Here is a 57,671-nt window from a genome sequence, read left to right as displayed (position 1 = left end):
GCAATTGGTGCCATTGGCGAAGTGGCGGAGGGTGTGAATACCTTGCGTATGGTTGTAGAAGAGGCCGATAAACATGGTCTGTATATGCCACTTGCGTCAGGTTTGTACAAACTGATTTTTGACAATGCGAGTTTGGATTCCCTGATCGGCAGTATGATGACTGGCGAGCAAAAATGGGATGTTGAATTCGCGACTGCTGGAGTAAATATAAATGAGTAAACCTGGTTACGCTAATCAAGAATTTTGGATCAGAATGTTGTTCATGCTGGTCTACTGGGGCGTGTTAAACATTGCTTTGACAGTGTTTGGCTTCCTAGTCATCATCACCACATTGGTTCGTTTTGCTTGCAAAACTGAGATCTCGACATTAGATCAATGGGTATCTTCAACAGGTACTTTTATTAAGCAAATCATTTCTTTCTTGGCTTTCTCGAAAGAAGAAAAACCATTCCCATTCCAGTCTTGGCCAGAAAAAAATGGTCGTGAAGACTAAGCGCTTATACATTTTGCGCCATGGCAACGCTGAGCCGTTTGGTTACGATCAAGATGCTCAGCGTGCATTGACCGAGCAGGGCTATGACGAAGTTCGTAGCACTGCCGAGCAGTTCGCTGCTCGCGATGAGGGCTTTGATGCCATTTTTGTGAGCCCGTATTTACGGGCTCAACAAACTGCTAGCGAGTTTATCAAGGTGCTGGGGACGCAAACCTCGCCACAGACCTTAGATAGCATCACCCCAAGCGGTAAAGAATTGGACGTGGCATTATGGCTACACGATTTGCCCTACGACTCGGTTCTGCTCGTCACACATCAGCCATTTGCTTACCAATTAGTGGATATGCTTGCTGACGAACTCTTGCCAGCGGCATTTCAGATGCAAACTGCCACCATTGCAGCGCTTGAAGGGGAACTTTTTGCGACCGCATGCTGTCAATTTAGGTGGGCAATTTCTCCTAAACACTGATAGAAGCGTCTAATTTATATGTCCAATGAAACGGCATTCAATCTTGGCCATACCAAACTCGCCGCTAAGCAGTGGCTATCAAGCGACCCCGATGCATTGCCTGCGCTAATGCTACACGGTTGGTTGGATAACGCTGCTTCCTTCTCACATCTCGCACCATACCTTCCTAACTATCATTTAACCGCTTTAGACTTATCTGGACATGGCTTGTCCGAGCATCGTCCCGATGGTTGCTTTTATCATCTATGGGATTACGCACTGGATGTCATCAGTGTTCTCAAAGCAGCGCCGCAACCCAGTTGGCTGATTGGCCATAGTATGGGGGGAGCGGTTGCCATGCTTGTAGCTGCTTTGGCACCAGATAAAGTTCGTGGCTTAATTGTCCTAGATAGCATGGGGCCAGCGACGGCGACTGCGGATCAGCGTGTAACGACCATGCAGCGTGCGATGCAGAAAATGTTGAAAAAGCGCAGTGGGCGCTTCTCTCGTTACCCGTCTCAAGAAGATTTGATTCATGCGCGTATGCATGGTTTCACTGAACTATCCTATGCGGCAGCCAAGCCGCTGGTGGAGAGAGGGTCGACCGTTATTAATGGCGAATGGGTCTGGCGTGCCGATTATAAGTTGTCATTTCCATCCCCTTTTCGTATGGATGAGGCGTCTGTTGAGGCCTTTATTCAATCGATTAAATGCCCAACTTTAGCCTTGGTAGCCAACCAAGGAATCTTTTCACAACAACAAAAATTGATCGAAAAGCGCGCAAAAACATTTCCTTGGATTAAGCTAAAAAGACTCAGTGGAAATCATCATTTTCATCTAGAACCCGATACTGCCGCGTATATAGCAGAGGAAATACATCGTTTTATCGATCAGAACTAGACATTTGGTCTAAGGAGTAGAGGTTATGTTTCGAATCGTTGGGGCGGCCCTGTCATCCTTACTTGTGTTGAGTGCTAGCCAGTCTCTAATGGCGGTCGATGACGGATTACCTGTTTACCGTGGAGCTGAGATTGTCAAAAGCACGCCACTGGAAAACAGCTATATCGAAATACCTTTGGCTAAAATCTATCGCTCCGGTAGAGGTTGGGAGCCAGAAAAAGTGGAAACCGTCGAGGGTTCTGCGATTCAGACTTTGTACAAAATCGGTCGTAATGTTCCTATGTCTGCGGTAGAGCGCTTTTATGCTCAAGCCATCGAGGATATAGAAGGTGGTGATCTGCTGTACTATTGTGAGAGCCGTGCCTGCGGTAGCTCCAATGCTTGGGCCAACAACTTCTTTCGCGACTATTTGCTCTATGGTCCTGATGCCAGTCAGTCCCTTTGGGTGGTTAAGGATTCCCGTATGCACTACTGGGTGGTGTATCTGAATCGCCGCGGTGCTGGGGATGTGATGGTTCGAGTGGATGAAATCATTCCACAAGGCAGTGATGTAGACATTGATGTACTGGCCCAATTAAGTGCCACCGATGTGCCGAGAATTCGTCGCTTCTTAAACACCTTAGACAGCTACGAGGGCTTGGTGGCGTTTGTTACCAGTGCTGCCGACGAGCGCAGTGCTATTGATGTGGGTGACGCTTATATTGAAGAGATTCGATTGGGCTTAAACCCTGATGAGCGCACGCTCATTCGATTTATCAATTTAGCCAATATGGGGAATACCAACTACGGTGCCCATCGTGTTATTTTTGTACGCAATTCCAATTAATTAAAGCGTACAGCCATGTCACAGAAAACCGTCTCATTAGTTTTGGGGAGTGGGGCCGCCCGCGGTCATGCTCATATCGGTGTTATCAATGCCATCGAAGAGCAAGGCTACAAAGTAGTGTCCATATCAGGCTGCTCCATTGGTGCCATCATTGGCGGTGTTTACCTATGTGGTAAGTTGCCGCAGTATCAAAAATGGGCCGAGCAGTTAGATCGTTTAAATGTCTTAAAGCTGCTTGATATGGCGGTTTTGATGGGAGGCTATATTCGCGGTGATCGTTACTTCCAATTTATTGAGCAGTTGATTGGTGACGAGGTGCGAATCGAAGATTTAAAATTGCCTTTTACTGCAATTGGTGTCGATATTTTAAGCCAGAAAGAGTTTTGGTTTCAGAAGGGACTACTATTGCCTGCAATGCGTGCCTCATCGGCGGTGCCCTCGATCGTGAACCCCGTGCAAGTAGGTCAGCGTGTCTACGTGGATGGTGGCGTGCTTAATCCTTTGCCGATCATCCCCACCATTTCAGCCGGTGCCGATTACATTATTGCCGTGGATCTCAATGGCCCAGCGCAGCAGCCGGAGCAAGCGACTTTTATTGAGCCTGAAAAAGAGTCTTCTGAGTGGTGGCAAGGCGTTAAAGATTTCTTCGGTCGCGTCAAGGCAGAGGCGGAAGAAGACGTTGAGCCGGAAACGCGCTACAACACGCAAAGTTGGGGGCGCATTCAAACCATCAACATGATGTTTGAGGCCATGCAAGAATCGCTAACGCAATATAAGGTGGCCGGCTATCCACCGGATTTGCTGATTTCCATTCCCAAGGATGCTTGCAGCTTCTATGAATTCTGGCGATCCAAAGAGTTGATCGATTTAGGTTATGAGATAACCACGCAAGCTTTGGGGCAGTTTAATAACAAAGAGCGTCAGCATTATTCTTTCCCAAGTGGCCTCTAACCTAGGTTTTTAAAGGTAAATACCGTAAAATAAATACCCATATTTCTATTTGTTTTTTTATAAGGTCTAGGTTGTATGGCTCGTAAGGCGAATATTGCGAAAGAAGAAATTATTGAAGCATGTTGGAAGTTGATTGAAGGCAATACCTTCCCCAATATTCCGCGTCTCAGTCAATACTTCAAAGAACTCGATGGCCGAGGCTGTTCGAATACGACGCTGCTTAATGGGATCAACGATTGGGAAGAAGCCTACCGTGAGTACCAGGAAAGTGAAGTTAAAGACATTGGTGAGCAACTCACACCCAGCTTTAAGCGCTTTGAACGTGATGTGGTGCAATCGCTGTCGGTTCTGTTAGATGAAAAAGTACATGCTTACGAACAGCAAATGTCATTGCGCAAAGAAGCGCTGGAAGGGCGAGGGGATTCACTCTCTCAAGCCTTGATCGCATCGGAAGCACAACTTGAGCAGACCCTTGACGCCTTACAATTGAGCCAAGCCAATGAGCAACAGCTGCAGACACAAAAAGATCAGCTGGCGGAGCGTTTAGATCACGCTCTGGCGAGAAATCGAGTGTTAGAAAAAGAGCAGGCAGAAGCCTCTGCTAAATTGCACGAAGCGGATACTAAATTGAGCCAAGCCCAAGTCGATTTGGCCAAGCAGGACCAGACCATTCAGATGCTCAATGACGCCCTAATGGGGGCCCAGCAGCAAATTGAACTGCTGCAAAAGCAAAATAACAGTCAATATGAACACTTATTAGACAAAGCACTGCATGATTTACAGGATTTGGCGAAAACTTTAAAACCGAGTAAATCGGATGCGTAGAGTCTGACTCCCTTTGCCGTTATAATGAGCCCCTTTGTATTAAGATAGAGTTTCATGAGCCGACACCAATCAGCAGTACGCGACTTGCAAACGATCCAAGACTTCATCCGTTGGACCTATTCGCGTTTTCGCAATTCCGATATCTTTTATGGCCACGGCACTGACAATGCTTGGGATGAGGCCGTGCAACTCGTATTAGGTGCCTTGTCACTACCAGTGGATTTTCCCAAGGAATACTTAGACAGTCGCTTAACCACCAATGAAAAGAAACGCATTCTGAAGTTTGTTGATTTGCGCATTAATAAGCGTGAACCGTTACCCTATTTATTGGGCGAAGCATGGTTTATGGGGTTACCGTTTAAGGTGACCAAAGATACCTTGATTCCGCGTTCACCGATTATGGCGTTGATCGAAAACGAGTTTCAGCCATGGTTACAGCAATACCCGCTAAGTATTCTGGACATGTGCACTGGCAGTGGCTGTTTGGGCATTGCCGCTGCGCTGACTTTTGAAGATGCAAGCGTGGATATCACTGACATCAGTGACGCCGCACTAGACGTTGCTGAGCAGAACATTGCGATGCATGAAGTGGAAGACCGTGTGACGGCGATTCACTCTGATATGTTCCAAGGCCTAGAAGGCAAACAATACGATTTGATCATTTGTAACCCACCGTATGTGGATGCAGATGACTACCACACCGCGCCAGAAGAGTTTCATAATGAGCCCCAGTTGGCGTTAACCTCTGGTACGGACGGTTTGGATTTTACCCGCGCATTTCTTGCACAAGCAGCGAATTACCTACACGATAACGGTATTGTGGTCTATGAAGTAGGTAACTCTGAAGTCGCTCTTCAAGAGGCTTACCCTGATACGCCATTTATGTGGGTTGAGCTAGAAAATGGCGGCAATGGCGTCTTTGTGCTGAGCAAAGACGAACTGAAGACATTACAACAAGAGTAATCTAGAACGATGGCTGGCAATACATTTGGTACTTTATTCACAGTCACCACTTTTGGTGAAAGTCACGGTTTAGCGTTAGGCGCTATTGTTGATGGTTGCCCTCCAGGTCTGGAGCTAACCGAAGCGGACATTCAACGCGATCTTGACCTGCGTAAACCTGGTACATCTAAGCACACAACACAACGTCGTGAACCGGACGAAGTGGAAATTCTTTCGGGTGTGTTTGAAGGTAAAACGACCGGTACACCGATTGGTTTATTGATTCGTAACACGGATCAGCGTTCAAAAGATTACGGCAATATCAAAGATACGTTCCGTCCAGCGCACGCAGACTATGTTTACGATCAGAAATTTGGCTTCCGCGATTACCGTGGTGGCGGTCGTTCTTCTGCCCGTGAAACGGCAATGCGTGTGGCAGCCGGTGCGATTGCAAAAAAATGGCTAAAACAGCGTTACGGCATCGAAATTCAAGGCTTTTTGTCACAACTTGGTCCAATCAAGCTAGAAGCGAAAGACTTGAGCCAAGTGTACGACAATGCTTTCTTTAGCCCTGATCCGGACGCTATTCCTGCACTAGAAGAATACATGACCAACCTTCGTCGCGAAGGAGATTCGGTCGGTGCTAAGATCACAGTAATTGCGAAAAACGTGATGCCAGGTCTAGGTGAGCCAGTATTCGATCGTTTGGATGCGGACATTGCCAAAGCTATGATGGGCATCAACGCTGTGAAAGGTGTAGAAGTGGGTGACGGCTTTGATGTGATTGAGCAAAAAGGCAGTGAACACCGTGATGAAATGACACCAGAAGGCTACTTAAGTAATCATTCAGGTGGTGTCGTTGGTGGCATGTCATCTGGTCAAGACATCGTAGTTCACATGGCTCTCAAGCCAACGTCTAGTATTACGGTGCCTGGTAAGAGTATTGATCGTCAAGGCAACTCCATTGATGTGATTACCAAAGGTCGCCATGACCCGTGTGTCGGTATTCGTGCCACGCCGATTGCAGAAGCCATGTTGGCTTTGACATTGATTGATCATCTGTTACGTCATCGCGGCCAAAACGCCGACGTTCAGTGTGAAACTCCGATTATCAAAGCGCAAGCAGACTAGTTGAGTTTTCCATCAATCTCTACAAAAGGTCGCTTTAGCGGCCTTTTTTGTTATTTAAAGCTGAGAAAAGGAAGAATTACTATGTCGAAGGAGATACTTCGAATTCTGGTCGGATCAACCAACCCAGTCAAACGTGGGGCAGCAGAAAAGGCTTTTTCTAGAGCCTTTCCAAATCACATGGTTGAAGTTCAAACGATTGCCGTGCCGTCTGGCGTAGCCGATCAACCGATGAATGAAACAGATACTAAGCTAGGCGCGCAAAACCGTACCCTTCAATGTGCCAAGACAGACCGTGAACAGCACTGCGATTTTTATGTGGCGATGGAAGGCGGCGTTGACAATTTTAGTGAGGGGCCTGTTACGTTTGCCTACGTGGCGATTCGTAATTGCCACGGGCTAGAATCACTTGGAAGAAGCGCAAACCTTCCATTACCGCCATCGGTTTATGCACGACTAGAACAAGGCGAAGAGCTGGCACATGTGATGGATGATATCTTCAATGAGCACAATATCCGTCAAAAAGGCGGAGCGATTGGCGTGCTAACGAATCACTTAGAGAATCGTCAAAGTGTCTATACTCAGGCTTTGACACTCGCGCTTGCGCCTTTTATGCATCCTGAGCTGTATCGCGAGTAGAACAAGCTTGTCATCACCACAAGGCCCGACATCAGATCAATATAGACGTTAAAAATGCCTAAAATTACCGTTAGAACTTGAAAAACTAGAATGTTAATCAATGCTTTAAAGAGGTTTGTGGCGTTCACTTTGGACTTAGATGACGAAGGGAACAGCCTAATAAAAGTGCTCGATTTGGGGTGCCTATGGAATTCGTTAATACGTTAAAAGTTGTGGATATTGGCATTGATACCCATCAAGAGCCAGTCGTCTATATGCGTAGTGATTGTCATATCTGTCTGTCTGAAGGATTCACCGCCAGCAGTCGAGTCATATTGTCCTATAAAGAGATTGATGTCATTGCGACCATCAATGTGGTCGATGAATCTGTACTAGAGCCCGGTAATGCAGGCTTATCTAAAATCGCTATGCGACGTCTTGGGGTGACAGATGGCACGACCATTTGCGTCAGCCATGCTCCAGTCGTCACCTCTCTGGCAGCAGTACGTAAGAAAATCTTTGGTCATAAGCTCAGTGATGACGAAATCAATGGGGTGATAAAAGACATCAGCGCCCACCGTTACTCTGACATTGAAATAGCCAGTTTCCTTAGTGCCTGCGCCGGCAGTCGTTTGGATGTGGACGAGATCGTTGCTCTGACACAAGCGATGGTGTCCTGCGGTAAGCGCTTAAAGTGGTCCCATGCCGATATGGTATTGGATAAACATTGTATTGGGGGGTTGCCAGGTAACCGTACCACGCCTTTAGTGGTGTCGATCGTCAGTGCCGCCGGTTTAACCATCCCTAAAACGTCTTCTCGAGCCATTACCTCTCCAGCCGGTACGGCTGACACAATGGAAGCACTGACCAGTGTTAACCTGTCAATTGGTCAAATTCAAACGGTGGTGGCACAGACTCATGGCTGCCTAGCTTGGGGTGGCTCGGTGAATCTAAGCCCAGCAGACGATCTGCTGATCCGTATTGAACGGGCACTGGATCTGGATGGTGAAGGGCAGCTAATCGCCTCGGTGTTATCGAAAAAAATTGCCGCAGGCTCGACACATGCCGTGATTGATATCCCTGTGGGGCCCACCGCTAAAGTACGTACCAATAAAGAAGCAGAGCGATTGAGTTCGCTATTTACCCAAGTGGGGGCTGCTTGTGGTATTCAGATTCGCTGTTTAATTACCGATGGTACACAGCCTGTAGGACGTGGTATCGGGCCGGTAGAAGAAGCCCGTGATGTGCTATCAGTATTACAAGGGAAGCCTGAGGCACCAGAAGACCTTTGTGAGCGAGCGTTATTTTTAGCGGCGCACCTCTTTTTTCTCACCGATCCAGAGAGCTTCAATCGCAGCCTAGACAGAGCCAGAGCAATACTTGATAGCGGCGCAGCATGGAAGCAGTTTCAGCGTATTGTCGATGCTCAAGGAGGCTTTAAAGCGTTACCCAAAGCCAACTTTTATAAGACCGAAAACGCTTCTTTGACTGGTGTTTTACAAGCCATAGATAACCGCCAGCTCGCGCGCTTAGCAAAATTGGCCGGTGCTCCGAATACCGCCGCGGCTGGTTTGCGTTTACATAAGAGCGTTGGTGATATAGTCAAGCAGGGCGAGCCACTGTTCACGCTTTTCAGTGACACCGAAGGCGAGCTGCAATACGCGCAAACCTATTATCTGCAGTCGGACATTTTTGCTATAGGGGATGAAACATGAGTATAAAAACATCCACTTCAGACACAGCCCCTTGGCTATTCTGTTTACAAGAGCATTCACTTTTGCAGCCCTTGGCAAAGGCCATCGGGGGACAGATTGGTGAGTTTAGTGCACGTCAGTTCCCAGATGGTGAGTCGTATCTGCGTATTATTTCTGAGGTGAAAGACCGTGATTGTTTAGTGTTGGCAGATTTATCACACCCTAATAGTAAATATTTGCCATTGCTGTTTTTAGTCGAAACCCTAAGGGAGCTGGGGGCGACCCAAGTGGGTTTGGTGGCACCATATCTTAGCTATATGCGTCAAGATCGCCGTTTTGTTGATGGTGAAGCCGTAACATCGCGTATTTTCGCCAAAAGCCTGTCTCATCATATGGATTGGCTAGTCACCGTAGATCCACACTTACACCGTTATCATTCCCTCGATGAAATCTACTCGGTACCGAGCTGTGTGGTAGAAGGCGCTCCAGCCCTGGCAAGCTGGCTCAAAGAGCAAAACAACCTGTTACTGGTCGGACCCGATAGCGAAAGCGAGCAGTGGGTTTCGAGTATCGCGGCCTATAGCCAGCACCCGTTTGTGATTGGTGAGAAGCAACGTTATGGCGATCGTAATGTGCAAGTGTCACTGCCCAATATCGAGTGCTATCAAGGCCGAACAGCGGTGATCATTGACGATGTTATCGCCAGTGGCCAGACCATTATGGAGTGCGTCAAAACGCTAAAATCGAAAGGCATCGATAATATTCAATGTGTCGCCGTACATGGAATTTTTGCGGATGGCTCTGATCAAGCTTTGCTTAATAGTGGGCTGAGTGAATTGATCACCTCCAATACCATTCCTCATTCATCCAATGCGGTGGACATTACACCACAATTGGTAACGCCGATTATTAATCTAATACGTTCAAAAAGAGCTAGTGCACAGCACATCGATACCTGAATTCTTTAGTAGGAGCGACTTTCTGGCGTTTAAGGACGAGTTACATTTCTGCTGGTTTTTAATTAGGGTATTTAGTTGCTGTGGTCAACTAAATTAGAGCAGGGTAAGGATCACTATTAGAGCCAGAAATGCCAATAAATCAGCGCAGCAAGATCAAGCAAAGTTCGTCCGAACACGCTTACCATCAAGTGTCACAATGTGATTGGACTTTGGCTAAGTAACGTCGGTTTAGTTGCCATATCAGGCTGAGCTCAAATAGATAAAGAAAGCTGGTCACCAGTATAAGACGATGGATTATCCAAAGGTGCTGATAAGCAAGCTAGAACTGATTCGGCGAACAATAAGTCCAAACGTTTTTGACAGGCGGAGGTTTAAACTTTCGAGCTAAATTATGTGTTCAGCAGTTTGGAAATCACGTTTGCGTGTTAAACGATTGGAATTTGCCAAAACCTATAAGATAGACAAACAATCAGATTAAGGATGCTGGAAATAGGCCTACTATTTCCGATAAATGTTATTATCGGAAATAGTGAAATATCCGGAATTAGCGCTGTTTTGCGTTAATTCCTTGTCTTTAAATGTTTTTCATTGCTGTTGCTATTTCTGGTTTTGATCTCGTATCGCAATCAGCTTCGCTTTGGTTTCTGGATGCTTGCTCTCAAATAACTCCAGCACACTCTTGATGTACTCTTCGTTCTCGTGCGCCGGCACGCCAACTTTGTAAGCGCTAGCAGCCTGGCGCATTGCTTCACGATCATCCTGTTGGAACAAGTCTTTCATTTGCTCAGCCGCATCGGCTGTGACGCCTAAAGCTTCAAAGGCAGAACGGCCCATACGCAATGACGAATCATAGGTTTCACTAATAATATCTCGACAGCCTTCAGCCCATAAGTCATAGACATGATGGCGATCTACAGCTCTGGCGATGATATGTACATTTGGATAAAGCTTTAGCACATGCCTTACCAATTTGGTAATTTGCGGTGCTTCATCTAACGCAACCACTAATAGCTTGGTATCTTTGATCCCTGCAGCTTCTAATAAGTTTGGCTGCGTGGCATCGCCAAAATATGTGTTTATTTTGAACGATTCCAACTCTTTTAAGCGTTCTATGCTGTAATCCACCACAGTGGTTTCATATCCCGCCGTTCTAAGCATTAAATCCACCATGCCACCAACTCGGCCTGATCCCGCGATAATGATTTTACCTTCGTTGGGAATGGCTTGCTTCGGTGCGTTATGCTCTTGTTTGTTGTAAAACGCTTGCAGGAAAAACCTTTGATGAATGATAAACAGCCCTGGTGAAATCAACATCGACATGGCCACGACAAGTAACAAGTTATCCGCCATTTCGTTGCTCAAAATGCCATTGCTTACGGTAAATGACAGCAAAACAAAGCCAAATTCACCTGCTTGAGCTAGGCCCAACGCCAATAACCATCTATCACTGCCTTCCACCTTGAATGCTTTGGCCAATCCCCAGAGTACGCTAGCCTTGATAAGCACCAATGCAATGGTCAGCCCAGTTATGATTAAAAACTGATCGGCCAACAGTCTAAAATTGATACTGGCTCCCACCGTCATAAAGAATAAACCCAACAGTAAGCCTTTAATTGGCTCAATATTGCTTTCTAGCTCATGCTTAAACACAGAGTTCGCTAAAACGACACCTGCGATAAAGGTACCGAGTGCTGGTGATAAATTAACCAGGGACATTAATAAAGCGATGCCGACAACAAATAATAATGCCGAGGCAGTAAAAAGCTCACGTAAGCGTGCCATCGCAACAAACTTAAAGATTGGCGAAGACAGAACACTGCCAATAAAAATAACCGCAATGATGGCTGAAATGGTGACTAAGGCAGTTTGCCAGTCATTCAAACCGGCGATCAGACTGAATTCTGAGTGTCCTTGCCCTGCTCCATTCTGAGCTGACTGAGCTGACTGAGCTGACTGAGCAAGCTCAGGAATCGCAAGCATTGGCAAGATAATCAACATTGGAATGACGGCGATATCCTGGCTCAGCAGAACTGAAAATGAGGCTTGGCCACCATCGGATTTAAGCAGGCCCTTTTCGTTAAGCGTTTGTAGAACGATAGCCGTAGACGATAAAGAGAAAACCAGCCCAACCGTGATGGCTGTTTGCCATGGGAGGTTAAATTGGGAAGCAATGGCAGCAATCAAGGCGGTAGTGAGCAGCACTTGTCCACCGCCAAGGCCTAATAAGCGCCCTTTCATTCGCCACAGCTCTTTTGGGTCAAGCTCTAAGCCAACCAGGAACAACATCATCACCACACCAAACTCAGCGACGTGCTGAACAGCTTTGACATCCACATTAAGTAAGGTCAGCAGCGGCGCAATGGTAATGCCTGCAAGCAAATAGCCTAGAACAGAGCCTAGGGAAAACTTTGAAGCTAATGGTACGGCAATGACGCTGGCCATTAAAAATACAAACGCAATGAGCAAAAGATCGGTCACGTTATAGCCATCCTTGTTTATTTCTTAATCGGTTGATTGACATATTGTTACAAAAACGACTTAATAACTAAGTCTTTTAAAGACAATTCATTAAACCCTAAACGTATTCGGAGGCCGTTATGATTTGCATGCATTACACCATGACAACATCTATGACTGCGCCTCGAATTTATGTCCGAAAAGCCAACTGGGCCTTCGGTCTTCGCGTTTAGTGTTGTTAACCACATTGATCGCGAGAATTTACGCGGTCAAGATAGCTTTCCATCCCTTCCTCGTAAATTCTCATGATCACTCTTTTTTAGGAGAAGATTATGAGCTTTATTGCCTTATTAAACATCGCCAAAGAATACTTCGAACAACGTCGTCTGAACCAGACGTTTGGCCATTTAGAAGATCATGTTTTACGTGATGTTGGTTTCGTTCGCACAGCGTCCGGCATTCGTCCATTAAAACCAACACGTGAGGAATAAAGGCCACCCTCCGAAAGGCAGATAAGCGACAGTTAGTGATGGCTTTAAGAAGCTGGCCTAATGACTGAGTTGCGCTTGGTTGGCTAGCTTCTTTTGCTCTCGATGTAATGCATCCCCCAGCAGTGAAAAGTACTGCTGAAACATTTCATTAATCATCAGCCTTTGTTCACCACTTGGGTACAACCCCAATTTGGCTTCATCAGTACCCACAGTGCCACGCACCAGAAATCGGCTGTTAGGCACGGAATCCTCTATAAAGGCTTCAAACGCTCGAGCACACATTTCCTCAGGTTTCGAATAATACAGTGTATTTAAGCGCTCATCGGTCAGTTGTGATGCGACAAATAGCGCACTTGGTTGTTTGCCATCTGGTGACAATAGAATGGTTTCATAACACTGCGCCAATAACAGGTTGAGCGTGTGCGGACCATAGGGGTAATCGTTAAGCCAAAGTTTTGAAGCAAAGGCCATACGATCAGCAATGGGAAACATCTTATCTCCCATATAGTGGTCAAAAGCATGGAACCACTCGTGGGCCAAGCTTCCTGCTCCGGCGTTCTTGGCTAGGGACAGTTTACGGATTGCCGGAATATAATGCGCCGAAACGCCTAAACGCCCTCCCTTACCGTACTGCAATCCTAAGCTACCGCGCAGAGATATCAGTGTTTCTGGGGCATTCAGCACCTTCATTAAATCCATTAAGGCATTGTAAAAGTTCAGCGCAACACGGTCGCGTTCTTGGGCTGTCACCCATTGCCCCATTTCAATGCTTTTAAAATCAAATTGGCGACGAATGCTAACAAAATTAGGTGGGCTGGAACGCATCATAAATGAGTAAAATCTTTCATTAATTTTAGTGTGTGAAGCTAAAGTCTCTGCGTATCAAGGGGTAACGCTTGTTCAAAAGATCCATATTTGCGGCTTTTAATCAGCGCTAGAACGTGAAGAATAGAATGCCTTTGCAATGCCAAACTTGATATCGGGATCATTATGACTCAGTTACCCCCAGCAGAAACAACACCGAAATATGTACAATATTTACGGGTGCTTGCATTAGGCTTCTGCGCTTTCATTTTTAATACGTCTGAGTTTGTGCCTGTCGGCTTGCTGACAGGAATTTCCGATGATTTTAACATTACTCCATCACAAACGGGTTGGATGCTGACAATTTATGCTTGGATTGTTGGTTTAATGTCGCTGCCGATGATGCTAATAACCAGTCGTATGGAGCGTAAGCGTTTGCTGCTTGGTACCTGTAGTGTCTTTATTGTCAGTCATGGTTTATCTGCTTTTGCTTGGGATTTCCAAAGTTTACTTATCAGTCGCATCGGTGTGGCCTTTGCCCATGCGGTGTTTTGGTCGATCACCGCCTCTATTGCCATCCGTGTTGCGCCCCCTGGCAAAATGAATTTCGCCTTAAGTGTGTTAGCGACTGGCACTGGCATGGCCATGGTGCTTGGCGTACCGCTAGGCCGTATCATTGGCGAATACATGGGTTGGCGTATGGCCTTTGAAGCCATTGGCCTTGCAGCCTTGGTGATTACCTTAGCAGTGTTCCACTTGCTGCCAGAGTTGCCGAGTTTGACCTCGGGAAATCTGAAAGCCAAAGTGACCTCGGTATTCAGTAATAAACTACTGTTTATTATGTATCTGGCAGTGTTTCTAATGTTTACCGCACATTATGCCTCGTACAGTTACATTGAGCCGTTTATGATTCAATTTGGTCGTGTTTCCAGCGGTTTTACCACTGTTTTGCTGCTGACTTTTGGTTGTGCTGGGATTATTGGCAGTACGTTATTCGGCTATTTTGGTGATAAATTCGGTGCCCCATTGATGATTGCTAGTGCCTTAGGAATGACGGTATGCATGGGGCTGATGGCATGGTCGGTGACCTCTCAAGTGGCTCTGATCACCATAACCGTCATTTGGGGCGCAGCAATGATTTTGACCATTCTTGCCATGCAGGCACGAGTCTTGGGTATTGATGCCAGTGCCTCCGACATTATCATGTCGCTCTTTTCCGGTATCATTAATCTAGGGATCGGCGCCGGTGCCATGGTTGGCAGCTTAACAATTGATCATATCGGGTTAGAGTTTGTCGGCTATATCGGGGCCTTTGTGGCCGCTTTATCGATGGCGGTCATTGTCTACATTGCCAGACTGAAGCTACCGCCTGCCGAGATTAGCGGCGGCGGGCACTGATGGGGGCTTTGCCACAGCAATGCGGCACATGGGCCACATTGGCTTGAATGTTTTGCTCTATTTGCTTGGCAAGATGCCACCGCCATTTCCACCAAAGTCCTTTTGTATATGGCTTAACCCCCAAAGCCTGCAGTAATTCTATTAGCTCATTGAGGTTGGTCAGTTGTACCTCATAGCGAAATTGAATCTGCGACTTAGCGGGCTTTATCTTGGCAGCACTTACCCCAGGATAAGCCATTAAAGCCTCTACGATGAGACTATCTTCAGCGGACTCTAAGCCGCTGAATTTTAGTGAAAGTGTATGAGCAAAAGCGCTACGGTTCATGACTCTTCTCTATTTCTTACTCAGCCAAAACCACCAAACGATAAAGCCAATGGCAAGCACACCAAGGCAATTTAACAAGATTTGCATCATCCTAATCCTCCTTTTGAGCGGCAGGTTTGAACAAGCGTAGGCGATTTGCATTTAATACGACTGTGACTGACGACAAAGACATGGCCACGCCAGCAATGACAGGACTCAGTAGCCAACCTGTGAATGGGAACAATACCCCTGCAGCAACAGGAATGCCAAGGCTGTTGTAAGCAAACGCCCCCCAAAGGTTCTGTTTGATATTGGTGAGAGTTGCCTGACTGATATGGATGGCATTCGCCACATTGTTAAGATCGTTACCAATTAAGGTAATGTCCGCACTTTCCATGGCCACATCGGTTCCGGCTCCCATAGCAAAACCGACATCAGCTTGCGCGAGGGCTGGCGCATCATTGATGCCATCACCAATCATTCCCACTATAGCCCCCTTACTTTGCAGCTGTTTGACGTACTCAAGCTTATCTTCAGGGCGCATTTGCGCTTTGTACTCATCGATGTTTACGCTTTCGGCGACCGCCTTAGCAGCGACTGAGTTATCTCCGGTGAGCATGATCACTTTAATTCCCGCTTGATGAAAATGCTCTATAGCGGCCTTAGAGGTCGGCTTTATTTCATCTTCAATAACGCACACCCCCAACACTTTGTCTGCATTGGCTAAATATACATGAGAGCCAACAGTCTGCACTAATTCGGTATTTGGTAGGCTTAAGCGACGCGAGCGCATCAAGTCGTCATTACCAAGTAAGTAATAAGTACCATCTACTTCTGCTGCGACGCCTTGACCTGTAATGGATTCAAATTTTTTAACAGTCGCCGCTGTATCGGCTTGATCCTCACTAAAGAGCATCAAAGCTTGAGCCAATGGATGATTGGCACCGCTTTCTAAAGCATAAATAACACGTTTGGCGAGTGTTTCATCTATATCGAACCACTCGCTTTGAGTGACCTTCGGCTTACCTTCTGTGATAGTGCCAGTCTTATCCAGCACAATGGTATTGATTTCACTGGCTTTTTGCAGAGCATCACCATTACGGATCAGAGCGCCGTACTCTGCCGCTTTCCCCACACCAATCATAGTGGAAATAGGAGTTGCTAAACCTAACGCACAAGGGCATGCGATAATCAGTACTGAGATCGCCGCAACCAGCATATTAATAGCCACCGGAGCGGGACCAAGGTTCAGCCAGAATAACGCTGCGATAATGGCAATGATCATAACACTGGGCACAAACACGGATGACACTGTATCTGCTAAGCGACTGATGGGAGGCTTAGAGTTTTGTGCCTTGCTGACTAGGGTAATGATCTGAGCAAGCAGAGTATCTCCGCCTACTTTTGTAGCCTTGTATTGGAAGCTTGAGTTCCCGTTGATGGTGCCGGCACTGACTTGGCTGTCAACGGATTTCTCTATAGGGATGGGCTCGCCTGTTAACATGGACTCATCGATGGTGGCATAGCCTTCTGTGATCACACCGTCTACAGGCAGCTTTTCTCCGGCTTTAATTCGAATGATTTCATCAATATTGATGCTGGTGACATCGACCGTCTCGGTTTTGCCAGAACGAATAACCGTTGCTTTACTAGGACGCAGGTCTAACAAGCGCTTTAAGGCTTCGCTGGTTTTACCTCGTGCCCTAACCTCTAACGCTTGACCGAGGTTTACTAAACCCAAAATCATGGTGCTGGCTTCAAAATACAGATGACGTGCATTGCTGGGTAATACTTCAGGAAAGAGCACCACTGCCATGGAATATAGCCAAGCCGATCCGGTACCGATGGCGATTAAGGTATCCATATTACTATGGCGATGAGTAAAGGCTTTCCAGGCACTGCTGTAGTAATGTCGACCAGCGAACACCATTACCAACAACGTCAATACACCGATAGCGCCCCAAGCCAGTTGTTCATGATGGGTGGCCACGTGCATTGAGCCGCCCAATAGTCCCCATAGCATTAATGGCACACCAACGGCTAAGCCTGAGGCGGCATAAAGTCGTTTGTAACGATATTCTTTTTGCTCACTTTGAGCGCGCTCATCCTGTGCTTTGGATGGGTCTTCAATTAAGCTCGCACCATAGCCTGCGTCCGTTACAGCGCTGATCAACTGCTCTGCTGATGTGTCACCGCTGACTTGAGCAGTACGACTGGCAAAGTTTACTTCGGCGTGAGTTACGGTTGGTAATGCATCTAATGCTTTTTGAATGGTATCCACACAGCCAGCACAAGTAATCCCGCTCAGGGATAGCTGGATAAAAGTGTTATCCAAAGTCGCTTCGCCACCAACGCTGGCTTGCTGTGCCTTATGCTCTTCTTTATCGGTGACATCATTTTGTGTTGGTTTGTCTTGCTTAGCTGTATCTGGATCGACACCGTCAAACTGATATCCGGCGGCTTGAACGGCATCGGCTACCTCATCTTGTTTTAAAGTGCTGACAAGGTGGGGACGGTTCTCTTGGGGGAAACCATCAACCTGAGCGTGCTCATCTAATGATTGAATGGCTGTTCGGACTTTTTTGACGCAGCCTTGGCAAGACATCCCTAATACTTTGTAATCCGCCACCTGATTAACTTTTTTGTTTGAGTTGCTCGGCACTTCACCGCCAAACTGATACCCCAGATCGGTAATGGCTCCAGCAATTTGCTCGTTAGAGAGCGTTGAGCTTATTTCCAGACGGTTGTCCTTTGGATGCCCAATGACCTCAGCATGGCTATCTAGTGCTAACAGTTTCTGACGCACTTTGTTAACACAGCCCTGACAGCTCATGCCGCTAACGGTGTAGGTGATATGTTGGTGAGCGCGATCAGTCATTGGTGATCTCCTTCGCAACAGGCTGCTTCTTGCCAATCTTCGATAAGGCAACAAATGGAATGCCCATTAGGAACACCGTCTTCCATTTCTTCCCAAGCTGCCAGTGCTGCTTCCATTTTGTGCAAGTGCGCTTGTAACTGCGCAATCTGGCGTTTTGTTTCTGGTACCTTCTGGCGTAGTAAGTCTCGTACCATAGGACATGGAGAGTCCCCTAAATCGGATTGTGCAAAGATGTCGCTGATTTGTTTTAAACTAAACCCCAGCTCTCGTGCTTGCTGAATAAATTGCAGCTTTTTAAGGGCTTCATGGTTGTATTCTTGGTAGCCATTGTTCGGGTTACGCTGTGCCTTAATGAGCCCTTCGCGGGTATAATGGCGTACCGTCTCTGGTGTTACTTGGGCTTTTTTAGCAAGTTCACTTACTTTCATATTGGCCTCTTTTCATTGGATCATAGCCATAGTTTAAAACCTATGTGTAACACAAAGGTCAAATGCATTTCTTGATTTTAGTCTGCCCGTTGCAAGACATGCCCTGTTATTGAGAATACAATTCATTTCAGCGAAAGACTGTTCTTGTACGAGCGGGTTCTACCCCGCGATTTAATAATCGCTTCCCCGGACGGAGCCGGGTCGTACGAGCGGGTTGTATCCCGCGATTGAAGCATTGCTTCCCCGGACGGAGCTGGGTCGTACGAGCGTGTTATACCCCGCGATTGAAAACTGCTTCCTCGGACGGAGTCGGGGCGTACGAGCGGGTTGTATCCCGCGATTTAATAATCGCTTCCCCGGACGGAGCCGGGTCGTACGAGCGGGTTGTATCCCGCGATTGAAAACTGCTTCCCCGGACGGAGCTGGGTCGTACGAGCGGGTTCTATCCCGCGATTGAAAACTGCTTCTCCGAAAGGGGTCGGGGCGTACGAGCGGAGCTCGTATCTCACGATAAAATTATAAATTATCAAGGAGTGTTATGGTTTCTGCATTCATAACGGCGCTAACGCCGATTATTCTCTTGGCAGGTTTAGGTATTTTTCTCACTAAGAAAACCGCTTACCTTGACAATCCACAGCTGGGTTCTTTGGTGTCCAATGTAGGGCTACCTGCCTTACTGCTTTCTGCTGTGCTTAATATGGAAATGGATCTGGCTGGAATGCTCTCCATTGTAGCAGCCACCATCATCTGTTTAGTCGTGATGGCATTGCTGGCGTTTTCTTTGCTTAAACTGTGTCGCTTAGATGCTCGTTTCTATTTACCGCCATTGGTAAACCCGAATACGGGGAACTTGGGGATCCCTGTGGCCTATGCCCTGTTTGGGCCAGAAGGATTAGCGGTGGCTGTGGTCGTCAGCTCGGTGGTGCAAGTCAGCCACTTCACCCTAGGGGTGGGCTTTATGTCTGGCAGTTACCATCCAAAGCAATTGTTGCAGAATGGACCTGTGGCGGCTTTGCTGTTGGGGGTTCTAGCTCTAGCGTTCGAACTCTCTATGCCTGAGCCGATTTTGAACACATTGACCATGCTAAGCGCTATTACCCTGCCGATTATGTTGATGCTACTGGGTAAGTCCTTAGCGAACCTAAACTTTAGCGAACGCAGTAAAATCTACCGAGCATGCTCACTTGCTTTGCTTCGTCCGCTAATGGGGGCTGCTGTTGCCTTGATGATCGTGCCTTGGTTTGGCTTCAGTGCCATACAAGAAGCCACTATTATTGCCTTGATGAGTATGTCGGTGGCGGTGATAAGCTATATGTTAGCCACCAAGTTCAATGGTCCAAAAGATGAAATAGCGTTGATGATTACCCTGTCATTGCCCCTATCATTGGCGGTAGCTGGTACTGTTTGGTGGTTGTATCAGCCCCTTTAAAACAAATAAGCCTGCGTCACACTGGCTTATTGAGTACTAGTATTGCTCTTCTTGGGTGCTAATTTCAGCATACGGCGAAACAGTACCATCATCATTCAGCAATAATACTGAGTACGGCATAAATTGGTTGTTGTACTCCATGCCAGGAGAGCCGACAGGCATCGCTGGTACCACCAGACCTTTGGTGTTTGCGGGTGGATTATCGAGAAACTGTTTAATCAGCTTGGCTGGAATGTGGCCTTCAAAAATGTAGCCTTGCTTCGAGATGGCGGTGTGACAGGAACGTGCGTTGGCTGGTACGCCCATTTCATTTTTCAAAGCAGTGAGGTTTTGCGGGTGGTTAATGTGTGTGTTAAAACCACTGTCTTCCATATGTTTTAGCCAACCATTACAACAACCACAGGTTGGACTCTTATGCACTTCAATTACATTATCTTTGCGCACAATACTGGTTTCACTGGCGGCTTCAGTAATGGTAGGAATGGCTGTTGCGGTTAAGAGACTGATGGCCATTATAGATGAAAAAAGTTTGTTCATAGCAGAACTCCGATAAAGCTAAATGACGTTAATGCTCCATGCTTAACGTTTTCAATTCTGATAAATGCTGCTAATCATACCAAGATGTGTGCTTTTTACTCTATGAACTGACCTGCTTATATGCTTTTTCCATAATGTATGGAATAGATCAAATATTGTCATTTATTGCGCTGACTTAATCTAGATCAGTTCTTTACAACCAAAACAGGAGGCAAATGCCTCCTGTTTAGTGACGCTTTTTCCGTTACAAGCTTAGGCTTTCAATTTCCAGCTTACTTGTTTGCCTGCGTAGAAAGGTACGATGGGTTCACCACTTGGTAGCATAATCGATTCAGGCAATACCCACTCGTCACGTACCAAGGTAATGGTATCGGTATTGCGCGGTAAGCCGTAGAAATCAGCACCGTGTAAACTTGCGAAGCCTTCGAGCTTATCTAATGCGTCTAGCTCGTCGAACACTTGTGTGTACAGCTCGATGGCAGACCAAGCGCTATAGCAACCCGCACAACCACAGCTTGATTCCTTACGGTGCTGGGCATGCGGTGCAGAATCAGTACCTAAGAAGAACTTAGAAGAGCCCGACTTGACTACCTCACGCAGTGCTTCCTGATGCGTAGAACGCTTCAAAACGGGTAGACAGTAGTTATGAGGACGAATACCGCCATCTAACATGTCGTTACGGTTCAACATCAAGTGTTGCGGTGTGATGGTCGCTGCGACACCTTCACGTGCTGACATCACGAAGTCCGCCGCATCTTTAGTTGTGATGTGTTCGAATACGACTTTAAGATGTGGGATCTTGTTGACGATTTTAACAAGGTGTTGATCGATGAATTCTTTTTCGCGATCGAAAATATCGATGTGCTTTTGCGTCACTTCCCCATGTACTAGCAGCAGCATGCCTTCATCCGCCAGCGTTTCAAACACAGGGTATAGGCTATCCAACGAGCTCACGCCAGAATCCGAGTTTGTGGTCGCGCCGGCTGGGTACATTTTCGCGGCAACCACCCCCGCCGCTTTTGCAGCGCGAATATCTTCAACAGATGTTTTATCTGTAAGGTAAATGGTCATCAACGGCGTGAAGTTTGAGCCTGCAGGGATCGCTGCCTCGATACGACGACGGTAGTCGACCGCCAATTCAGCATTTATCACAGGTGGCACTAGGTTTGGCATAACGATCGCGCGGGCGAAACAACGAGCGGTCGCAGGTACGGTTTCCTGCAACATGTCGCCATCACGGAAGTGTAAGTGCCAATCATCTGGACGAATAATAGTAATCTGATCCATCTCTAATCCTGCTTTTAAAAATAGTGTTTCAGTTAAACCTATATCCCCGATGGAATCGGGTCGTACGAGCCATCTCCTGATGGCGATTGTAAATCTTGCTTCCCCGAACGGAGTCGGGTCGTACGAGCGGGTTGCATCCCGCGATCTCAATCTAGCCCTAGCTTCCCCGAACGGAGTCGGGTCGTACGAGCGGGTTGTATCCCGCGATTCAAATTCAGCTTCCCCGATAGAATCGGGTGTAGATAAATTTTTTTCAATAAAAAGCCGAGCAATGCTCGGCTTTTTGAAAGAACTTAGTCTTTGTTACGAGGACGCGGTTTGCGATCACCACGATCGCCTCGGTCTCCACGATCTTTATTAAAGCTACGTGGGCGACGTTCACCGCCGCGATCATTACGGTCATTGCCTTGACGACGACGATTGCCGCCTGCTGGGCGCTCACGCTCGAAGATCTTGTCATCTGCATCTTCAAGATTCGTGATATCACAACGCTGACCACAAATGCGAGTTTTTGCCAGTTTGCTAACTGCTTGTTTGTTCATGTCAGCAGGCAAGTCAACCGTTGCAAAATCTTCAAAGATTTCGATGTGACCGATCATACGGCTATCTAGATCTGCTTCATTGGCAATCGCACCTACGATGTTACCTGGCTTAACGCCGTCACGGTAGCCCACTTTTAGAAGGTAACGCTTCATCTCGATAGATGGGTTATCTTTTAGTGGCATCGCTTCTTTGGTGATGTTGCGAGGTTTACGTGGGCCACGATCACGATCACCACGTTCGCTGCGCTCACCACGATCTGGACGGTCACTGCGATCGCGATCACGTGGTTTGATTTCCATTTCTTTTAGAAGTAATGGAGTCTTACCTTGTGCCATGTAAGCCAGTGCAGCAGCAACTTTAGTTGGATCAACTTCGTTGTCTTTCTGGTAGCTTTCGATCAATTCCATGAAGAAATCTAGATCTTGGTTATCAATCGTGTCAGTAATGCGCTGTTTGAAACGAGCGACACGCTGTTCATTGATGTCTGCAGCCGTAGGTAACTGCATACGTTCGATCGTTTGACGTGTTGCGCGTTCGATTTGTTGCAGCATGCGACGCTCACGGTGACCCACGAATAGGATCGCCGTACCAGAACGACCAGCACGGCCAGTACGACCGATACGGTGTACGTAAGACTCTGTGTCGTAAGGAATGTCGTAGTTAACAACGTGGCTTACACGATCAACGTCTAGGCCACGGGCCACAACGTCGGTCGCCACAAGAATGTCAATTTGACCTTTCTTGATGCGTTCAACGGTACGCTCACGTAGGTTCTGGCTAATGTCACCGTTTAGGGCTTCACAAGCATGACCACGAGCGGTCAATTTCTCAGCAAGCTCTACCGTCGCCGCCTTCGTACGTACGAAGATGATCATACCGTCGTGTTCGTTCATTTCTAGGATACGTGTCAACGCATCTAGCTTATGAAGACCACTTACTTGCCAGTATTTTTGTGTGATCGTTGTCGCAGTAGAGGTTTTCGTTTGGATCTTAACTTCTTTAGGCTCGTTAAGATGTTGTTGCGCTACTTTACGGATCACAGCTGGCATGGTTGCCGAGAACAATGCGATTTGACGTGACTTAGGTGTGTGCTCAAGAATCCACTCAACATCGTCGATGAAGCCCATACGTAGCATTTCATCTGCTTCGTCTAGTACTAGAGACTGAAGGCCGTCTAGTTGCAGCGTTTTACGACGAATGTGGTCCATAACACGACCAGGCGTACCTACCACAACTTGCGCGCCACGTTTAAGTTGGCGAAGCTGAGAGTCGTAAGACATACCACCGTAAATAGGTAGTACGTGGAAATCTGGAATGTAACGAGCGTAGCTCTGGAATGCTTCAGAAACCTGAATGGCCAACTCACGTGTTGGCGCCAACACCAATAATTGTGGTGCTTTATTTGCTACATCAATGCGAGATAGCAATGGCAGAGCGAATGCCGCCGTCTTACCCGTACCTGTCTGCGCTTGACCTAGAAGGTCGTGCCCTTCTAACAAAAATGGAATACTTTGCGCCTGGATGGCAGAGGGTTGTTCGTAACCTAGTTCACTTACCGCTTTTAGAATTGGGGCGGCCAGACCCAGAGAATCAAAAGTAGGCTGAATATCAGCGTCAGACATGTAGATGGTAACCTTTAAGTAGGATAAGAGACGTGCGTGGATCCGCACCAAAAAAATCAATCGCGCATTCTAATGCAAAAACAAGCAAAAGGCTAGAATTATTCTCAAAAAGCACAAGTCAACTTAATTGTATTTGTACTATTACCTTGGTGCTCGTACGACCCGACTCCGTTCGGGGAAGCAAATGCTTTTATCGCGAGATACAACTCGCTCCTACGACCAAACCTGATAATTCTAAGGATGCGCTTTAGAGTCTAGCAGAATTGCCAGCCAATTCATTTTTGGATTGGCTTCAAAGGCAAATTTTAAAATAATCGTCAGGGGAATCGACAGTAGCATACCGACGGGACCAAATACCCAGCCCCAAAGCATTAAGGATAAAAACACCACCAGTGGCGATAAGCCAACGCCCTTGCCCATAAACCTTGGCTCGATAAAGTTACCCATCACCAAGTTGACGGCTAAAAAGCCAACCCCCGTTAATACCGCATCGAAGCTGCCCAGTTGAACAAACGCTAGAAACATGGTTGGTATAGCGGCAATGATGGAGCCGATGTTTGGAATAAAGTTGAGCAAAAAGGCACAAACACCCCATAGCACGGGGAAGTCCACGCCTAGAAACCATACCCACAAACCAATTAACAGACCTGTGCCAATACTGATCAAGGTTTTGATCATCAAGTATTGATTGACCGTAGAGATAAAGCGATCCATTTTTTCCATGGAACGTGAGGCGTCACCAAAGGCATAGTTCAGCTTCTTTGGAATCTCGGCGGCTTCGAGCAGAATAAACACCACGATCATGATCACCAAGAATACATTGGTGAGCACATTACCCAAACTGGTTAAGGTGTTGGTAAACAGATTCATTAGCGAAGACGGGTCGACATAACCACGTATCTGCTGATAGGAAATGTTGATACCAACATTATTCAGCTGCTGGAAAATGGCCGACATTTCCATACCAAAGCGTTCGCGGTAGGCCGGTAATTGTTGAGAAAAGTTATCCAGTGATGCCGCCACCAACAGCCCTACCGAACCAAGGCATGCCAAAATGAGCAGTACAATTAATATAATCGACAACCAAGTGGGCACCTTGTATTGACGTAAGGTGTTTTGCAAAGGAGAGCAAATAATCGCGATAAAGACGGATAGCATAAAGGGCACAACAATTTGCGATGCTTCCTTTAAGCCAGCGATGATTAAAATAAACGCTGCAATACCAACTAGCCACTGGGTGGCACCACGTGAATCACTCATTTACCCTACTCTCCTTTGTTGAGTTCCTTGGGCTTAATAGGGATATATGCCTTGGGCGTAATCCACCAAGTCTTGTAACATCAAGCGTTTACTATCTGACAAAGTGTCGTCGTTTGCCAGCTCCATAATGCGTTTTTCAAATTCTTGCATAGTGATGCTGCCACCCCCATCTTCTTGTAACAATCTGACGCGGCGATGTTCTTCCCATTCTTCGCGTTGTTGACTGTCCATTTGTTCAGGGTAGTTACGGGCAAGATAACGGGTCAACATTTCAGGTAAACGACGATCATCAAAGGTCATTTCTAATTCCCCCAGAATATCGCTTGGCGTGTTACGAATTTCTTCCATACGCGCCTTATCGTCGCGGGAAAAGAAACCACCGCTGTAGAGCATCAAATCTGGATCTTTATCGATTTTTTCAAATGTTTGCATGAAAACCTGTGACAGCTTCGCCGCAAGGCCAGGGGCTTGGCGTAGTAAAGCGAGGTTTTTACGGCAAATATCGCCAGCAAGCCCTAAACGACTGACCACTGACTCGTCCTTCAAAAAAGTGGCCGGCGCCACGGCGGGGCATTTATTCAAGTGAATAACCTTTAACGGCAAGCGTTCGGTATCGCCCAGCTCTTCTTTTGAGGTAAACACACGACGCTGGATCTCTTCGATACTTAAATCCAGTAATGGCTGAGCATCACTCATCAAGTCAAATACGATCACACCATTTTTATTGGTGGGGTGCGGTGCCAAAGGCGCGACAAAGGCGGCAAATTTTTTCTCTTGGCCAAACATGCCTGAGATATGTAGGAAAGGCTTCATGCGCACTGGATCAACAAACTGTTGCAACGAGCCTTTATCGCGCATGGTAAAATAGTAGTCGAACAGCTTAGGCTGTTTTTCTTTGATCAATTTGGCAATCGCAATGGTGCCATAGACATCAGAGAGCGCATCGTGGGCTTGCTCATGGGCAATGCCGTTAGCCTTGGTTAAGTCTTCCAGCTTAAACGAATGTGTACCGTCTTCTTTTTTCGGCCATTCAATGCCCTCTGGGCGCATGGCATAGGTCATGCGCACTAAATCAATGATGTCCCAGCGCGAGCAAGCGTTTTGCCATTCCCGTGCATAAGCATCAATAAAGTTGCGATAAAAACCATGACGGACCACTTCGTCATCAAAACGCAAGGTGTTGTAGCCAAGGGAGCAAGTACCTGGAGTGGCCAGTTCTTTTTCAATGGCGGCCATAAACTCCGCCTCGCAAAGCCCTTCTCGAATGGCTTCTTGCGGTGTAATACCGGTTAACAGGCAAGCGTCTGGATGAGGCAAAACATCGTCTGCTAATTTGCAATATAGATTAATCGGTTCACCGATTGGCTGAAAATCTAAATCGGTGCGAATGCCTGCAAACTGCATTGGTCTGTCTTTAGCAGGGTCTACGCCCGTGGTTTCAAAGTCGTACCAAAAAAACGAGGTGGTCGCACTGTTACTCACAAATAAGTCCTGTTCGGTTTTAGTAAAACGGGTATTATACGCATCTAAACAAGAACTTGGCGATTAAGGAACTTTATGTCTACTCCAGCTCAATGTCCTTGCGGCTCAAACGCGCATTACGAGATGTGTTGTGGAATGTATCACAATAATCCGGGCACGGCTCCCACTGCGGAAGCGCTGATGCGATCCCGTTACAGTGCATTTGCCCTGAAAAAATTTGATTACATTGCCGCCACGCAACGGTTGCAAGAAGATCCTTCGCAAAGTGGCGATGATATTTCTGACAGCAATGGCGCTACGCAATGGGTCAAACTGGAGATCCTAGAAACCCAAGACGGTGGCCCAAAAGACAAAACGGGCATGGTTGCGTTTGCCGCCCACTTTAAGGAAGGCAGCAACACTGGCCGCTTAAGTGAGCGTTCTTTATTTGAAAAGGTGGATGGTGTTTGGCTGTATGTGGCTGGAGAGCATGAGGTACAAGGACACACGCCGTATGTTGCCCCTGATGCCGTAAAACTAGGCCGTAATGACCCCTGCTTGTGTGGCTCTGGCAAGAAATACAAGAAATGCTGCGGTTAATTCATTCGACCTGATTCCTTCAGGGGCTCAGGTCTTAGTCGCCATCGGGAGATGGCTTGTATGGCCTGCCCCCATCTCGTAAGACCCGATTCCAATCGCGGATGCGGTCTTTAAACTTGCCGCGCTTAGCGCGGTCTTACATTGCTTCGATTCTATTGGAGCTGTTCTCTACTTTCTGCCATTTATCCCTTATTGTGCGAATGGCGTCCTTTTGCTTGATAAATACTTGAACCAGTCCTGGGTCAAAATGCGAACCTGCATTGTCGCGTAAATAGTCAAAAGCAGCTTCGAATGGCCAAGCGTCCTTGTAGGGGCGTGCCATGGTAAGTGAGTCAAATACATCCGCAATGGCCACAATTCTCGCGTGTATTGGAATGTCCTCACCACTTAATTGATTAGGGTAACCTGTGCCGTCCCACTTTTCATGATGCCCGAGTGACACTTCAGCTGCGAGCTGAAACAAGGGGGATTTACTCTTGCCGAGAATGTTATGACCAATGATGGAGTGCTGTTTCATCACCTCATACTCGTCGCGGGTCAGTTCCCGTGGGGCTTTGAGAATAGAATCCGGAATGCCGATTTTACCGGTATCATGCATAGAGGCTGCTAGGTGCAAGTTTTCAACATCTGAGGTTGGCCAACCAAGTGCCTCCGCCAAGACCGTACAATAATCAGCCATGCGCCACATATGAGAGCCGGTTAATTCATCGTTATAAGTCCCCGCCTCTCTTAGCATATCAACAGAAGAGGACAAAGCTTCCTTAAGTTGGTCGGTTCTTTGTGCAATTAGCTGCTGATTCAATTTGTTTTGCTGTGCCAGCGCCAAATGGCTAGCGACACGGGCTAACGTGGTTCTAGGAGTAATGGGTTTGGTGATGTAGTCTACGGCACCCACCGAAAAACCGTGCTCTTCATCCTCCGCCGAGGTCATGGCCGTGATAAAAATGATGGGGATTTGAGCGGTATTAGGTGACTGCTTGATACGTTGGCAAACTTCATAGCCATTCATGCTTGGCATCATAATATCTAATAGAATGATATCTGGGAGCTGGCTTTCTAAAATTTTGAATGCCATGTCGCCACTTTTGGCTACCAACACGTCGTAAGTGTCCTGCAAGATTGAGCGCAGGATATTAATGTTGTCGGCCAGATCGTCGACTACCAAAACTTTTTTACGCAGGTTTTCTTGCGACAACATTGCGATGTTGTCGTTTAGGTAATTCAAATCAAACATTCTCTATAAACCAAGGCTTAGTGAGCGTGCATAACCCTAACTTGGGTTACAGCGTTTCCTTTAACTTTTGCAGTTGCTCTACGGCTAAATCGTAGTCGTAGTCATTAATTTTATCCCTTGCTCGGGCCAAGGCCTTTGCGTGCTCTGGTAAAGCGTTACCTATCAAAGGATCCAAGGAGTCACTGACATCCGCAATGCCCATTTCAAGATCTTGAATGAGCTTATCAATTGATTGAATCAACTCACCCGAGTCATCAATTTTATGTTCGTTGGTGGATAACGGTGCCTGTTCAATTGGGTTGGCAGCAAGATAAGTCTGTATCTGCTGTAGCAATTCGTCAGCCGCTTCAGTGACTCTGACAATTTGAACCATGTGCTCTTTGTCACCACTGTTGCCCCCCTCGGCTAGGTCTCGTTCCAGTTGCGCGACTTCGGCGGCAAAACGTTCACCACCAATATTCGCTGCCCCGCCTTTAATGCTGTGCAGCTCATAGGAAGTCATGGGCAGGTTATCGTTACGTTGACTGCTATAGGGCATCAGTAACTTCAAGAAGCGTTTCAGCATGTCATGGTAGCGCTGTCGATTACCGCCTATCCGGTACAGTCCCATGTCAGGCGCAAATACCAGCTTGCTTTGTACGGTGCCGCAGACGACCTCGTCGGCCGAATGCCCTACCAACCACTCTTCTAACTTATTCAACAATAAAAGTGGATCCAAAGGCTTGGTTAAGAAATCACTCATGCCGGCATTCATGGCAAACTCTCGGTCTGAATCGAGCACCCCCGCGGTTAAGGCAAGGATCGGAGGATGTTCATCGCCTAACCGATGAATAATGGCTTCCGTGGCTTGGTAGCCATCCATAATGGGCATTTGCACATCCATCAGAATAAGATCGAAACTGTCTTCACTAGCGGCTTTTACGGCCTCTTCTCCGTTGTTGGCCACAACCACTAGCACCCCAAGCTTCTCCAGCAAAGCGGTGGCAATTTCGGCATTCACAGGGTTATCTTCTGCCAAGAGGATCTTGCGACCTAGTAGACTGTCACATTCGTGATAGCGATTAAGGGGGTCGCCAGCGTGGTTTTCCAATGTCGTATGCGCGGCCATATAGCTGGCGAGCTTCGCGCGTGTCAGCAAACAAACTTTACGCCATGCAAACAGGCTTTCATGGCTTAAATTGCGACCAAAAATAAAGACCTTGCCAACAAAGTTATCATGCAGTTGCAGCTCTGCCTCTTGAGTTAGACTGGAATAATATTGATCACTTAAGATCAGGTACTGATTTTCATGTGGCTGTTGCTCCCCAGCTGTCACCAATGTGTGCGTAATGTTTAGGTTGGCAAGTTGGCGTATCATTAACTCATCCGTCATCAACACGCACAGCTCGTTGCTACAATTAGTCGTGGTACTTGGTTCATCATTTTGAAGAGGTATTTCGACAACGAATGTCGAGCCTTGACCGAGTTCACTGTCGAAATAAATCTCGCCTCCCATTAAGTCGACTAAACGCTTCGAGATGCCTAAGCCAAGGCCGGTGCCACCATACAGGCGTGTGGTACTGGTATCCGCTTGGCTAAAGCCTTCAAAAATGTCACTTTCCGAAGAAATGCCAATTCCTGTGTCTGTGAAACGAAATCGTAATGTGTCCGCTTGCATGCATACGTGCAGTTCCACTTCACCCTGATGAGTAAACTTCACCGCATTGCCGATAATGTTAACCAGTACTTGCTTGACTCGTGTTGCATCGCCGATAAGAGTGTCAGGGATATTGAAATCCCTCACCACCGTCAAACGTAAGCCTTTGCCCTCGGCCGTATTGCGACAGATTTGATACACGTACTCCAGCACATCGTCGAGTAAATACGGCGCTGATTCGAGTTGCAGTTTGCCCGATTCCACCTTAGAAAAATCGAGGATGTCATTAATGATCAGCAGCAGGTTATTCGCGGAGCTTTGGATCTTGGTGATGTAATTGCGCTGCTTAGGTTGTAAGTCCGAATCTAACACCAAGTGCGACATGCCCAAGATGGCATTCATGGGAGTGCGTATTTCATGACTCATGGTGGCTAGAAAGTCGGACTTAGCACGAGTCGCTTGCTGCGCCGCTTCAGCGGTGCGTTGTAATTCAATCGCCAATTGCTTGGTTTGATTGTAAGAGCGGACGCTGAACAGCACTTGTCGGAACAGCATGCCAATGATGACCAACATGACAAGTGTCAGTAGACTCACCAGCAGACCCAAATAGCGATACAGAAGCGCCATCTGATTGCGCTCATGGACTTTTTCCGCAGAACGGCGTTCAAGCGCGTTAAACACAACGGACTCAGTGACTTGTAAAATGGATTCGACATGATCGGAAATCTTGCTCTTATCGATCATGTTTGGATTATCGACAAATAATAGCCCATCAATAACGTCCAAGTGCTGACGAATCGAGCGCCGCATAGTATCGGCTTCGGGTAATTCGTTAAACAGGTCTTTAAGTTGGCCCGCCGAAATAATATTTAAGCGGCTATAGAGGATATCGAAGCGCAGCTGAGCTTCGTCAAGGCGATCATGTTGCTGTGCGCTATTCGAATCTACGAGTAAGCGGACCGAGTTGCGGAATTTTAACGCTTCTCGGTCTAATTGATAGGAAGCCCATAGAGCGTCCTCTTCAGCTGCAGACAGTAATGCCTCTTGTCGTTCCAAAAGTTGTACATAAAGAAGCGCAACGGTCACCAAAAAGATGGCCGCTGTCGCGACTAGTACACCTAAAAAACGTCCGTATTTAAACTTCAGAACTGACTGCATGCCCTATTCTCATTCGACGGTGATGGATTTAACCTGCCAAACCGAACGATTATGGATCACTTCGTTGTTAAGAGAGGGGTCTTCTGCAAAGGGGTATAGAACAAAGATTGGACCCTTATCTCGCACCGACATGCGATCACCGTTCATATCCATTGCTAACATAATATTATGATCATAGGCATCTTTCGCAGGCACATTGGCACTGTAATCGTTCAGCGCAGTCACTGACAAGTTGCTTGTCGCTGCTGCACCAACGGCGCTTAGCAGTGCCGACAGTCTTGGTCCGCTGAAAGTGTTGATGCCCTCAGTCCAAGGTGTCTCGGTCACCATTTCGTCAACCCCTAGAGCCAGCAGCATGTCACGGTCAAATTGCGCGCCTTGAGCACTGTTGGTCTCAGTAATATTGCCAGACACCGTTAAGATGACACGGCCAGTGGGGGCTTCAAGGGCGAAAGTCACTGGTGAAAGCAACATTGCTCCAAGCGTTAATGCACAAATTTTTGCACCCAATAATTGTTTCACTAGCCTGCTCCTTATTTTACTCAACACAGTGATACTGGAAACTATATGTAGAAGAAGCACTCGCTCTTCGACGAACAAATATTACTTGTTGTACTCATTATTGGTAAGGGTACGCTTACCAATCTTTACGCAATCACAACCCTCGTAAACGTAAGGGAATCAGGGGGTTGCTTAATTATTGAGCGATATTGACGATCCACCTGTAAAACTGTTGCAGTTCCCTTTGACTAAACGTATGGTACGCTTAAAATGTAAGAAAATAACGAACCTATCCTTCCCAACAGGAATGATAGTGTATATACGGAAAAGTCGATGAATTCCATTACTCTAGGTCCTCTTCAAAGCGCTGACGGCGAAATTCAAATCCCTGGCTCGAAAAGCTTATCCAACCGCATTTTGCTTTTAGCAACGCTTGCTAAAGGTACGACTAAAATTACCAACCTTTTAGACAGCGACGATATTCGTCATATGCTCAACGCCCTTAAAACCATGGGTGTTAAATATGAACTTCAAGATCAAGGTCGCACCTGTGTGCTTGAGGGCCTTGGCGGACCGATCAATGTCGAGAATGCCGACCTATTTCTTGGTAATGCTGGCACTGCAATGCGCCCGTTGGCGGCGGCATTGTGCTTGGGTACAGGCTCTTACCATTTGCACGGTGAACCGCGCATGCACGAACGCCCAATTGGCGATCTTGTTGACGCGCTGGTCGAGCTGGGTGTGGATGTACAATACCAAGGCAACAAAGATTACCCGCCACTCTTGATTAATGCGAATGGCATTCAAGGTGGTGAAGTGTCTATCAAGGGTAACATTTCCAGCCAGTTTCTAACGGCGCTGTTGATGAGTGCTCCGCTGGCCAAAGGCGATCTCACCATTAAAGTAGACGGTGAATTGGTGTCCAAGCCGTACATCGATATTACATTGCATGTCATGAAGCAGTTTGGTGTAGAAGTTGAGAACCAGAATTACCAAGCGTTTGTGATCAAGGGCAATCAGACTTACCAAAGCCCAGGTGAAATCATGGTTGAAGGCGATGCCTCCTCTGCTTCTTACTTCTTGGCGGCAGCGGCGATTGCTGGCGGTAAAATCAAGGTACATGGTGTCGGTTCTGACAGCGTGCAAGGCGACGTCAAGTTTGCTGATGTGCTGGCTAAAATGGGCGCTAAAATCACTTACGGCCCGACTTGGATCGAAGCTGAACGTGGCGAGCTAAATGGTATCGATATGGACATGAACCACATCCCTGATGCGGCCATGACCATCGCCACGACTGCTTTGTTTGCGCAAGGTCCAACCACCATTCGCAACATCTACAATTGGCGTGTAAAAGAAACCGATCGTCTTTACGCGATGGCGACTGAGCTGAAAAAGCTAGGTGCCGATGTCGTAGAAGGTGAAGACTTCATTACCGTAACACCCGTTGAGAGCCTGCAGCATGCCGCGATCGATACTTACAACGATCACCGTATCGCCATGTGTTTCTCTTTGGTGGCGTTCTCAGACACTCCTGTAACGATCAACGACCCAGGTTGTACGTCTAAGACCTTCCCAACCTACTTTGAGTTGTTTGAAAGTATTACTGAGTAATACTGACTCAGATAGTATTTAAAAGGCCAGCTTTGCTGGCCTTTTTGTTTTGGTCTAAATAGCTGTTATACAATCATTTTTCCAAATCGTGCTAGAATGCTTAAACGAACAAACGACGAAGAATGATGCGCATGGCAACACCACTTCCATTGATTGATAACTTAGAGCACTTACCTAATCCCTTTACTCAGTTTCATGGCATTCTGGCGCCATTGCAGAATGACATTCCGCAATTAAGCAAGGTGGATTACCAGCGCGATCTGCAGCTGGCTTTATGTTTCATTTACAGCTACAACGGTTCTCAAGCGACTTTTAACTCCTATCGTCGTGAAGTGGAACGCCTTTTGTTGTGGTCATGGTTTGTGGTGGAATCTCCTGCCTTAGCCTTGCGTCGCGATCAGATCGAAGACTTTATTCACTTCTGTAACACGCCTCCGGAAGACTGGATTGGCACCAAGAACGTGGCACGCTTTAAAAACAAAATGGGTGAGCGGGTGCCGAATGAAGAGTGGCGCCCCTTTGTCGCCCATGTCTCTAAATTGGATTTTCGTAACGGCCAAGTGCCTTTGTCGCAGCATTACAACTTATCACAAGCGGCGATTCGGGCGACTTTTTCGATCTTATCCTCCTACTATGGCTTCTTAATGCAAGAGGAGGCGGTACAGCAAAACCCAGTGGCGCTGATTCGCCAGAAAAGTAAGTTTGTTAAGAAAGAAGTGACTCGTCGCCAAGTGCGCCGCATTTCCAACCTGCAATGGGATTATGTGATTGAAACCGCCGAATTAATGGCGGAAGAAGATCCGGCGACCCATGAGCGAACGCTTTTCATTATGAACGCCCTACTCGGCATGTATCTGCGTATTTCTGAATTGGTCGCGGATGAGCGCTCAGCACCGATTATGGGCGACTTTATCAAAGACACCGATGGCAACTGGTGGTTTAAGGTGCTTTCGAAAGGTAACAAAGAGCGTTTGGTGAGTGTGTCTGATGAAATGCTGAGTGCTTTGAAGCGTTACCGCCGTTTCCGCCAGCTGCCGGATTTACCGACTGTGGCCGAGCAAACCTCTCTCATTCCCAAAACACGCGGCCAAGGCGCCATGACCAGCTCGCGCCAAGTGCGCAATATCGTTCAGCATTGCTTCGACCAAGCCTACTACCGCATGTGCGACGACGGACTTAAATCCGACGCCGACGACCTACGTGTCGCCACCGTCCACTGGTTGCGCCACACCGGCATTTCAGAAGATGTCAAAGTGCGTCCAAAAGAGCACGTTCGTGAAGACGCCGGCCACGCCAGCATGGCCACTACCGATCGATACATTGATACTGAATACCGTGAGCGCCATGCTAGTGGTCGGAAGAAATCCCTAAGGCCAAGTTAATCGTCATCGGGAGATGGCTCGTACGACCCGGCTTTGTCCGGGGAAGAAAATTTTCCATCGCGGGGTACAACCCGCTCGTACGCCCCGACTCCGTTCGGGGAAGAAAATTCTCCATCGCGGGGTACAACCCGCTCGTACGCCCCGACTCCGTTCGGGGAAACATGTACGACCCGATTCTATCGGGGAAGCAAGCCGTTCAAATTACAGAGCAATCTAGGGTTAGCACCTTTGCGATAAGAAAACTGCAACGATTTAGCGAACTGAAACCCTTTAGGTAAAGGATACAAAATAGGCGTCGTTAAACCACTCTCATATTCATTCACAGTGATTCCCTGACATAGAATGATCTTGGTAAACAAAAAAGACTGGTAAGCGTTATCTAATCCTTGTGGGACATTCAGTGTTTCACCCGATATTTCATCAGTCAGCGTATCGGCAGCTAATAAGCTCTCTCGGTTCATTGAAAACGCCCGTCCAACGTAACACCTGTGTTCTCTGGCAGTTTTTTTAGCAAACTCGATTTGAGGGTCAGCAAAATAGAGCGATAAGTTAATCTGCTCTGGAATCAGAATGGCGTTCGGTGCTTGTCGTAGTAAATGTTCATTGATTGCGACATGGCCTTCCTTTTCTAACCCAGCTAACAGCAACTCCGAGACAATCACATCAGGTTTAGTATCTTCTTGGACACGATAATCTAACGCATCACCCACGGTACATTGGATGCGATTAGAAAAGCCAAACACATTTGCAAGTTGCTTAACCGAATCTATCGATGTCTCATGGTAGTCAATCACATGCACCTGTAATTGTTCGGGAGAGAATAGTGTTAGTAGGGGTAATGCTAATATGCCATATGGACCGCAACCGGGGTATAGCACCCGTATCGGCATACCATTGGTTCTATCCTTTAATAACTCAGATACAACCTGATTGAGAGCCAGTAAATAACGCCGAGTTCGCAGCCAACCAAAAGCACAAGTTGCCGCCAATTCTGGGGATAAGATCAGTCCAGATGACGCATATTGACTCTGATTCGCTACGCCATCTTTCTTCTCGAACAACGAATGCATAACCCAATATTCAACCAACCCACGGCAGATCTGATCCGCTTCGCCATCATTAGCAACCTGTAGCAGAGATGTCATTAGGCTAGCTAACTCGGCTTGGCTCGCCTTTTTACGTGTTACTTCCATCCGATGTTCCATCCCATGAATATCCTTAGATAAGAGAGTGTATTGCAACGAAGGCCTTTGCGTATCTATTATGAAGCGACTCTGTGGATAAACGAGGAATGGAAATCCCTATGCGTTCACAATTTCAGAAAATTACCCGCCAGATACTAGACGCTTCAGATGAGGAATTGAATGCAAATAAGCCCAATATTGATCGCCTTGTCAGCATTTTATGCGAAGTCACGAGTTTAAATATTCATCCAGACATATTTGTCGACGATAAGTTCTCATCCACAACCCAAGGTAAAGCTGTTTCCATGATTACAGCGGCTCAATGTGCAGAGGAGTTTATGAGAACTCAGGTATTTCTGCGCGGTGTAAACCAAGCGATTCTTGATCAATTAGCCCATAAGGAAAATATTAACATTCTCTATGCGGGTACAGGGCCATTTGGTCTCCTTTTGCTGCCACTACTGCCTAACTTCGCTGCCTCTAGTGTTCAAGTCACTCTGCTGGACATCCACCAAGAATCCTTGGACGCATTACAAAAAGTACTGCACCTACTTAACGTAAACGATCATATTAAAGCCGTCGAATGCGTTGATATACTGCAATGGCAGCCACAACCGGAACAGACATTCGACATTATTATTTCTGAAACGATGAAGGCAATGTTAGACCAAGAGCCTCAAGTGTCTATTTTTGCTCATCTCAGCCCTTGGCTTGCAGAAGATGGCTGCTTAGTGCCTGAATCCATTCGCATAGACGCTTGGCTAACACAGCGAAATGGCACTACATATTTGGGTAATGTGTTTACCTTGGACCATGAATCTGCGCACCAATTAAGCCAACAAACAGAACCGTCCATTCAGCAAGCACTCGTCATTCCAAACTACCCAATTGATGCGTCATCAGATTTAAAATTTACGACCGATATTACCGTATACAGCAAACATATACTGAGTGAGAACCAATGTTCTTTAAACTTGCCATATAGAATACGAAAAGCCTATCCTAAACCAGACTCTACACTTTACTGCTGTTATGAATTTGGTGTTCATCCAACGTTCAAATTTGAGTTTGAATCACTGGCTTCGTTTGCAGAGCAGTCTCTGCCTGCGGCGAGTAATCAAGACCTGCTGAACCTACCTTACCTCAATCGAATCTGGCACAAGCACAATCAACAGCGACACAACAAATTGCCGCCCCATATTCAGCAACAAGAATGGGCGTTGGATATAAAGGTTTTCGATATTCTGAAGCTGGGACTAGAACGCGCCATACAATCCCTTTATTGCAGCCAAACGCCACAACAATGGGGACAAAGCATACTTGAACACAACCAAGGCCACATCACAGAGCAACAAAGCCAGCAACTCCAAGAATGTGTCGCCCGCTACTTTGACGCCAATACATCCAAAAACGCTAGCATCCCATCGCCTCTAACTAAGGAACAGCTAAGCTTTTGGCGGCAAAATGGCTACTTGGTCATCCCCAAGGTCATAACGGAGAAAGAATGCCAAGCCTTGTTGGAAGACATTTGCCATCATATGCAACTGTCTCTAACAGACCCAGAATCCTGGTATCAGCACACGACACCACAACACCACAACACCACAACACCAAATCATGGTTCAGTTGTTTGACAGCCCTTCTCAAGAGCACATACGCCATAAGCAAAATATTAAAGATATCTTTGCCCAGCTTTGGCAAACCAGTGATCTATCGCCATCCTATGACAGAGTCAGCTTTAATCCACCAGAGACGAAATCTTGGTATTTCCCCGGCCCGGCCATGCATTGGGATATCAAAGCATTCGAAGCGCCATTACCCTTTGCTACACAAGGGCTGATTTATCTAACCGACACTGCTGAGAATCAAGGGGCTTTTTGTTGCGTACCGGGTTTTCATAGGGAGTTTGACGCTTGGGTACAACAGCTACCGGAGGGGCAAGACCCACAACAGCAAAACTGGAGTGATTTCAATGTCACACCGATTGCTGCCCAAGCGGGTGACCTTATTATTTGGCATTATGCTCTGCCCCATGGCAGCAGCCCTAATCGCGGAAAGTTACCTAGAGTCGTGCAGTACTTGAATATGACACCCTATTGCAGAACAGAGTTTTAGAGAGGGCTAACCGATAATAGGTTACAAAAAACCATGACCGACGCTTTTCATAAACTGCCACTAACCTTTGACATCCAGCGTTTAAAACAAGACTTATGGATGCAGCAACAGCAACTTTGGATAGAGCACATTAATCGACATGTACATGACGGCGGTTGGGCGTCTTTGCCTCTTAGGTCCGTGGATGGACGGATAGACAATGCGAACGTCGTTGAAACCAATCCAGCGTACTATAAAAACACACCTTATCTTGAACAAAGTTCTTATTTAAAAGAAGTTCTGGCTAGCTTTCAATGCACCATTGTATCGGCAAGGCTAATGTCGCTTCAGGCGAGACAGGAGATACGACGCCATACTGATCTGGATCTGCGCTTTGAAGACGGCTGCGCGCGTTTACATATCCCCATACAAACCCACCCTGCTGTTGAGTTCAATATCAATGATCAGTCAATCCATTTTGGCGAAGGAGAATGTTGGTATATGAACGCCAACTACCCTCATCAAGTGTTTAATGGCAGTGATATTAACCGAGTACACCTCGTGATTGACTGTGTTGTGAACGATTGGCTAAGGGCGTTGTTTTCAAACTCGGGCTACCAAACAAAGATTAGTGATCATAAATATGGCTGTGCCAATGTTGACGATAACAATGTTAGCCAAGTTATTGCACAGTTAGAATGTCTTGGCAGTGAAACGGCACTTGCATTGGCTCATCATTACAAAACCATTAAGGGATAATAAAATACAAATAAAAATATATTTAAATAGTCAATTAAATACATGTACCTTTCAATAAATAATGGTACTGTCGAAGAGTTAAAATTAGATTTTTAATTAATAATAGGTGGCTAGCTACAATTTAATTAAGGCTAAACTTATTAAGATTGATAGAATATATAACGGAATATAAATGACGCTAAGAAATCAATATTCGTCACCAGTTTCTTTTGTGGACCCCAAACTTCAAGAGATCTGCAACCAGCATCTACGCAACCAACTAGATGGCCTACTCAATCAACTGCCTGAAAACCAAGCTCGACTAGCACTTCAATTTTCGTTAAGTAACCTTGTGGCGAAGATGCTTGAAGCGCCGCGGGCTCACGAAGAATTAGTGGAACTATTTTCCACAGCCTATGAAAACTTGCTGTCCAGCTTCAAAAAAGCTGAATTGACTGAAGCAGAACAAGTCAGCTCTTACATAAATGCTACTGGCTTAGTGATGTCCGTAGAGCATGCACTGCACACTTTCCAAGATATCTATCGTGTTCAGGCTTTTATACGTGGCGTACACCAAGCACTAGAAAGCAAGCAAGATAACCACAAAATACACATTGTTTACCCTGCCTGTGGCCCTTTTGCGCCACTATTATTGCCATTGATCAGCCACTATGCCGCGAGTGATACCGCACGTCATCAATTAAAAATCACCTTAATTGATATCCAACCTGGTGCCATCAAAGCACTTAGCAACTTGATTTCTGACCTTGATATTTCAGATTACATCCACGAAGTGCTCTGTTGTGATGTGATGGATTACCAGCCAGATCACTCAATAGATGTTCTTGTCATGGAGGCGTTACAACATGGCTTTACAAGGGAAGGGCATCTTGCTTTTGCGCGCCACCTAGCTCCATACCTTGCAGCTGACGCCATCATGTTACCTGAAAAAATTGCGGTGACGGCTTGCCTGAATATTGGACAAAGAGAGTTTGCCGACCAATGGAAAGACAAGAAACGGACTCATTCTAGCTTGGTTGATCCAATTATTCAGAGTGAACGAACCCATCTTGGTGAAGTGTTTTCTCTGACACTTGAATCCCTGCGCAAACTTACTGTAATCCCCCTTGGGAAAGGAATGGAACTCATTGAATGTAACCAAGTTCAAATTCCCAAAGGAGTAGATGGGATTGATAAAACCAGCCTTCTACTCACGGTTACCGCTACCACATTTGGTCAAGAGAAAATCCATGAGTACGAATCAGGTATTACTCATCCTTTGTGCGATATGTCGGTATGTATCGACTTTGTTCCACAGGTTGCAGAACCAGATGATTTACTCGTCAAAAGTGGCGATAGGCTGAAGTTCTACTATAAGTTATCGGGCTCACCGGGATTTTTACCGACAGTTGCTTAAGGATTTAGCAATGAATGTAACGGACAATTTACGCATTACCGTCATTACTTCGAGTCCTTCTTCGTCTTTTGGGCTCATCAGTTATTTAGCGCAGCTTAATAAGCTAGCAGGTGTTCTATTTTATGGCGCATGGGATCAAGAAAAAGCTTCAATAGCAGAACAATTTAAGCAAGCCAATATCGCTTTTCAGTACAGCCTGATAAATGACATCGACACACCGATGACTGCGCTAAATGCTTGGAATAGTCAATTATCTATTGTTTTTTGTTGCCGCGAAAAAATCCCTATGCAGATTGCTAGTATACCAGAATACGGTACTCTTAATTTCCATGGTTCCCCATTGCCAAACTATCGTGGGGCTGACCCTGTTTACTGGCAAATACGTAACGGCGAAACTTTATCCGCGCTGACCGCCCATCAACTTACAGAAGAGCTTGATCAAGGCGCCATCGTAGCCCAGCAAGTCATTAATATTGGCCCCTACGATACCGCCCATCGTTTATTTAGTAACTTAATTCAAGCAATCCCAGACCTTCTAAAAGGCATTTTTGAGCAGCTTGATCAATACGGGCGATTGCAAAAGCAACAGCAGCTTGGCGAGTGTTTGCATACCGCACCAAGAGTTACAGAAGTGGACCTCAATATCAACTGGCAGCAGATCACTGCAAGCCAATTGTGTAACCAAGTTAGAGCTGGAAATCCACAACATGGAGGTGCTCGTTTGCAAATGGGACAAGGTCATGCTCAGCTACTGCAAGCCACTCCTTCGCAATTGCCCAATTACGGAGCTTCTCCTGGAACTGTTATACACCTTACCCCTGAGCAAGACCTTATTGTTGCCCTTAGTGATGAGAGCATTCGGCTCGATATTATCGCCAACAACGATGGCGTATTAGACGGTTATCGCTTCGCACAAACTTGTTACCTATCTGCCGGAGCACGCTTTACATAACACATCCATTCAAAATGGGCGGCAATGAGCGAGCCCATCTTAGATAGTAAGTAGATAAAAAACTTAATTAGGAGAATATCAATGTACGATTACTATTTAGGCACTACGCTACAGTTTGCGGGAAGTTTTGCACCTCAAAATTGGGCGTTCTGTGCTGGGCAACTAGTTACAATTCCAGATAATGCAGCATTGTTTTCACTTTTAGGTACATCCTGGGGGGGGGATGGCCGATCAAGTTTTGGTCTACCTGATTTACAAGGCCGCACACCAGTAGGATTCGGTCAAGGATCAGGCTTACCATCATACACGACTCAAATTGGTCTAAAATTTGGCTCAAACCAACATGTATTAGATATTACAGAGATGCCACAACATAATCATGAAGCCACATTTACCCCAACCGGAGGTGGTTCAGGAACCTCTATTACAGCAACAGCCACAGTCAATGCGGGTAGCGGCTCCGACGCATCCGCTCCTACCGGAAAATACTGGGGCGTAACCCCTGGTGGCATCGGTGGCCTGACCAGCTACTCAAATACTGGGTCGACTACCATGGCTAGCGATGCCGTTGACATCACCATTTCAGGCGGTGGCGGAGGTATTACGGGGGGCTATGTAGAAATCGCAGACGCAGGTACTTCACAAGCCTTTGGGTTATACCAGCCTAGTATTGTGATTCCATTTATCATTTGTACGGTTGGTTTATACCCATCTCGAAATTAATAGACAAAGTTCTGCTGTGACTTTTATTGGTTAAACACGAGTGATGTAACCGGAGGCATGAAATGGAAGGTTATATAGGAACAACGTTGCAATTTGCAGGAGTGTATCAGCCACGCAACTGGGCTTATTGTTTTGGTTCACAGCTAGATATCATGCAGAATACCACCCTATTCGCTGTGCTAGGTACATATTGGGGAGGTGATGGGCGAGTGACTTTCTGCCTACCTGACCTACGTGGACGTACCCCAGTAGGATACGGTGCAGGTCCAGGGCTGCCATCAACAGACATCGGACTACATTTTGGCTGTGCGACTCACACACTTACTACACTACAACTCCCTAGCCATAATCATAAGGCAGTTTTTGAACCACAATATGCGGGTGGAGGTACCAGCCAAGTCAGCGCAACGGCTACTGTTAAAGCAGGATCAGGCTCCGACGCATCCGCTCCTACCGGAAAATACTGGGGCGTAACCCCTGGTGGCATCGGTGGCCTGACCAGCTACTCAAATACTGGGTCGACTACCATGGCTAGCGATGCCGTTGACATCACCATTTCAGGCGGTGGCGGAGGTATTACGGGGGGCTATGTAGAAATCGCAGACGCAGGTACTTCACAAGCCTTTGGGTTATACCAACCGAGCACAGTGATTCCATTTATTATCTGTATTGATGGGCTTTTCCCTGCCCGAAATTAGTACTTAATAATGACTCGACCATCTTGTAAAGGTCCAAGATGGTCGAGTAAATTAAGCCTCTGTTGAAATCAGCCAATAATGTATTGGCCTCAGGATTTTGTTAGATCATCGCATTCGTTTTATTTTAAAAGGACTTCTTATGTGCACCGCTTATACCCAGCTTATCTTTATCGACCCTACTGTTCCAGATCGGAATCTACTGATTAAAGATCTTCCTAAGTATATTAAGCCCGTGTTCTTAGACGCCGATAACGATGCCATCTCACAGATCACTGCGGCACTTAGCCAATACCAAAACCTAGATGCCCTACATATTCTTACCCATGGCGCACCGGGACAGCTAATTTTTAGTAATAGCGTATTAAACGCCCAGACGTTGGGACAATATCAAGCGCAACTCGCCAGCTGGTCACAGGCCATGTCAACAGAAGCAGATATCCTGCTTTATGGTTGTGAAACAGGGAAAGGTGATCTAGGACGTGAATTTGTACTTTTGCTAGCAGATATGACCAACCGCCCTGTCCAAGCCTCTAGCTCTCTGGTCGGTCATCGTGAGCTAGGTGGTACATGGGAACTCGACTTTACCTCCCACAGTAATGCACGTCAGCATGCACTGAGTAATGCAATCATGAATGATTACCTTGGCTTATTAAGCACCTCAAACGAGGTATATTTTATCGATGCCTCGGTACCAGATTCCGATACCTTGATCGCAGGCCTCGATGACAATGCTGAGATTGTCTTTATAGACTCTAATGAAGACGGTGTTCTCAAAATGGCCGAGTATTTAGATGGCCGAAAGGATATAGACGGTGTTCATGTTATTTCCCATGGTTCTAACGGCGCGGTTTATCTTGGCAACAGTGCACTGAATAACACCAACTTAGAACAATACCAAAACGCCCTAGCCACCATTGGCTCCGCCATGTCTGAAGACGGCGATATTCTTCTATACGGTTGTTCCATTGCGGAAGATGAAAATGGCCTAGCCTTTATCCAAGCCTTAGCTGATTTAACTGGGGCTGATATCGCTGCTTCTGATGATATAACGGGTATTAGTGGTGATAATGAGCTAGAGCGTAGCGTTGGTGTCATTGAACAGTATTCCACAGGATTAGCCAAAGCCTTTGAAAGTTACCAATATGATTTGGCTACTTTTACAATGAATAACTCAGGCTCGCCATACGTAGAGACTGTCTCAGGCGTGACAATGACGGTTACCGCACCCTCAGGGGTTATCACAGGTACTAACCCTAATACAACAACTCTTACAAGTGGAAATATTGTTGCAGTAAATAGTGGCGCATCCATAAGCTTTCAGTTTAATAGTCCTGTTAACGTAGATAGCTTGATCATTGATATACGCGACGGGTACAGCACATCACGCATATTTACTATCACCCCAAACACGGGAGTTGCAGTAAACAGTAGCTCACTAAGCGATTCTGGCGATGGAGAACAAATTAGTTTAGGTTTTACTAATATAGAATCATTTACCATTACTTCTTCAGAAGTCACCGTTGTTGATGCATATTTTGATACTATCGTGTTTGATGTAGCCCCCTCCGGCCCAACCGTAACAGACGGTAATATTTCCGTTACATCTACCGGCTCAGGTACCAGTGGCGCCTACATTGTTGGCGATACTATTACCGTACGATGGAATGCAAGTTTAGATGGCAACACGCCAGCTGATATCACCACAGTAGCAATGGACCTTTCCGCATTTGGTGGCAGCTCTACAGAATCTGCAACTCAAATATCTTCAGGAATTTGGCAAGCTTCTTACACTGTCGTAGAGGGGGCGATTGATGCAACCAACCTTAATGCTACCGTTACCGCAACAGATACAAATGGCACAGCTAGCCCAGTATCAGATACCTCCAACCTGACCGTCGACAGCATCTCACCAACTGTAAGCGATGGCAATATCAGCATTTCGGGTGCCAGCGGTACAGCAGGCACTTATAAGATCGGAGATACAGTAACGGCCACTTGGGATAATACAGGCACTGGCGATAATAATTCTGACACCATTTCTTCGGTTACAGTAGATTTTTCTGCTTTTGGCGGTGGTTCAGCGGTGACCGCAAGCAACAGCAGCGGCACTTGGACTGCGACTTATACTATTGTTGCTGGTTCCATAGACAGCACCAATCTTAATGTGTCAGTCACGGCGACCGATAATGCAGGCAACCAAACGACGATTGCCGACACCACCAATGCATCGGTGGATAATGAAGCCCCTACTTCTCCTAGCGGTTCATTAGACGTAGATGAGAACTCAGCCAATTCAAGTAGCGTAGGCACTGTGTCTGCACCAGGTGCAATAACTTTCACATTAACGGATTCTGCTAACGGGCGCTTTGCCATTGATAATAGCGGGAATGTGACTGTTGCAGATACGTCTCAGATTGACTATGAAAGCAACACTAGCCACAACATCATCGTTCAAGCGACCGATGATGCAGGTAACACTAGCAGCAACACGCTAGCCGTAACGATCAACAATGTTAATGAAGTGCCTACCTTAACGGCGACAGGTAGCAATCCAACATTTACAGAAGATGGCTCGGCGGAATCTTTATTTACTGGCGCCAGTGCCTCAACGGCTGATACTGGACAAACCATCTCAGGCATGGTCATCACCGTAACCAACGCAGCAGACTCCGGCAATGAAATATTAAATATAGATGGCTCGGCTATTACATTGGACAATGCTGAAACAGGTACGAGCAATAATTTAAGTTACGCTGTTGCCGTAAGTGCCGGTACAGCCACAGTTACACTTAGCGGCGGCACGCTTTCTGCGGCAGATGTACAAACATTAATTGATGGCATTAGCTATCAGAATAATTCTCAAACCCCGAGCACTAGCAATCGGGTGGTAACCATCACATCGCTGACGGACAGTGGCAACGATAATAATACGGCAAGTGATTTGTCTGTTGCGTCTACCGTGACCGTCAGTGCCGTCAATGACGCTCCAGTCATTGCCAATCTAGATGCCACACCAAGCTATACTGAAGACGCCACTGCCGTTCAATTGGATGCGGATATTAGTATCTCAGATGCAGAGCTGGACGCACTTAATGGCGGAAGTGGCAACTACGCTGGCTCGACTCTAACGATTGTTCGCAACGGTGGCGTAGATAGTAGCGATGAGTTCTCTATTTCAACGGGCGGTAACTTAACGGTATCAGGTAGCGATATTAGTGCCGGTGGACATGTCATTGCGACGTTTGACACCACGTCCACTGCTGGCCAAGTAACCGTTTCGTTCCAAAATAACGGCACTATCCCTACTCAGGCTTTAGTGAATGAAGTCTTGCAAGCGATTCACTACCGTAATACCAGCAATGATCCAGCTAATAGCGCTCAGCTTAACTACACGTTTAATGATGGCGCTGATACAGATACAGGCAGTGTCACGGTTACTCTGACGAATGTTAACGATGCGCCAACCATCACCGCAACGGGCGACAATTTGACAGCAGCCGGTGCAGGCTCTGCCGTATCGGTCTTCTCCTCTACTGCGATTGATGCTATTGAAAGTGAGAATATCGCCAGCGTCAACTTTACCGTTTCAGGGCTAACCGATACTGGTAACGAAAAACTTATAATTGATGGTTCAACGGTCGATCTGATGACCACGGTATCGAGCACTAACGCGACAGGAGGGAATGTCGCTTATGCCATCACTAATAGTTCAGGTACGGCAACCGTTGTGATTACCGGGCCTAGCGCTGCATCTGCAGCGAATACAGTTTTCCAAACTGCTCTGAATGGAATGCAGTACCAAAATACCTTGGGCTCTGTTACCACGGGCGATAGGGTCTTTACGATCACCAATGTAACCGATGTGGGTAGCGGAACGAATAGTTGGAGTGATGGCAATATCACCTCCACTATTGATGTTGTAAACGGCGATACTCCTACCGCAGCAAGCAACACCTACAGCGGTACAGAAGATACGACGGTTGATTTGGCAACCGCAGGCATGGCGGCCACTATTGAAACCAACGCGTCGGATGTACTGGACTATATCACCGTCACAGGCATCACAGGGGGTACATTAGCTCTAACTGGCAGCCCATCGACAACGGGCGCCGCTGGCACGGTAGGTATGGCGAGTGTAGGTACTTTATCGAGCGATGATAAAGTAAGCACTGCCAATATTGGTTTGATTGACTTTACCCCAACAACTAACTCAACAACCGCTGCATCGATCACTTACACCGTTACCGATGCCGGAGGGGATACATCATCTACGGCAACTCTGACCATTAATCTTGCAGCCGTTAACGATGCTCCGACCGCTGCGGATGCGACTAAGTCGGTTTCCTATAACAGCACCTACACTTTCCAAGAGTCTGATTTTAGTTTTAGTGATGTGGATACGGGCGATACGCTTGATCATATTACGATAGAGTCATTGCCTGCAGCAGGCACACTAACCTTTAACGGCGGTGCATTAACTCTTTCTGATATTCCTGCAGAAGTCACGAAAGCCGAACTTGTCGCTGGGAAGCTTACTTTTACACCAGAAAGCGGTGGCACAGGTGCTGGTTATGCTAGCTTTACCTTTACGGTTCATGATGGCACAGTCGATTCTGCCAGCGCCAATACGATTACGATGAATGTTGGCAGCCGCCCTTCATCCGGCTCGTCTTCAAGTGCCACAACCACTCAGATAGATGGTGCAACGGTATCTACAACAACAGAACAGGATAATCTAGGCAATACCGTTGAAAAAGTGACCGTTAGTGCGACCACCTCTGATCGTGAAGATACCGATAGCACATCAACGGGGGCCGACCTTCCATTCCAATTCGTGGGCAGTAATACAAATAATGTGGTCACCACATTAAGCCTGCCAACAGGTTTGGGCGCACAGATTTTATCCAACTCGACGGCGAGCACTCAAAACCAAGTTACGAACTTGGTGAACCTTATCAGCAACACAGGCTCCAATGACGATTCGCTCACAGCACAAACCGCAGGTAGTAGCTTCCTAAGTAGTACCTCAAGCAGTAACACTTGGGTTAACTCCGTTACCCTGACAGGATCAGGTTCTACGGGTAGTAGCCCTGTGCTGATCACTGGGACGTCGGATACTACACAGCGGGAAGCGGTGGTGATTGATACCAGCTCTGTCAGCTCTGGCGTGCATTTGCAATTAGACAACATTGAGTTCTCTTACGTAGTCGGCAGCGCAACCATTACAGGCGGCTCAGGCGAGAACTATGTTCATGGGGACAGCCGTACTCAGTTTATTAAGCTCGGTGCAGACGACGATGAACTTCACGGTGGGGGTGGTGATGATATGATCGGCTCCGAAGGTGGCGATGATATCTTATTTGGTGACAGTGGTGATGACATCGTTTTTGGCGGCACTGGCCATGATACGCTTTACGGTGGCACTGGCAACGATGTGCTGCAAGGCGGCCAGACGACTCAAGGCACACTCGCCTTCTCCCTGAACAGTGCGGGGGAAATAGTGACGAGCTTTAGCGCTAGCGATGCCTGGGGCGACGAGGTTCAACCGCTTACTTTCAGCGGCGATTGGTACAGCCAAGCGTCGATGATTCTCGACGGTAACGCACTCGGTATGGATTTAAGCGAAGATAACATTGCGGTAGTGATGAATGCGGGTTTGATGCTTCAGGCTACGGCTGAATACTCATTCTTAGCAATGGATAGCGATCGTTTACAAATAATTGCCAGCAGTTACCAAAGTATCTTTGGTGAACTAAGCAGTGCGAGCGACTTAAGCGGTCTTGCCGCTTCTAACTTTAGCACTGCAGAGTTGGCCAATATTGCCGTGCAAGCATGGCTGTCACAGCAAGACGAAGGCTTTAGCACTCTGCCTGCAGAACAGCAAGTCTCAACCTTGTTGGGCAGCTTCTGGTTAGAAAGTGATGTGACGGATGCGGCCATCTCAGAGGTGCTCGTAGCCTTGTCCAATGGCATGTCTGCCGGCGAATTATTCTTAGTACTGGCGCAATCTCAGCAAGCCAAAAATAAGCTGACGGACGATCAAGGGCAGCTTCAAATCACCCTTAGCGATGAATTAGGTGAAACAGGGCTAGCCACTGAGATCGGTAATGACTATCTATACGGTGGTGCTGGCGATGATACTTTGATCGGTGGCCATGGTAATGACTTGCTCGATGGTGGTGAAGGAACCGATACGGCCGTACAGCAACACTTGTATGCTGAATATGCGATTGCCCAGCAGAGCGATGGCAGTATTACCCTGACCTACCAGCAAGGCGCATACACCGAAGTGGATACCTTGGTGGGTGTAGAGTGGGTGCAGTTTAGTGATCGTTTGATCAGCACGGTTGACCTTCTCTAACAAAATCCTATCGGGGTAAGGATACCCCTCCTACAAGATCTGCTGTTTTGTTGGAGGGCTATCCCAGCCCGATCAATACCTGATTCGGGGTAAGATAGCCCTCCCACTTAAGGCTCTCCCTCTTAAGAGAGATGCTTTTGTAGGGCTGTCCCAGCCCGATCAAGCTCTATCTGATCTGCTCTAAAATACAGTCCACCCAACGTGGTAGTGTGACGGTATTTAAGTCATAACGTTGAATCACGGTTTGTCTTGCTTGCTCCCCCAGTGTTTTAAACCGCTCTGGGTGTTTAAGCACCTGGCTGATACTGTCGGCGATTCCTTCTGCTGCAAAAAAGTCCACTAACAGGCCGTTTTCACCCTCTTTTATCACTTCCAATACCGGCGGTGTCGCAGAGGCAACTACCGTGCAGCCGATGGACATAGCATCTAACAGTGACCAGCTCAACACAAACGGGTAAGTTAAATAGGTATGGACACTGGTGATTTGTAATAAGCTGCGATATTGGCTGTAAGGTAATTGCCCAGTAAAGTGCACCTTACGCCAATCGACTCTATCCCCTAACTCGGCAATATAACGACCACGGTAACGCTCGCCTTTTGGGAGTTGTGCGCCATAACTGACGTCATCCCCGCCTACAATGAATATGGTCGCATCTGGATGCTGTTTCTGAATATGCGGCAAACTGCGCATAAAGCTATGAAAGCCGCGATAGGGCTCAAGATTGCGAGCAATGTAGGTAACGATTTTATCTTGTTGCGTATACGTCCGTTGCTGCCAGATAAATTGAGCGCACGGATCAGGACACATCAGCTTGGTATCCACCCCTTCATGAAGGACCTGGATTTTGTTGTGGAACTCCACTGGGTAAAGCGACTTCTGCCAGGCTGTGGCAGATACTGCGCAGTCGGCTTGGCTTAAGCTCAGCAACTGGGTGGCATTGCGAGACTGGATTTGCAGTTGTTTATCTAGGCTGATGGGGAATTCTGGGTCAAAGCCTAGGTCTTTACCTTCGGCATGATAGTAAAACTCACAGTATTGAATAAGACGAATCTCAGGGAATACCTGTTTTAAGTACAAGGCTTCTCCCCAGCCAGTGTGGGCGATGACAACATCTGGTTTGAAGCCTTTATCGATTAAGGCCTGCACCGCCCTAACAACTTGCTGGCCGCGACGAACATCGCGTTCATAATCTTGCACGTAAGCGTGAGTCTTTGTGCCGGCTCCTTGAGGTGTGGCGTAACCCAGTACGGAGACGCCATCAGGGGTGTAGTTGAGTATTCGATTACACTCATCCCCCAGTCCAATCACTTTGTGGTGAGTATGTTGACCGAGCCATTCAGCGATGGCGCGAAATTGACCTGGAAAGTTTTGATGAATAAATAGAATAACCAACGCTTAACCCCTAAGTTATGTGGGCTGCTGATATCAACGTTTATTTAATCGATCTTTAAGATGCCACACCAGCCAAATAAAACACCACAATAAGATAGCCGACAGGCCAACATAAGCAACCATACGTTGGTTAGCGTCTTGTAGTTCTGGTGCTTTCGCCGCCAAAAGGTAGGCGGTAATAAGAGATAAGGGGCGAAGAAGCCAGACGGACGGCACTCGTCGCCCTGGCATTAAAAAACGTAACCATTTTGGCACGATAGGTCTCTACTTTTTAGTTAATCTGATTTAGTCATTCCAGCGCTCAAGGCTGGCTTCGTCGCTTTCCTTGGCTTCCACCCACTCTTCTCTTTCTGGGGTGATTTCTTTCTTCCAGAAGGCGGCGCGGCTTTTTAGGTAATCCATTATAAAATCGCAGGCGGCGAAAGCTTCGGCGCGATGGGCCGAGGAAACACCGACAAACACGATTTGATCATCGACCGATAGTTTACCTACGCGGTGAACCACTTTAACATCCAGTAGTGTCCAACGCTGGTTGGCCTCTGCAACGATTTTATTGAGGTTGTGCTCGGTCATACCAGGGTAATGTTCTAGCACAAAGCTTGACTGGGCCGGATCGTCGCTAAAGTCCCGTACTCGGCCGACAAACATAGCGACCGCGCCGGTTTTATGAGCGACACACAAGGATTCGTACAATTCCTGAACGTTAAAGTCCTGTTCTTGGACAGAAATCATATTAGCCCCCTGTTACCGGCGGGAAGAAAGCCACTTCGCGCACTTTGTCAGGCTCGATCAGGTCTTCATCACGGGCAAAGTCAAAATCGATGGCGGCTTTGACTTTTTCTTCAAGCAGTAATGGCTGTTGCAGTTGTTCGGCCAGCTTCTCTTTGAGCTGACGAACAGTTAACGTGCCCTCAACAGGCAGTTCTAGCTCATCGCATTTCATGGTTTCGCGTAGGGATGCAAAGAAAACAACTTTAAGATTAGCCACGATTAGCACTCCAAGATCCGCTTTTACCGCCATGTTTTTCCAGCAGCGCGGTCTCACAAATCACGATGCCTTTGTCTACCGCTTTACACATATCGTAAAGAGTCAAAGCCGCAACACTTGCACCAGTTAGCGCTTCCATTTCCACACCTGTTTTACCACTTAGAGCACAGGTACAAAGGATTTCGATATGGCAGTCATCGAGAACATTGATGTCTAGAGTGATTTTGGTCAGCATTAATGGATGGCACAAAGGAATCAGGTCAGGCGTCTTTTTTGCCGCTTGAATGCCAGCAATACGCACGGTTGCCAATACGTCACCTTTAGGCAAACCGCCCTCAATGACTTTTTTAAGAGTTTCTGGCAGCATTTTTACAACGGAGCGTGCCGTGGCCGTGCGTTTGGTTACGTCTTTCTCGCTAACGTCAACCATATGCGCGTTGCCGTTGGAATCAAGGTGGGTCAATGTGTCGCTCATGCCATCTCACTCATGCCGTTAGATCAGTCAAAAAACGCTTAGTTTGGCAAAACCTCTGTACAAATCAAGGGTTAAGCGCTCGATACCTTTGTACTCAGACGTTATTAAGGCATAATGCTGTGAAATTGACGTAAGTTGACCCTATGAGCCTAATCGACGATTTTAACCTTCTTGAATTGCCTACCAACGCAACGGAGCAGGAAGCAAAAGCTGCTTACCGTCGTTTAGCGCGTCGCTATCACCCAGATAAAAACCCTGGGCAAGATACCACCGAACATTTTCAACGCATTCACGATGCCTATCAAAACGTCTTGTCTGCGATTAAGCGTAGCCAAGGGCAAGAGTGGAAACCTTACAACTTTAGCGAGCGGGCCACATCTCAGAATACCTCTGGTTTTGAACGATACGAGTTTGAAAACGATGCTAAGCAGCGCGAGTACGTCAAGGAACAGCAACGCGCTTATGAAGAGATGAAGCGCAGTAACGTTCAGCAAGATCGCGCCCGTGAAGAAGCGTTACGCAACGCCCGTAGTACCTTACATCAGCGTCGTATGAATGCGCTGTATGAAGAAATGCGCAAGGCGGATGCCAATAGCTCTAACGCCGAGCCAGATTTCTCAACCTTTGATTACGAAGCCCCCAATGCGGAGCAAGCCTCAGCTAATGCTCAGTCACAATACGACAAAGCTGCTAGGCAAAGCGCTCAAACAGCCGCAACCGCAAAAGGCATCAAACCATTTCGCCGTCATGCGGCCAAAGCTGCTTTTATCGCTAGCACGTATTTGGCCACCTTTGCCATGGGCATTTACAGTGCCGACTATTGGCATTCGTTAACTGCGCCAAGCGCCAATTCCGATGCTCAGCCTTATATTAGCGGTTTATACCCTCAGTATCGCCTTGGTGAACATTACACCTTAGAAGATGTTCGCTTGTTTACCGAACCCAGTGTATCGTCCTCTATTAAATCTACGATTCCGCCCTTGCAGAACGTTGATATTTTGAAAGCCGATGGTGATTGGCTGACCTTAAGTTATGGCGGGAGTACAGGCTGGTCGAAGGCGGATAAGTTCGGCTTTGGCACGATTGAACAGGCCCAACAAACCGGTTGTTTTGGTCAGCCGGGCGTGGCCCCGAACCATGGTGAGATTATTGGACAAGCCACTGGGAATAGTCGACTACGTATCCTAAATCAACTCCCAGAAGCCAGTATGCTGACGTTTCAATCTCTTGATGGCCAACCGCCCTTCTCGGTGTATTTGCATGCGAATCAGCCCTTCGCGGCTAACTTTATCCCTAAGGGCAACTACCGATTGGTGTTAGAGACAGGTTCACTGTATCATCACGCCTGTCAGCGTTTTCTCTTCGATGAGCGTCAACGAGTTGTGTTGGATCAGGTTACTTTTGCCAGTACAGAACAGTCGCTCACACTTAGAAACCTTGTTACGCCGTAATCCGATAACGTAAACGAGTTACTATTTTCATGCTCAGCAATATTCGCATTGTACTAATTAATACTTTCCATCCTGGTAATATTGGCGCGATCGCCCGCGCGATGAAAAACATGGGGCTTAGCAACCTCTATTTGGTTGATCCAAATGACTACCCATCTGAAGAGGCCACCAGTCGTGCTGCGGGTGCGGTGGATCTGCTTGAAAACGCCACCATTGTGAATACCTTGGAAGAAGCCATTGACGACTGTAGTCTTGTGATTGGCACCAGTGCCCGTCATCGCACTTTCCAGTTGCCGATCATGAATGCCCGTGAATGTGCTGAGACCGTGATCCCTGAAGCGAAAGAACATAACATTGCGATCTTATTTGGCCGTGAGACCATGGGCTTGCTGAATGAAGAAATCGCTCAGTGCCACCGCCAAGTGTACATTGATGCCAATGATGAATACCCAGTACTGAACATTTCGCAAGCCGTACAGATCGTGTCTTACGAAATCTGGATGGCCCATCAAAACGAGCAGACACACGAAAAAACGGTACCAGAGTACCCGCGTAAGAAAGAAATGGATTTGTTCTACGAGCACCTAGAGGAAACTCTATACGGCATTAACTTCGTAGTACGTAATCACCCAGGTAAGGTATTGGATAAGCTTAAGCGCTTCTTCAACCGTTCTCGCCCAGAGAAACAAGAATTGGGGATTTTACGTGGTGTTTTAGCGGCCGTTGATCGTGAGGCAGGCCTGAACGACGGCCAGAGCCATGCGGTTAAGAAAGCCAAAGAAGAGCAAACGCCAGAGTAATTTCATTTGATCGTACGACCCGGCTTTGCCCGGGGATGCAATGCTTCTATCGCGGGGTACAACCCGCTCGTACGACCTGCTTCCAATCTGGGATGCAATGCTTCAATCGCGGGATACAACCTACTCGTACGACCCGGCTTCGTCCGGGGAGAGCTAAAGGTAAACGCAATCCCAATGAGGAAAATCTTTTACAGACTCCACTAATCCCGCTCTTTTTGGATTAGCAATGATATATCTCGCTGTGTTTATCAGTTGCTCTTCGTCTCTAATCAAACTGTCGTAGAAGCCTTTATTCCACTTGACCTTAAAGCAGCTCTGCTTTGCTACGTGCCTCTTTACAGAAGAAACTAAAAAGTTGGGTGGATGGACGATAGCTCTTGTAAGCCAGTGAATATGATCGGGCATGACAACAAAGGCGATTGTTTCTGACCAACCATTATCATCGCAGTATTTTAGAGAATTGATGGTGAGTCTTGCTGTTTGGAAGTCATAAAGATATGGATCATGTTCTCTAGTTGAGAAGACTAAATGGTAGATATTGCCGAGCTCGTAGACTCGGCCTTTTCTTAAAGCTGAATATCCTTTTCCATATTGCATAAAACTCACTCCTTGAGAATTTATGATTTTTATCGCGGGGTGCAACCCGCTCGTACAGCCCAGTTCCTTTGGGGAGCGATGTTATATCTCTCGTACGACCCGGCTCCGTCCGGGGAAGCGATGCTTCTATCGCGGGGTGCAACCCGCTCGTACGAATATATTACTCCAGCTCTTTCTGGGCCGCCAATTTCGCTTGAATAAACTCTGAGTGGTGCATAAACAGCAGTTCGCTGATTTTGCGAATGCGATGGTCTTCGTGGGCATCGATATTGCCATCAGCGTAAGCCACGCGCCATAAGCAGGTGAGTAGCTCGAATTTTTGCTCAAGCGATGCTTGTTCGTTAATGACTTTGGTAAATTGATAAGCGTCGTGGGCATCGTGAATGGTGTCTTTCATCTCTTCAAACAATTGGTCGACGTCTTCTCCTAGATCACTGACCGCTTTGATGGCTTCTTTGGCCACGATCTCTTCGTCTGGGTGGATCTCATTATCGGCGATCACCACTTCGAGTAATAAGGCCGCAACGGCGCGTTGGTAGCTGATTGGATCTGCCACTTCTTCGGTGTTGGAAAACAGTTTTTTCAAAGTGTTAATCATAATTACGTCCTAATTCTTCTCTTAGCGCATCAATCAGTGCGTTTGGAAATTGCCGATAGTCTAAGTAAGGCGTCCAAATCCGCTTGTTTTCGATGAATGCTTGATGCTGACCTACCTTAATTTCTCTTGCTGTAGCGGGGATAGGTAGATCGTTGTAAAAGGTTTTGCCGACGATGACTTGCCATTCGTCGCATAAAGGCAAATCGGCAACTGTAAAAAATAATGTGGCTCTGCGCCAAATAGATTGATCTCTAACTATACGCCAATCCTCATCTTGTTTGCTGCATAACTTTGCAATGATTATGAGGATTTTACGCCAGTGATTGCCATTTAGATTCACTATCTCTTCGTATGAGCAATCAGAGTAATGATTGCTAGCTACGGGCAGCTGAGGTGAGTTGGGAAGTAGAAACTGCATCTTGTGTTCTCTGTAAGTCATCCTGCAGATCGTCTAGGAAAAATTTGAGATTGATTCGTTTATTCCTTAATTACATATGGAATAATTAATAATATTAGATTATTCTTAATTAGTTTTGAGTTAATTAAGGTTGTTCGTTGTATGGAACCATTTATTTTCCCGTTGCTCGGCGGTTTACTGATCGGCTTAACCACCGCTGCTTACCTTCTTCTAACCGGTAAAGTCGTTGGTATCAGTGGTATTTTGGCACAATCCCTATTCAGTAAAGATCGTGTTTTGCCCTTTCTATTTGTAATTGGTCTCATCATAGGTGGTAGTGCTTACGGTGTTCTGGTTCAACCGTCTGTTCCTTTTCCTGAAGTGCGCAGTCCTCTACTGCTAATTATCTCTGGTTTATTAGTAGGTTATGGCACACGTCTGGGAAGCGGTTGTACCAGTGGTCACGGCGTATGCGGTATTTCCCGCTTATCACCACGATCCATGATCGCAACAGTGATTTTTATGACTACGGCTATTTTAACCGTATTAGTGACGAAGTAAGAGGCCTTTATGTACGCTGTAATTACCTTTCTAACTGGCCTGCTGTTTGGTTTGGGGCTGGCGATTTCCGAAATGACCAACCCTACCGTAGTGCTGGGCTTTTTGGATCTGTTTGGTGACTGGAACCCTTCTTTAGTATTTGTAATGGGTGGCGCTGTAACGGTCGGGATGATCGGCTATGTGATTCGTAACCGTCGCAGCAAACCTTGGCTAGCCGATAAATGGTACGTCCCTACTCGCCGTGATATCGATAAGAATCTTATTCTAGGTTCGGCCATGTTCGGTGTTGGCTGGGGCTTAAGTGGTTATTGCCCAGGGCCTGGATTGACGGCACTGACTAATAACCCTGTTGAAGGAGTTTATTTCATTGCAGCATTAATTGCCGGCTCCGCCATTTTTCATTTTCAAAACCATCGAAATAATAGTTAGAACACTATACAATTAAGGGCTCTTCGGGGCCTTTTTTTCTGGCTGAAAAAAAGTAAAGAAATTTCTTGACGCGACAATCGTTGCATCTTAAATTTCGCCTCGCGTCGTTGCTGAACATATTCCGCACCGCTTCAACTGCTGCGCTAGTCGCTTAAGGCAAAATTTGCCGGATAAGTAACAGCTACAAGTAGGATGGAGGGAGGTAAAGGCGTATTTTTCGGATTATGTTTTATTCAAGATAAGGAGCAATGCGCCATGTCTATCGATGTTCATTCTTTTTACACCCCAGAACAATTCAACCGTTTGAAAGCTGTTGCTGACACGAAAGAAACCCCTTTTGTTGTAATCGATACGAAAATGATCGACGAAGCCTACACCGAGCTTACAAAAGGCTTTCCTACCGCCGATGTTTTTTATGCCATCAAGGCCAACCCAGCGCCAGAGATTTTAACCATGCTGCGTGATCGTGGTTCGAACTTTGATGTGGCTTCTCGCTACGAATTAGACAAGCTGCTAGCGATCGGTGGTGTTACCCCTGAGCAGGTGAGCTACGGCAACACGATTAAGAAAGCGAAAGACGTACGTTACTTCTACGAGAAAGGCGTGCGTATGTTCGCTACAGACTCTGAAGCAGATCTGCGTAACATTGCAAAAGCAGCACCTGGCTCGCGTGTGTATGTGCGTATCCTTACCGAAGGTACTGTATCTGCTGACTGGCCGCTGTCACGCAAATTCGGCTGCCGCCCTGACATGGCCATGGACCTGTTGATTCTTGCTAAGGAGCTTGGTCTAGAACCTTACGGTGTGTCTTTCCACGTCGGTTCTCAGCAACGTGATATCGGTGCTTGGGACGCAGCTATTGCCAGCGTTAAAGTGATTTTCGAACGTCTTAAGCATGAAGATGACATTCACCTTAAGATGATCAATATGGGCGGGGGTTTCCCGGCGAACTACATTAGCCGCACCAACGACTTGGCCACTTACGCTGAAGAGATTACTCGTTTCCTTGA

At 46.9% G+C, this 57,671-nt stretch carries 53 protein-coding genes (2 of these 53 cut by a window edge); 31 read left to right on the top strand and 22 right to left on the bottom strand.

Going from position 1 to position 57,671, the window contains the following annotated elements:
* The 12 genes from MAQ5080_RS09770 to MAQ5080_RS09715 form a co-directional block, all read left to right on the top strand.
* A protein-coding gene (locus tag MAQ5080_RS09770; protein ID WP_067209271.1) for an NAD(P)H-dependent glycerol-3-phosphate dehydrogenase crosses the window boundary here: on the top strand, positions 1-219 show its 3' end. It extends 813 nt beyond the left edge of the window; only the last 219 of its 1,032 coding nucleotides appear in the window; the start codon falls outside the window, past its left edge; its stop codon occupies positions 217-219.
* The gene (locus tag MAQ5080_RS09765; protein WP_067209267.1) at positions 212-493 is read left to right on the top strand and encodes a DUF4389 domain-containing protein; all 282 of its coding nucleotides are present in this window, start codon (positions 212-214) and stop codon (positions 491-493) included. The genes MAQ5080_RS09770 and MAQ5080_RS09765 overlap by 8 nt, the downstream gene beginning before the upstream one ends.
* The gene (gene sixA / locus MAQ5080_RS09760) at positions 483-962 is read left to right on the top strand and encodes a phosphohistidine phosphatase SixA (RefSeq protein WP_414852941.1); all 480 of its coding nucleotides are present in this window, start codon (positions 483-485) and stop codon (positions 960-962) included. The genes MAQ5080_RS09765 and sixA overlap by 11 nt, the downstream gene beginning before the upstream one ends.
* 18 nt (positions 963-980) lie before the next feature.
* Entirely contained in the window at positions 981-1,841 is an 861-nt protein-coding gene (locus MAQ5080_RS09755; RefSeq protein ID WP_067209262.1) for an alpha/beta hydrolase, read from the top strand.
* Between the two features lie 25 nt (positions 1,842-1,866).
* Complete coding sequence (locus tag MAQ5080_RS09750; protein WP_082861073.1) at positions 1,867-2,667, top strand: DUF4892 domain-containing protein; 801 nt, start codon at positions 1,867-1,869, stop codon at positions 2,665-2,667.
* A gap of 15 nt (positions 2,668-2,682) precedes the next feature.
* On the top strand, positions 2,683-3,618 hold the full coding sequence (locus MAQ5080_RS09745) for a patatin-like phospholipase family protein (RefSeq protein ID WP_067209260.1): 936 nt from the start codon (positions 2,683-2,685) through the stop codon (positions 3,616-3,618).
* 75 nt (positions 3,619-3,693) lie between these two features.
* A complete protein-coding gene (locus MAQ5080_RS09740; RefSeq protein WP_067209256.1) occupies positions 3,694-4,443 on the top strand; it encodes a hypothetical protein in 750 nt (249 codons plus the stop codon).
* A gap of 54 nt (positions 4,444-4,497) precedes the next feature.
* The gene (gene prmB, locus MAQ5080_RS09735; RefSeq protein ID WP_067209253.1) at positions 4,498-5,406 is read left to right on the top strand and encodes a 50S ribosomal protein L3 N(5)-glutamine methyltransferase; all 909 of its coding nucleotides are present in this window, start codon (positions 4,498-4,500) and stop codon (positions 5,404-5,406) included.
* A gap of 9 nt (positions 5,407-5,415) precedes the next feature.
* Positions 5,416-6,516: a chorismate synthase gene (aroC, locus tag MAQ5080_RS09730; RefSeq protein WP_067209250.1), complete on the top strand. Its 1,101-nt coding sequence runs from the start codon at positions 5,416-5,418 to the stop codon at positions 6,514-6,516.
* A gap of 81 nt (positions 6,517-6,597) precedes the next feature.
* On the top strand, positions 6,598-7,152 hold the full coding sequence (gene yjjX / locus MAQ5080_RS09725; RefSeq protein WP_067209246.1) for an inosine/xanthosine triphosphatase: 555 nt from the start codon (positions 6,598-6,600) through the stop codon (positions 7,150-7,152).
* A 185-nt stretch (positions 7,153-7,337) separates the two neighbouring features.
* Positions 7,338-8,846: a thymidine phosphorylase family protein gene (locus MAQ5080_RS09720; protein ID WP_067209242.1), complete on the top strand. Its 1,509-nt coding sequence runs from the start codon at positions 7,338-7,340 to the stop codon at positions 8,844-8,846.
* A complete protein-coding gene (locus MAQ5080_RS09715; RefSeq protein ID WP_067209239.1) occupies positions 8,843-9,784 on the top strand; it encodes a ribose-phosphate diphosphokinase in 942 nt (313 codons plus the stop codon). The genes MAQ5080_RS09720 and MAQ5080_RS09715 overlap by 4 nt, the downstream gene beginning before the upstream one ends.
* Before the next feature lie 597 nt (positions 9,785-10,381).
* Here MAQ5080_RS09715 and MAQ5080_RS09710 read toward each other — a convergent pair.
* On the bottom strand, positions 10,382-12,262 hold the full coding sequence (locus tag MAQ5080_RS09710) for a cation:proton antiporter domain-containing protein (RefSeq protein WP_067332964.1): 1,881 nt from the start codon (positions 12,260-12,262) through the stop codon (positions 10,382-10,384).
* Positions 12,263-12,573: 311 nt separating this feature from the next.
* On the opposite strand from MAQ5080_RS09710, the gene MAQ5080_RS17405 reads away from it, so the two are divergent.
* Positions 12,574-12,732 carry a hypothetical protein gene (locus MAQ5080_RS17405; RefSeq protein WP_156496558.1) on the top strand — a complete coding sequence of 53 codons (159 nt, stop codon included), beginning with the start codon at positions 12,574-12,576 and terminating at the stop codon, positions 12,730-12,732.
* A 57-nt stretch (positions 12,733-12,789) separates the two neighbouring features.
* Here MAQ5080_RS17405 and MAQ5080_RS09705 read toward each other — a convergent pair whose 3' ends face one another.
* A complete protein-coding gene (locus MAQ5080_RS09705; RefSeq protein ID WP_067209234.1) occupies positions 12,790-13,560 on the bottom strand; it encodes a CLCA_X family protein in 771 nt (256 codons plus the stop codon).
* 162 nt (positions 13,561-13,722) lie between these two features.
* On the opposite strand from MAQ5080_RS09705, the gene MAQ5080_RS09700 reads away from it, so the two are divergent.
* Positions 13,723-14,934, top strand: a complete 1,212-nt coding sequence (locus MAQ5080_RS09700) for a sugar transporter (RefSeq protein WP_067209232.1) — start codon at positions 13,723-13,725, stop codon at positions 14,932-14,934.
* Here MAQ5080_RS09700 and MAQ5080_RS09695 read toward each other — a convergent pair.
* The 3 genes from MAQ5080_RS09695 to MAQ5080_RS09685 all read right to left on the bottom strand — a co-directional run bounded on the left by MAQ5080_RS09695 (position 14,915) and on the right by MAQ5080_RS09685 (position 18,544).
* Complete coding sequence (locus MAQ5080_RS09695) at positions 14,915-15,259, bottom strand: heavy-metal-associated domain-containing protein (protein WP_067209231.1); 345 nt, start codon at positions 15,257-15,259, stop codon at positions 14,915-14,917. The two genes, MAQ5080_RS09700 and MAQ5080_RS09695, sit on opposite strands and share 20 nt — an antisense overlap.
* A 91-nt stretch (positions 15,260-15,350) precedes the next feature.
* On the bottom strand, positions 15,351-18,116 hold the full coding sequence (locus tag MAQ5080_RS09690; protein ID WP_067209229.1) for a heavy metal translocating P-type ATPase: 2,766 nt from the start codon (positions 18,114-18,116) through the stop codon (positions 15,351-15,353).
* Entirely contained in the window at positions 18,113-18,544 is a 432-nt protein-coding gene (locus MAQ5080_RS09685; protein WP_067209227.1) for a MerR family transcriptional regulator, read from the bottom strand. Before MAQ5080_RS09685 ends, MAQ5080_RS09690 begins: the two co-directional genes overlap by 4 nt.
* Before the next feature lie 538 nt (positions 18,545-19,082).
* Here MAQ5080_RS09685 and MAQ5080_RS09680 point away from each other — a divergent pair.
* On the top strand, positions 19,083-19,973 hold the full coding sequence (locus MAQ5080_RS09680; RefSeq protein ID WP_067209223.1) for an AEC family transporter: 891 nt from the start codon (positions 19,083-19,085) through the stop codon (positions 19,971-19,973).
* Between the two features lie 36 nt (positions 19,974-20,009).
* Here the strand turns inward: MAQ5080_RS09680 and MAQ5080_RS09675 are convergent, their stop codons facing one another.
* The 5 genes from MAQ5080_RS09675 to sbcB form a co-directional block, all read right to left on the bottom strand.
* Positions 20,010-20,510, bottom strand: coding sequence for a DUF411 domain-containing protein (locus tag MAQ5080_RS09675; RefSeq protein ID WP_067209218.1), 501 nt, complete (start codon positions 20,508-20,510; stop codon positions 20,010-20,012).
* Between the two features lie 252 nt (positions 20,511-20,762).
* On the bottom strand, positions 20,763-21,797 hold the full coding sequence (pyrC, locus tag MAQ5080_RS09670; protein ID WP_067209214.1) for a dihydroorotase: 1,035 nt from the start codon (positions 21,795-21,797) through the stop codon (positions 20,763-20,765).
* 293 nt (positions 21,798-22,090) lie between these two features.
* Positions 22,091-23,962 carry a DEAD/DEAH box helicase gene (locus tag MAQ5080_RS09665; RefSeq protein WP_067209369.1) on the bottom strand — a complete coding sequence of 624 codons (1,872 nt, stop codon included), beginning with the start codon at positions 23,960-23,962 and terminating at the stop codon, positions 22,091-22,093.
* A 234-nt stretch (positions 23,963-24,196) separates the two neighbouring features.
* A complete protein-coding gene (locus MAQ5080_RS09660) occupies positions 24,197-25,222 on the bottom strand; it encodes an AI-2E family transporter (RefSeq protein ID WP_082861071.1) in 1,026 nt (341 codons plus the stop codon).
* A gap of 33 nt (positions 25,223-25,255) precedes the next feature.
* Complete coding sequence (sbcB, locus tag MAQ5080_RS09655; protein WP_067209210.1) at positions 25,256-26,704, bottom strand: exodeoxyribonuclease I; 1,449 nt, start codon at positions 26,702-26,704, stop codon at positions 25,256-25,258.
* A 135-nt stretch (positions 26,705-26,839) separates the two neighbouring features.
* Here sbcB and MAQ5080_RS09650 point away from each other — a divergent pair, with 135 nt between their 5' ends.
* Positions 26,840-27,283, top strand: coding sequence for a YchJ family protein (locus tag MAQ5080_RS09650; RefSeq protein ID WP_156496557.1), 444 nt, complete (start codon positions 26,840-26,842; stop codon positions 27,281-27,283).
* A 136-nt stretch (positions 27,284-27,419) separates the two neighbouring features.
* Here the strand turns inward: MAQ5080_RS09650 and MAQ5080_RS09645 are convergent, their stop codons facing one another.
* Genes MAQ5080_RS09645 through MAQ5080_RS09635 form a run of 3 tightly spaced genes read right to left on the bottom strand, consistent with a single transcriptional unit; the run spans position 27,420 to position 31,833 of the window.
* Positions 27,420-28,517, bottom strand: coding sequence for an HD domain-containing phosphohydrolase (locus MAQ5080_RS09645; RefSeq protein ID WP_197464600.1), 1,098 nt, complete (start codon positions 28,515-28,517; stop codon positions 27,420-27,422).
* Between the two features lie 46 nt (positions 28,518-28,563).
* Entirely contained in the window at positions 28,564-31,311 is a 2,748-nt protein-coding gene (locus MAQ5080_RS09640; protein ID WP_067209203.1) for an ATP-binding protein, read from the bottom strand.
* Between the two features lie 9 nt (positions 31,312-31,320).
* A complete protein-coding gene (locus tag MAQ5080_RS09635; RefSeq protein ID WP_231870814.1) occupies positions 31,321-31,833 on the bottom strand; it encodes a putative pterin-binding protein in 513 nt (170 codons plus the stop codon).
* Positions 31,834-32,145: 312 nt separating this feature from the next.
* Between MAQ5080_RS09635 and aroA the strand changes: the two genes are divergently transcribed.
* Together aroA and MAQ5080_RS09625 are read left to right on the top strand one after the other, a co-directional pair.
* Positions 32,146-33,423: a 3-phosphoshikimate 1-carboxyvinyltransferase gene (gene aroA, locus MAQ5080_RS09630; RefSeq protein ID WP_067209200.1), complete on the top strand. Its 1,278-nt coding sequence runs from the start codon at positions 32,146-32,148 to the stop codon at positions 33,421-33,423.
* Between the two features lie 125 nt (positions 33,424-33,548).
* The gene (locus MAQ5080_RS09625; RefSeq protein WP_156496559.1) at positions 33,549-34,805 is read left to right on the top strand and encodes a tyrosine-type recombinase/integrase; all 1,257 of its coding nucleotides are present in this window, start codon (positions 33,549-33,551) and stop codon (positions 34,803-34,805) included.
* 176 nt (positions 34,806-34,981) lie between these two features.
* Here the strand turns inward: MAQ5080_RS09625 and MAQ5080_RS09620 are convergent, their stop codons facing one another.
* On the bottom strand, positions 34,982-35,998 hold the full coding sequence (locus tag MAQ5080_RS09620) for an SAM-dependent methyltransferase (RefSeq protein ID WP_067209195.1): 1,017 nt from the start codon (positions 35,996-35,998) through the stop codon (positions 34,982-34,984).
* A gap of 98 nt (positions 35,999-36,096) precedes the next feature.
* Here MAQ5080_RS09620 and MAQ5080_RS09615 point away from each other — a divergent pair, with 98 nt between their 5' ends.
* From MAQ5080_RS09615 to MAQ5080_RS09585, 8 genes are all read left to right on the top strand, one after another.
* The gene (locus MAQ5080_RS09615) at positions 36,097-37,623 is read left to right on the top strand and encodes a class I SAM-dependent methyltransferase (RefSeq protein ID WP_156496556.1); all 1,527 of its coding nucleotides are present in this window, start codon (positions 36,097-36,099) and stop codon (positions 37,621-37,623) included.
* Positions 37,607-38,104, top strand: coding sequence for a phytanoyl-CoA dioxygenase family protein (locus tag MAQ5080_RS17260; protein ID WP_082861069.1), 498 nt, complete (start codon positions 37,607-37,609; stop codon positions 38,102-38,104). The genes MAQ5080_RS09615 and MAQ5080_RS17260 overlap by 17 nt, the downstream gene beginning before the upstream one ends.
* 33 nt (positions 38,105-38,137) lie before the next feature.
* On the top strand, positions 38,138-38,842 hold the full coding sequence (locus MAQ5080_RS09610; protein WP_067209193.1) for an aspartyl/asparaginyl beta-hydroxylase domain-containing protein: 705 nt from the start codon (positions 38,138-38,140) through the stop codon (positions 38,840-38,842).
* 172 nt (positions 38,843-39,014) lie between these two features.
* Positions 39,015-40,238: an SAM-dependent methyltransferase gene (locus MAQ5080_RS09605; protein ID WP_067209190.1), complete on the top strand. Its 1,224-nt coding sequence runs from the start codon at positions 39,015-39,017 to the stop codon at positions 40,236-40,238.
* 10 nt (positions 40,239-40,248) lie between these two features.
* The gene (locus MAQ5080_RS09600; RefSeq protein ID WP_067209186.1) at positions 40,249-41,190 is read left to right on the top strand and encodes a methionyl-tRNA formyltransferase; all 942 of its coding nucleotides are present in this window, start codon (positions 40,249-40,251) and stop codon (positions 41,188-41,190) included.
* Positions 41,191-41,271: 81 nt separating this feature from the next.
* On the top strand, positions 41,272-41,913 hold the full coding sequence (locus tag MAQ5080_RS09595) for a phage tail protein (protein ID WP_067209183.1): 642 nt from the start codon (positions 41,272-41,274) through the stop codon (positions 41,911-41,913).
* Between the two features lie 62 nt (positions 41,914-41,975).
* Positions 41,976-42,611 carry a phage tail protein gene (locus MAQ5080_RS09590; protein WP_067209180.1) on the top strand — a complete coding sequence of 212 codons (636 nt, stop codon included), beginning with the start codon at positions 41,976-41,978 and terminating at the stop codon, positions 42,609-42,611.
* A gap of 139 nt (positions 42,612-42,750) precedes the next feature.
* The gene (locus MAQ5080_RS09585; protein ID WP_067209176.1) at positions 42,751-48,972 is read left to right on the top strand and encodes a DUF4347 domain-containing protein; all 6,222 of its coding nucleotides are present in this window, start codon (positions 42,751-42,753) and stop codon (positions 48,970-48,972) included.
* Between the two features lie 166 nt (positions 48,973-49,138).
* On the opposite strand, the gene MAQ5080_RS09580 is transcribed toward MAQ5080_RS09585, so the two are convergent.
* Genes MAQ5080_RS09580 through moaC form a run of 5 tightly spaced genes read right to left on the bottom strand, consistent with a single transcriptional unit; the run spans position 49,139 to position 51,828 of the window.
* Complete coding sequence (locus MAQ5080_RS09580) at positions 49,139-50,365, bottom strand: glycosyltransferase family 4 protein (protein ID WP_067209173.1); 1,227 nt, start codon at positions 50,363-50,365, stop codon at positions 49,139-49,141.
* Between the two features lie 33 nt (positions 50,366-50,398).
* Positions 50,399-50,620 (bottom strand): hypothetical protein, encoded by a 222-nt coding sequence (locus tag MAQ5080_RS09575; protein ID WP_067209170.1) that lies wholly within the window; start codon positions 50,618-50,620, stop codon positions 50,399-50,401.
* A gap of 30 nt (positions 50,621-50,650) precedes the next feature.
* Positions 50,651-51,097: a molybdopterin synthase catalytic subunit MoaE gene (moaE, locus tag MAQ5080_RS09570; RefSeq protein WP_067209167.1), complete on the bottom strand. Its 447-nt coding sequence runs from the start codon at positions 51,095-51,097 to the stop codon at positions 50,651-50,653.
* A gap of 1 nt (position 51,098) precedes the next feature.
* Complete coding sequence (locus tag MAQ5080_RS09565; RefSeq protein WP_197464599.1) at positions 51,099-51,353, bottom strand: MoaD/ThiS family protein; 255 nt, start codon at positions 51,351-51,353, stop codon at positions 51,099-51,101.
* A complete protein-coding gene (gene moaC, locus MAQ5080_RS09560; protein WP_067209161.1) occupies positions 51,346-51,828 on the bottom strand; it encodes a cyclic pyranopterin monophosphate synthase MoaC in 483 nt (160 codons plus the stop codon). Before moaC ends, MAQ5080_RS09565 begins: the two co-directional genes overlap by 8 nt.
* Before the next feature lie 143 nt (positions 51,829-51,971).
* Between moaC and MAQ5080_RS09555 the strand changes: the two genes are divergently transcribed.
* The gene (locus MAQ5080_RS09555) at positions 51,972-53,279 is read left to right on the top strand and encodes a J domain-containing protein (RefSeq protein ID WP_067209158.1); all 1,308 of its coding nucleotides are present in this window, start codon (positions 51,972-51,974) and stop codon (positions 53,277-53,279) included.
* 29 nt (positions 53,280-53,308) lie between these two features.
* Positions 53,309-54,079, top strand: coding sequence for a tRNA (cytosine(32)/uridine(32)-2'-O)-methyltransferase TrmJ (trmJ, locus tag MAQ5080_RS09550; protein WP_067209156.1), 771 nt, complete (start codon positions 53,309-53,311; stop codon positions 54,077-54,079).
* 153 nt (positions 54,080-54,232) lie between these two features.
* Here trmJ and MAQ5080_RS09545 read toward each other — a convergent pair whose 3' ends face one another.
* The 3 genes from MAQ5080_RS09545 to MAQ5080_RS09535 all read right to left on the bottom strand — a co-directional run bounded on the left by MAQ5080_RS09545 (position 54,233) and on the right by MAQ5080_RS09535 (position 55,692).
* A complete protein-coding gene (locus MAQ5080_RS09545) occupies positions 54,233-54,676 on the bottom strand; it encodes an REP-associated tyrosine transposase (protein ID WP_067209153.1) in 444 nt (147 codons plus the stop codon).
* Between the two features lie 160 nt (positions 54,677-54,836).
* The gene (locus MAQ5080_RS09540) at positions 54,837-55,274 is read right to left on the bottom strand and encodes a tellurite resistance TerB family protein (protein ID WP_067209150.1); all 438 of its coding nucleotides are present in this window, start codon (positions 55,272-55,274) and stop codon (positions 54,837-54,839) included.
* Entirely contained in the window at positions 55,267-55,692 is a 426-nt protein-coding gene (locus MAQ5080_RS09535) for a DUF6942 family protein (RefSeq protein ID WP_067209147.1), read from the bottom strand. The genes MAQ5080_RS09540 and MAQ5080_RS09535 overlap by 8 nt, the downstream gene beginning before the upstream one ends.
* A gap of 141 nt (positions 55,693-55,833) precedes the next feature.
* Between MAQ5080_RS09535 and MAQ5080_RS09530 the strand changes: the two genes are divergently transcribed.
* The 3 genes from MAQ5080_RS09530 to MAQ5080_RS09520 all read left to right on the top strand — a co-directional run.
* A complete protein-coding gene (locus tag MAQ5080_RS09530) occupies positions 55,834-56,232 on the top strand; it encodes a YeeE/YedE family protein (RefSeq protein WP_067209144.1) in 399 nt (132 codons plus the stop codon).
* A 9-nt stretch (positions 56,233-56,241) separates the two neighbouring features.
* Positions 56,242-56,661: a DUF6691 family protein gene (locus MAQ5080_RS09525; protein WP_067209140.1), complete on the top strand. Its 420-nt coding sequence runs from the start codon at positions 56,242-56,244 to the stop codon at positions 56,659-56,661.
* Between the two features lie 255 nt (positions 56,662-56,916).
* Positions 56,917-57,671, top strand: partial view of a type III PLP-dependent enzyme gene (locus tag MAQ5080_RS09520; RefSeq protein ID WP_067209136.1) — the 5' portion only. Its footprint extends 412 nt past the window's final position; only the first 755 of its 1,167 coding nucleotides appear in the window; the start codon lies at positions 56,917-56,919; its stop codon lies beyond the right edge, outside the window.

Origin of the sequence: Marinomonas aquimarina, assembly GCF_900089755.1 — a bacterium.
Classification (GTDB): Bacteria; Pseudomonadota; Gammaproteobacteria; order Pseudomonadales; family Marinomonadaceae; genus Marinomonas; species Marinomonas aquimarina.
This window is presented reverse-complemented; position numbering and strand designations above follow the sequence as displayed.

Bases quoted from the DNA above. Each gene is read 5' to 3' on its own strand.
- MAQ5080_RS09765 (WP_067209267.1), top strand. From the start codon at position 212: ATGAGTAAACCTGGTTACGCTAATCAAGAATTTTGGATCAGAATGTTG.
- MAQ5080_RS09755 (WP_067209262.1), top strand. From the start codon at position 981: ATGTCCAATGAAACGGCATTCAATCTTGGCCATACCAAACTCGCCGCT.
- MAQ5080_RS09750 (WP_082861073.1), top strand. From the start codon at position 1,867: ATGTTTCGAATCGTTGGGGCGGCCCTGTCATCCTTACTTGTGTTGAGT.
- MAQ5080_RS09745 (WP_067209260.1), top strand. From the start codon at position 2,683: ATGTCACAGAAAACCGTCTCATTAGTTTTGGGGAGTGGGGCCGCCCGC.
- MAQ5080_RS09740 (WP_067209256.1), top strand. From the start codon at position 3,694: ATGGCTCGTAAGGCGAATATTGCGAAAGAAGAAATTATTGAAGCATGT.
- prmB (WP_067209253.1), top strand. From the start codon at position 4,498: ATGAGCCGACACCAATCAGCAGTACGCGACTTGCAAACGATCCAAGAC.
- aroC (WP_067209250.1), top strand. From the start codon at position 5,416: ATGGCTGGCAATACATTTGGTACTTTATTCACAGTCACCACTTTTGGT.
- yjjX (WP_067209246.1), top strand. From the start codon at position 6,598: ATGTCGAAGGAGATACTTCGAATTCTGGTCGGATCAACCAACCCAGTC.
- MAQ5080_RS09720 (WP_067209242.1), top strand. From the start codon at position 7,338: ATGGAATTCGTTAATACGTTAAAAGTTGTGGATATTGGCATTGATACC.
- MAQ5080_RS09715 (WP_067209239.1), top strand. From the start codon at position 8,843: ATGAGTATAAAAACATCCACTTCAGACACAGCCCCTTGGCTATTCTGT.
- MAQ5080_RS17405 (WP_156496558.1), top strand. From the start codon at position 12,574: ATGAGCTTTATTGCCTTATTAAACATCGCCAAAGAATACTTCGAACAA.
- MAQ5080_RS09705 (WP_067209234.1), bottom strand. From the start codon at position 13,560: ATGATGCGTTCCAGCCCACCTAATTTTGTTAGCATTCGTCGCCAATTT.
- MAQ5080_RS09700 (WP_067209232.1), top strand. From the start codon at position 13,723: ATGACTCAGTTACCCCCAGCAGAAACAACACCGAAATATGTACAATAT.
- MAQ5080_RS09695 (WP_067209231.1), bottom strand. From the start codon at position 15,259: ATGAACCGTAGCGCTTTTGCTCATACACTTTCACTAAAATTCAGCGGC.
- MAQ5080_RS09690 (WP_067209229.1), bottom strand. From the start codon at position 18,116: ATGACTGATCGCGCTCACCAACATATCACCTACACCGTTAGCGGCATG.
- MAQ5080_RS09685 (WP_067209227.1), bottom strand. From the start codon at position 18,544: ATGAAAGTAAGTGAACTTGCTAAAAAAGCCCAAGTAACACCAGAGACG.
- MAQ5080_RS09680 (WP_067209223.1), top strand. From the start codon at position 19,083: ATGGTTTCTGCATTCATAACGGCGCTAACGCCGATTATTCTCTTGGCA.
- MAQ5080_RS09675 (WP_067209218.1), bottom strand. From the start codon at position 20,510: ATGAACAAACTTTTTTCATCTATAATGGCCATCAGTCTCTTAACCGCA.
- pyrC (WP_067209214.1), bottom strand. From the start codon at position 21,797: ATGGATCAGATTACTATTATTCGTCCAGATGATTGGCACTTACACTTC.
- MAQ5080_RS09665 (WP_067209369.1), bottom strand. From the start codon at position 23,962: ATGTCTGACGCTGATATTCAGCCTACTTTTGATTCTCTGGGTCTGGCC.
- MAQ5080_RS09660 (WP_082861071.1), bottom strand. From the start codon at position 25,222: ATGAGTGATTCACGTGGTGCCACCCAGTGGCTAGTTGGTATTGCAGCG.
- MAQ5080_RS09650 (WP_156496557.1), top strand. From the start codon at position 26,840: ATGTATCACAATAATCCGGGCACGGCTCCCACTGCGGAAGCGCTGATG.
- MAQ5080_RS09645 (WP_197464600.1), bottom strand. From the start codon at position 28,517: ATGTTTGATTTGAATTACCTAAACGACAACATCGCAATGTTGTCGCAA.
- MAQ5080_RS09640 (WP_067209203.1), bottom strand. From the start codon at position 31,311: ATGCAGTCAGTTCTGAAGTTTAAATACGGACGTTTTTTAGGTGTACTA.
- aroA (WP_067209200.1), top strand. From the start codon at position 32,146: ATGAATTCCATTACTCTAGGTCCTCTTCAAAGCGCTGACGGCGAAATT.
- MAQ5080_RS09625 (WP_156496559.1), top strand. From the start codon at position 33,549: ATGCGCATGGCAACACCACTTCCATTGATTGATAACTTAGAGCACTTA.
- MAQ5080_RS09620 (WP_067209195.1), bottom strand. From the start codon at position 35,998: ATGGAAGTAACACGTAAAAAGGCGAGCCAAGCCGAGTTAGCTAGCCTA.
- MAQ5080_RS09615 (WP_156496556.1), top strand. From the start codon at position 36,097: ATGGAAATCCCTATGCGTTCACAATTTCAGAAAATTACCCGCCAGATA.
- MAQ5080_RS17260 (WP_082861069.1), top strand. From the start codon at position 37,607: ATGGTTCAGTTGTTTGACAGCCCTTCTCAAGAGCACATACGCCATAAG.
- MAQ5080_RS09610 (WP_067209193.1), top strand. From the start codon at position 38,138: ATGACCGACGCTTTTCATAAACTGCCACTAACCTTTGACATCCAGCGT.
- MAQ5080_RS09605 (WP_067209190.1), top strand. From the start codon at position 39,015: ATGACGCTAAGAAATCAATATTCGTCACCAGTTTCTTTTGTGGACCCC.
- MAQ5080_RS09600 (WP_067209186.1), top strand. From the start codon at position 40,249: ATGAATGTAACGGACAATTTACGCATTACCGTCATTACTTCGAGTCCT.
- MAQ5080_RS09595 (WP_067209183.1), top strand. From the start codon at position 41,272: ATGTACGATTACTATTTAGGCACTACGCTACAGTTTGCGGGAAGTTTT.
- MAQ5080_RS09590 (WP_067209180.1), top strand. From the start codon at position 41,976: ATGGAAGGTTATATAGGAACAACGTTGCAATTTGCAGGAGTGTATCAG.
- MAQ5080_RS09585 (WP_067209176.1), top strand. From the start codon at position 42,751: ATGTGCACCGCTTATACCCAGCTTATCTTTATCGACCCTACTGTTCCA.
- moaE (WP_067209167.1), bottom strand. From the start codon at position 51,097: ATGATTTCTGTCCAAGAACAGGACTTTAACGTTCAGGAATTGTACGAA.
- moaC (WP_067209161.1), bottom strand. From the start codon at position 51,828: ATGAGCGACACATTGACCCACCTTGATTCCAACGGCAACGCGCATATG.
- MAQ5080_RS09555 (WP_067209158.1), top strand. From the start codon at position 51,972: ATGAGCCTAATCGACGATTTTAACCTTCTTGAATTGCCTACCAACGCA.
- trmJ (WP_067209156.1), top strand. From the start codon at position 53,309: ATGCTCAGCAATATTCGCATTGTACTAATTAATACTTTCCATCCTGGT.
- MAQ5080_RS09545 (WP_067209153.1), bottom strand. From the start codon at position 54,676: ATGCAATATGGAAAAGGATATTCAGCTTTAAGAAAAGGCCGAGTCTAC.
- MAQ5080_RS09540 (WP_067209150.1), bottom strand. From the start codon at position 55,274: ATGATTAACACTTTGAAAAAACTGTTTTCCAACACCGAAGAAGTGGCA.
- MAQ5080_RS09535 (WP_067209147.1), bottom strand. From the start codon at position 55,692: ATGCAGTTTCTACTTCCCAACTCACCTCAGCTGCCCGTAGCTAGCAAT.
- MAQ5080_RS09530 (WP_067209144.1), top strand. From the start codon at position 55,834: ATGGAACCATTTATTTTCCCGTTGCTCGGCGGTTTACTGATCGGCTTA.
- MAQ5080_RS09525 (WP_067209140.1), top strand. From the start codon at position 56,242: ATGTACGCTGTAATTACCTTTCTAACTGGCCTGCTGTTTGGTTTGGGG.